This is a genomic window from Pseudomonas saliphila (assembly GCF_008638345.1).
Classification (GTDB): domain Bacteria; phylum Pseudomonadota; class Gammaproteobacteria; order Pseudomonadales; family Pseudomonadaceae; genus Halopseudomonas; species Halopseudomonas saliphila.
In genome coordinates this window covers 1-56,755 of the sequence record NZ_VTVA01000012.1, presented here as the reverse complement: position 1 = coordinate 56,755, position 56,755 = coordinate 1, and the positions used below count along the sequence as shown (strand labels likewise).

General features: G+C 59.5%; 50 protein-coding genes, 1 tRNA gene, 4 pseudogenes and 1 riboswitch (1 of these 56 cut by a window edge). Of the genes and pseudogenes, 28 read left to right on the top strand and 27 right to left on the bottom strand.

Features of this window, described 5'->3' with window-relative positions; all coding sequences use genetic code 11:
• The 6 genes and pseudogenes from FHK95_RS13605 to rpsU all read right to left on the bottom strand — a co-directional run.
• Nucleotides 1–135: pseudogene (locus tag FHK95_RS13605) on the bottom strand (IS3 family transposase) (its annotated part extends 722 nt beyond the left edge of the window); the annotation flags it as partial.
• Between the two features lie 144 nt (nt 136–279).
• Nucleotides 280–585 (bottom strand): annotated as a pseudogene (locus FHK95_RS13600) (integrase); the annotation flags it as partial.
• A 353-nt stretch (nt 586–938) separates the two neighbouring features.
• A tRNA-Ile gene (locus tag FHK95_RS13595) sits at nt 939–1,015 on the bottom strand.
• 133 nt (nt 1,016–1,148) lie between these two features.
• Nucleotides 1,149–3,002, bottom strand: coding sequence for an RNA polymerase sigma factor RpoD (rpoD, locus tag FHK95_RS13590; protein ID WP_150305180.1), 1,854 nt, complete (start codon nt 3,000–3,002; stop codon nt 1,149–1,151).
• Between the two features lie 86 nt (nt 3,003–3,088).
• The gene (gene dnaG, locus FHK95_RS13585; protein ID WP_150305179.1) at nt 3,089–4,945 is read right to left on the bottom strand and encodes a DNA primase; all 1,857 of its coding nucleotides are present in this window, start codon (nt 4,943–4,945) and stop codon (nt 3,089–3,091) included.
• 222 nt (nt 4,946–5,167) lie between these two features.
• A complete protein-coding gene (gene rpsU / locus FHK95_RS13580) occupies nt 5,168–5,383 on the bottom strand; it encodes a 30S ribosomal protein S21 (RefSeq protein WP_150305178.1) in 216 nt (71 codons plus the stop codon).
• 289 nt (nt 5,384–5,672) lie between these two features.
• Here rpsU and FHK95_RS13575 point away from each other — a divergent pair, with 289 nt between their 5' ends.
• Both FHK95_RS13575 and tsaD read left to right on the top strand, forming a co-directional pair.
• Nucleotides 5,673–6,629 carry a DegV family protein gene (locus tag FHK95_RS13575; RefSeq protein WP_150305177.1) on the top strand — a complete coding sequence of 319 codons (957 nt, stop codon included), beginning with the start codon at nt 5,673–5,675 and terminating at the stop codon, nt 6,627–6,629.
• 90 nt (nt 6,630–6,719) lie between these two features.
• Nucleotides 6,720–7,745 carry a tRNA (adenosine(37)-N6)-threonylcarbamoyltransferase complex transferase subunit TsaD gene (gene tsaD, locus FHK95_RS13570; RefSeq protein ID WP_150305176.1) on the top strand — a complete coding sequence of 342 codons (1,026 nt, stop codon included), beginning with the start codon at nt 6,720–6,722 and terminating at the stop codon, nt 7,743–7,745.
• Between the two features lie 47 nt (nt 7,746–7,792).
• Here tsaD and plsY read toward each other — a convergent pair whose 3' ends face one another.
• Nucleotides 7,793–8,377, bottom strand: a complete 585-nt coding sequence (gene plsY, locus FHK95_RS13565) for a glycerol-3-phosphate 1-O-acyltransferase PlsY (RefSeq protein ID WP_150305175.1) — start codon at nt 8,375–8,377, stop codon at nt 7,793–7,795.
• 50 nt (nt 8,378–8,427) lie between these two features.
• Between plsY and folB the strand changes: the two genes are divergently transcribed.
• Entirely contained in the window at nt 8,428–8,790 is a 363-nt protein-coding gene (gene folB, locus FHK95_RS13560; RefSeq protein ID WP_150305174.1) for a dihydroneopterin aldolase, read from the top strand.
• Nucleotides 8,787–9,329: a 2-amino-4-hydroxy-6-hydroxymethyldihydropteridine diphosphokinase gene (gene folK / locus FHK95_RS13555; protein WP_150305173.1), complete on the top strand. Its 543-nt coding sequence runs from the start codon at nt 8,787–8,789 to the stop codon at nt 9,327–9,329. Before folB ends, folK begins: the two co-directional genes overlap by 4 nt.
• Nucleotides 9,330–9,338: 9 nt before the next feature.
• Here folK and FHK95_RS13550 read toward each other — a convergent pair whose 3' ends face one another.
• The 11 genes from FHK95_RS13550 to FHK95_RS13500 form a co-directional block, all read right to left on the bottom strand.
• On the bottom strand, nt 9,339–10,544 hold the full coding sequence (locus FHK95_RS13550; protein ID WP_150305172.1) for a multifunctional CCA addition/repair protein: 1,206 nt from the start codon (nt 10,542–10,544) through the stop codon (nt 9,339–9,341).
• Between the two features lie 76 nt (nt 10,545–10,620).
• The gene (locus tag FHK95_RS13545) at nt 10,621–12,174 is read right to left on the bottom strand and encodes a SpoVR family protein (RefSeq protein WP_150305171.1); all 1,554 of its coding nucleotides are present in this window, start codon (nt 12,172–12,174) and stop codon (nt 10,621–10,623) included.
• Nucleotides 12,171–13,439, bottom strand: a complete 1,269-nt coding sequence (locus FHK95_RS13540) for a YeaH/YhbH family protein (RefSeq protein ID WP_150305170.1) — start codon at nt 13,437–13,439, stop codon at nt 12,171–12,173. Before FHK95_RS13540 ends, FHK95_RS13545 begins: the two co-directional genes overlap by 4 nt.
• 125 nt (nt 13,440–13,564) lie before the next feature.
• Complete coding sequence (locus FHK95_RS13535) at nt 13,565–15,487, bottom strand: PrkA family serine protein kinase (RefSeq protein WP_150305169.1); 1,923 nt, start codon at nt 15,485–15,487, stop codon at nt 13,565–13,567.
• A gap of 311 nt (nt 15,488–15,798) precedes the next feature.
• Nucleotides 15,799–16,119 (bottom strand): thiosulfate sulfurtransferase GlpE, encoded by a 321-nt coding sequence (gene glpE, locus FHK95_RS13530; protein ID WP_150305168.1) that lies wholly within the window; start codon nt 16,117–16,119, stop codon nt 15,799–15,801.
• Nucleotides 16,112–16,933: a symmetrical bis(5'-nucleosyl)-tetraphosphatase gene (locus FHK95_RS13525; RefSeq protein ID WP_150305167.1), complete on the bottom strand. Its 822-nt coding sequence runs from the start codon at nt 16,931–16,933 to the stop codon at nt 16,112–16,114. The genes glpE and FHK95_RS13525 overlap by 8 nt, the downstream gene beginning before the upstream one ends.
• Nucleotides 16,934–16,960: 27 nt before the next feature.
• Nucleotides 16,961–17,344, bottom strand: coding sequence for a Co2+/Mg2+ efflux protein ApaG (apaG, locus tag FHK95_RS13520; protein WP_150305166.1), 384 nt, complete (start codon nt 17,342–17,344; stop codon nt 16,961–16,963).
• Complete coding sequence (gene rsmA / locus FHK95_RS13515) at nt 17,341–18,150, bottom strand: 16S rRNA (adenine(1518)-N(6)/adenine(1519)-N(6))-dimethyltransferase RsmA (RefSeq protein ID WP_150305165.1); 810 nt, start codon at nt 18,148–18,150, stop codon at nt 17,341–17,343. Before rsmA ends, apaG begins: the two co-directional genes overlap by 4 nt.
• Before the next feature lie 2 nt (nt 18,151–18,152).
• Nucleotides 18,153–19,139 (bottom strand): 4-hydroxythreonine-4-phosphate dehydrogenase PdxA, encoded by a 987-nt coding sequence (pdxA, locus tag FHK95_RS13510; RefSeq protein WP_150305164.1) that lies wholly within the window; start codon nt 19,137–19,139, stop codon nt 18,153–18,155.
• Nucleotides 19,139–20,428 carry a peptidylprolyl isomerase gene (locus FHK95_RS13505; protein ID WP_150305163.1) on the bottom strand — a complete coding sequence of 430 codons (1,290 nt, stop codon included), beginning with the start codon at nt 20,426–20,428 and terminating at the stop codon, nt 19,139–19,141. The genes pdxA and FHK95_RS13505 overlap by 1 nt, the downstream gene beginning before the upstream one ends.
• On the bottom strand, nt 20,418–23,078 hold the full coding sequence (locus tag FHK95_RS13500; protein WP_150305162.1) for an LPS-assembly protein LptD: 2,661 nt from the start codon (nt 23,076–23,078) through the stop codon (nt 20,418–20,420). The genes FHK95_RS13505 and FHK95_RS13500 overlap by 11 nt, the downstream gene beginning before the upstream one ends.
• 141 nt (nt 23,079–23,219) lie before the next feature.
• On the opposite strand from FHK95_RS13500, the gene FHK95_RS13495 reads away from it, so the two are divergent.
• The 15 genes and pseudogenes from FHK95_RS13495 to FHK95_RS13425 all read left to right on the top strand — a co-directional run bounded on the left by FHK95_RS13495 (nt 23,220) and on the right by FHK95_RS13425 (nt 36,747).
• Complete coding sequence (locus FHK95_RS13495; protein ID WP_408003623.1) at nt 23,220–24,245, top strand: aminoglycoside phosphotransferase family protein; 1,026 nt, start codon at nt 23,220–23,222, stop codon at nt 24,243–24,245.
• The gene (murU, locus tag FHK95_RS13490; RefSeq protein ID WP_150305160.1) at nt 24,242–24,910 is read left to right on the top strand and encodes an N-acetylmuramate alpha-1-phosphate uridylyltransferase MurU; all 669 of its coding nucleotides are present in this window, start codon (nt 24,242–24,244) and stop codon (nt 24,908–24,910) included. The genes FHK95_RS13495 and murU overlap by 4 nt, the downstream gene beginning before the upstream one ends.
• Before the next feature lie 2 nt (nt 24,911–24,912).
• On the top strand, nt 24,913–25,701 hold the full coding sequence (locus FHK95_RS13485; RefSeq protein WP_150305159.1) for a DnaJ domain-containing protein: 789 nt from the start codon (nt 24,913–24,915) through the stop codon (nt 25,699–25,701).
• A gap of 91 nt (nt 25,702–25,792) precedes the next feature.
• Nucleotides 25,793–26,467, top strand: a complete 675-nt coding sequence (gene rpe, locus FHK95_RS13480) for a ribulose-phosphate 3-epimerase (protein WP_150305158.1) — start codon at nt 25,793–25,795, stop codon at nt 26,465–26,467.
• 2 nt (nt 26,468–26,469) lie between these two features.
• Nucleotides 26,470–27,303: pseudogene (locus FHK95_RS13475) on the top strand (phosphoglycolate phosphatase).
• 70 nt (nt 27,304–27,373) lie between these two features.
• On the top strand, nt 27,374–28,852 hold the full coding sequence (gene trpE / locus FHK95_RS13470; RefSeq protein WP_150305157.1) for an anthranilate synthase component I: 1,479 nt from the start codon (nt 27,374–27,376) through the stop codon (nt 28,850–28,852).
• A 10-nt stretch (nt 28,853–28,862) separates the two neighbouring features.
• Entirely contained in the window at nt 28,863–29,459 is a 597-nt protein-coding gene (locus FHK95_RS13465; protein WP_150305156.1) for an aminodeoxychorismate/anthranilate synthase component II, read from the top strand.
• Nucleotides 29,460–29,529: 70 nt separating this feature from the next.
• Nucleotides 29,530–30,576, top strand: a complete 1,047-nt coding sequence (gene trpD, locus FHK95_RS13460; protein WP_150305155.1) for an anthranilate phosphoribosyltransferase — start codon at nt 29,530–29,532, stop codon at nt 30,574–30,576.
• Nucleotides 30,573–31,367: an indole-3-glycerol phosphate synthase TrpC gene (gene trpC / locus FHK95_RS13455; protein ID WP_150305154.1), complete on the top strand. Its 795-nt coding sequence runs from the start codon at nt 30,573–30,575 to the stop codon at nt 31,365–31,367. Before trpD ends, trpC begins: the two co-directional genes overlap by 4 nt.
• Before the next feature lie 149 nt (nt 31,368–31,516).
• On the top strand, nt 31,517–32,089 hold the full coding sequence (locus FHK95_RS13450) for a cytochrome b (protein ID WP_150305153.1): 573 nt from the start codon (nt 31,517–31,519) through the stop codon (nt 32,087–32,089).
• Between the two features lie 17 nt (nt 32,090–32,106).
• Entirely contained in the window at nt 32,107–32,682 is a 576-nt protein-coding gene (locus tag FHK95_RS13445) for a YceI family protein (protein ID WP_150305152.1), read from the top strand.
• Nucleotides 32,683–32,900: 218 nt separating this feature from the next.
• Complete coding sequence (locus FHK95_RS13440; protein ID WP_150305151.1) at nt 32,901–33,845, top strand: siderophore ABC transporter substrate-binding protein; 945 nt, start codon at nt 32,901–32,903, stop codon at nt 33,843–33,845.
• 171 nt (nt 33,846–34,016) lie between these two features.
• Nucleotides 34,017–35,030, top strand: a complete 1,014-nt coding sequence (locus FHK95_RS13435) for an iron chelate uptake ABC transporter family permease subunit (RefSeq protein ID WP_150305150.1) — start codon at nt 34,017–34,019, stop codon at nt 35,028–35,030.
• On the top strand, nt 35,021–35,986 hold the full coding sequence (locus FHK95_RS13430) for an iron chelate uptake ABC transporter family permease subunit (RefSeq protein WP_150305149.1): 966 nt from the start codon (nt 35,021–35,023) through the stop codon (nt 35,984–35,986). The genes FHK95_RS13435 and FHK95_RS13430 overlap by 10 nt, the downstream gene beginning before the upstream one ends.
• Complete coding sequence (locus tag FHK95_RS13425) at nt 35,983–36,747, top strand: iron ABC transporter ATP-binding protein (RefSeq protein WP_150305148.1); 765 nt, start codon at nt 35,983–35,985, stop codon at nt 36,745–36,747. Before FHK95_RS13430 ends, FHK95_RS13425 begins: the two co-directional genes overlap by 4 nt.
• 196 nt (nt 36,748–36,943) lie before the next feature.
• Here FHK95_RS13425 and FHK95_RS13420 read toward each other — a convergent pair whose 3' ends face one another.
• Entirely contained in the window at nt 36,944–37,861 is a 918-nt protein-coding gene (locus FHK95_RS13420) for a LysR family transcriptional regulator (protein ID WP_150305147.1), read from the bottom strand.
• A gap of 246 nt (nt 37,862–38,107) precedes the next feature.
• On the opposite strand from FHK95_RS13420, the gene FHK95_RS13415 reads away from it, so the two are divergent.
• Complete coding sequence (locus FHK95_RS13415; RefSeq protein WP_150305146.1) at nt 38,108–39,292, top strand: acyl-CoA dehydrogenase; 1,185 nt, start codon at nt 38,108–38,110, stop codon at nt 39,290–39,292.
• A 93-nt stretch (nt 39,293–39,385) separates the two neighbouring features.
• Here FHK95_RS13415 and FHK95_RS13410 read toward each other — a convergent pair whose 3' ends face one another.
• The 5 genes and pseudogenes from FHK95_RS13410 to ahcY all read right to left on the bottom strand — a co-directional run bounded on the left by FHK95_RS13410 (nt 39,386) and on the right by ahcY (nt 45,056).
• A complete protein-coding gene (locus FHK95_RS13410) occupies nt 39,386–40,177 on the bottom strand; it encodes a universal stress protein (protein ID WP_150305145.1) in 792 nt (263 codons plus the stop codon).
• Between the two features lie 80 nt (nt 40,178–40,257).
• Entirely contained in the window at nt 40,258–40,839 is a 582-nt protein-coding gene (locus tag FHK95_RS13405; protein ID WP_150305144.1) for a DUF3617 family protein, read from the bottom strand.
• Between the two features lie 537 nt (nt 40,840–41,376).
• A pseudogene (locus tag FHK95_RS13400) lies at nt 41,377–42,516 on the bottom strand (DEAD/DEAH box helicase); the annotation flags it as partial.
• A gap of 185 nt (nt 42,517–42,701) precedes the next feature.
• On the bottom strand, nt 42,702–43,550 hold the full coding sequence (gene metF / locus FHK95_RS13395) for a methylenetetrahydrofolate reductase [NAD(P)H] (protein WP_150305142.1): 849 nt from the start codon (nt 43,548–43,550) through the stop codon (nt 42,702–42,704).
• A 99-nt stretch (nt 43,551–43,649) separates the two neighbouring features.
• Nucleotides 43,650–45,056: an adenosylhomocysteinase gene (gene ahcY / locus FHK95_RS13390; RefSeq protein ID WP_150305141.1), complete on the bottom strand. Its 1,407-nt coding sequence runs from the start codon at nt 45,054–45,056 to the stop codon at nt 43,650–43,652.
• A gap of 21 nt (nt 45,057–45,077) precedes the next feature.
• Nucleotides 45,078–45,155: riboswitch (S-adenosyl-L-homocysteine riboswitch) on the bottom strand.
• 102 nt (nt 45,156–45,257) lie between these two features.
• On the opposite strand from ahcY, the gene FHK95_RS13385 reads away from it, so the two are divergent.
• Nucleotides 45,258–45,719, top strand: a complete 462-nt coding sequence (locus FHK95_RS13385; RefSeq protein WP_150305140.1) for a c-type cytochrome — start codon at nt 45,258–45,260, stop codon at nt 45,717–45,719.
• 51 nt (nt 45,720–45,770) lie between these two features.
• Here FHK95_RS13385 and metK read toward each other — a convergent pair whose 3' ends face one another.
• Both metK and FHK95_RS13375 read right to left on the bottom strand, forming a co-directional pair.
• A complete protein-coding gene (metK, locus tag FHK95_RS13380) occupies nt 45,771–46,961 on the bottom strand; it encodes a methionine adenosyltransferase (protein WP_150305139.1) in 1,191 nt (396 codons plus the stop codon).
• Nucleotides 46,958–47,977, bottom strand: a complete 1,020-nt coding sequence (locus FHK95_RS13375) for an ArsR/SmtB family transcription factor (protein ID WP_150305138.1) — start codon at nt 47,975–47,977, stop codon at nt 46,958–46,960. Before FHK95_RS13375 ends, metK begins: the two co-directional genes overlap by 4 nt.
• A gap of 209 nt (nt 47,978–48,186) precedes the next feature.
• Between FHK95_RS13375 and tkt the strand changes: the two genes are divergently transcribed.
• The 7 genes from tkt (at nt 48,187) to FHK95_RS13340 (ending at nt 55,763) form a co-directional block, all read left to right on the top strand.
• On the top strand, nt 48,187–50,184 hold the full coding sequence (tkt, locus tag FHK95_RS13370; RefSeq protein ID WP_150305137.1) for a transketolase: 1,998 nt from the start codon (nt 48,187–48,189) through the stop codon (nt 50,182–50,184).
• Nucleotides 50,185–50,190: 6 nt separating this feature from the next.
• Nucleotides 50,191–51,234: an erythrose-4-phosphate dehydrogenase gene (gene epd, locus FHK95_RS13365; RefSeq protein WP_150305136.1), complete on the top strand. Its 1,044-nt coding sequence runs from the start codon at nt 50,191–50,193 to the stop codon at nt 51,232–51,234.
• Between the two features lie 120 nt (nt 51,235–51,354).
• Nucleotides 51,355–52,521: a phosphoglycerate kinase gene (locus FHK95_RS13360; RefSeq protein ID WP_150305135.1), complete on the top strand. Its 1,167-nt coding sequence runs from the start codon at nt 51,355–51,357 to the stop codon at nt 52,519–52,521.
• 159 nt (nt 52,522–52,680) lie between these two features.
• Nucleotides 52,681–53,745, top strand: a complete 1,065-nt coding sequence (gene fba / locus FHK95_RS13355) for a class II fructose-bisphosphate aldolase (protein ID WP_150305134.1) — start codon at nt 52,681–52,683, stop codon at nt 53,743–53,745.
• Nucleotides 53,746–53,793: 48 nt separating this feature from the next.
• Nucleotides 53,794–54,075 carry a hypothetical protein gene (locus tag FHK95_RS13350; protein WP_150305133.1) on the top strand — a complete coding sequence of 94 codons (282 nt, stop codon included), beginning with the start codon at nt 53,794–53,796 and terminating at the stop codon, nt 54,073–54,075.
• An 85-nt stretch (nt 54,076–54,160) separates the two neighbouring features.
• Nucleotides 54,161–54,634: a hypothetical protein gene (locus FHK95_RS13345; protein ID WP_150305132.1), complete on the top strand. Its 474-nt coding sequence runs from the start codon at nt 54,161–54,163 to the stop codon at nt 54,632–54,634.
• 28 nt (nt 54,635–54,662) lie between these two features.
• Entirely contained in the window at nt 54,663–55,763 is a 1,101-nt protein-coding gene (locus tag FHK95_RS13340; RefSeq protein WP_150305131.1) for a PQQ-dependent sugar dehydrogenase, read from the top strand.
• A gap of 39 nt (nt 55,764–55,802) precedes the next feature.
• Here FHK95_RS13340 and FHK95_RS13335 read toward each other — a convergent pair whose 3' ends face one another.
• Nucleotides 55,803–56,201: a hypothetical protein gene (locus tag FHK95_RS13335; RefSeq protein WP_150305130.1), complete on the bottom strand. Its 399-nt coding sequence runs from the start codon at nt 56,199–56,201 to the stop codon at nt 55,803–55,805.
• Nucleotides 56,202–56,755: the final 554 nt, after the last annotated feature.

Here is a 56,755-nt window from a genome sequence, read left to right as displayed (position 1 = left end):
GGGGCGGTGGCCAATATCAGTCTGGTGTTTGCGTATCCAGCCATGCAGCGTCTGGGGGACACAGCCAATCTTGGGCGCAATGGATTCGATGGCTGCCCATTCGGAGGGGTAGTCCTTCAGGTTCTCCAGAACCATGCGCACAGCACGTTCACGGACTTCAGGGGAATAGCTGAATCGCCCCTTGTTTTGTAGTCACAACCTAATCTCTCCACGGCCGCAACCAACGGCTTATTTTTAGCCGAATTGCGACGGCCTAGCTTCAGCGGTCGCTATTCAGGGTCAGACCTCGTTCTGCTCCGCCATTTCTAAACCGTCATCGACCTCAATTCCCAGGTATCTGACGGTGCTTTCAAGCTTGCTATGGCCGAGAAGAAGCTGGATCGCCCTTAGGTTCTTCGTCCTAGAAGCTTTGGTGCGACACACCGTGTGAGTGCCATACAGGCCCGGATCAAGCCCAATGGCAGCGACCCATACTTTGACGATCCGTGCGTACTGTCTGGTAAAAAGATGATCTGAGCTATGCAACCGGCTAGAAAATAAGAAGTTCTCGCTGTGTAGGTTTGCCTGCTGTATCCAGACCGCCAGCCGCCACCCTGGCTTGCTCAGTGGTTGCCGCCAGCACAGCGTGCGGAAGCTAAACGGATCAAGGCGCTGGCCATCTTCCAAGCGTATATGACTCTGCACTGGGATCTTTAGTTGACCACTACATGTCGAGGCGGAACAGCCGGGCGTAGGCGGCAACTGTCTGCAGGCTGGCTTTGCGTCTGGGTGGCCGTGAGAGCATAGGCTTCGGATGATCGGGCAGCTTGGCGGCATGGCTCTGCGGAAGCCTGAGCATGCAGCGGGTGCTGGCCAGAAGAAGTATTTATTCTTACCAAAGTTTGGCCAAAACGGACAGACTATGGTTCAAAGAACAGAACTTGAGGTACAGAAGAGAATGGTGGGCCCAGTAGGACTTGAACCTACGACCAATCGATTATGAGTCGACTGCTCTGACCAACTGAGCTATAGGCCCACTGATAGTGCAACGGCCGGGGAATTATACGGATTGATGTGGCGGGTGGCTATAGCTTGGCGTTACGACAGTTAAATAGCTGTTCCACAACGGAAAACGCCCGGCGAGCCGGGCGTTTCGTTAGTGCAGCTGCTTACTCGTCGAGGAAGCTGCGCAGGTGGTCGCTGCGCGTCGGATGACGCAGCTTGCGCAGGGCCTTGGCTTCGATCTGCCGGATCCGCTCGCGGGTGACGTCGAACTGCTTACCGACCTCTTCCAGCGTGTGGTCGGTATTCATGTCGATGCCGAAGCGCATGCGCAGAACCTTGGCTTCCCGTGCAGTCAGTCCGGAGAGGACGTCGCGGGTCGCTTCCTTCAGGCTTTCGACCGTCGCCGAGTCAATCGGTGATTCCATGGCGCCGTCTTCGATGAAGTCGCCCAGATGGGAGTCTTCATCGTCGCCGATCGGTGTTTCCATGGAGATCGGCTCTTTGGCGATCTTCAGTACCTTGCGGATCTTGTCCTCAGGCATTTCCATCCGTTCGCCCAGTTCTTCAGGGGTGGGTTCGCGACCCATTTCCTGAAGCATCTGCCGCGAGATGCGGTTCAGCTTGTTGATGGTTTCGATCATGTGCACCGGAATACGGATGGTGCGCGCCTGGTCTGCGATAGACCGGGTGATCGCCTGACGGATCCACCAAGTGGCATAGGTCGAGAACTTGTAACCGCGACGGTATTCAAACTTGTCCACCGCCTTCATCAGGCCGATGTTGCCTTCCTGAATAAGATCGAGGAACTGCAGGCCGCGGTTGGTATATTTCTTGGCGATCGAGATAACCAGACGCAGGTTGGCCTCGACCATTTCCTTCTTGGCGCGACGCGCACGGGCTTCACCGATCGACATGCGACGGTTGATGTCCTTGACCTCGGACAGCGTGAGCTCGACCTCTTGTTCCATGGCAGCAAGTTTCTTCTGCGCACGGATGACTTCCGGCTTGACCGCTTCAAGTGCCTCGGCATAGCGCGGTTTATCGGCCAGCAGGCTATCAACCCACTGCTCATTGGTCTCGTTGCCGGGAAAGCCTCGCAGGAAATCAGCGCGGGGCATGCGGGCATCACGCACGCAGAGCTGCATGATGGCGCGTTCCTGGGCGCGGATCTGATCCTGAGTGCTACGTACGCGTCTAACCAGTGCTTCGTACTGCTTAGGCACCAGTTTGATCGGCATGAACAGCGTGGCGAGCGTTTCCAGTTCGTCGGTGACTTCCTGGCTACCGCGGCCATGCTTCTTCAGCGCTTTCTTGACCTTGGCCAGTTGATCGCCGATGGCGGTGAAGCGTAGACGCGCTACTTCCGGATCCGGACCGCCATCGCCTTCCTCTTCAGCCGTATCGTCGTCTGCTTCTTCTTCTTCGTCGTCGGACTTCTCGTCTGCCTTAGGTTTGGCAGCCGGCGCAGGGGCTACTGCGGCGCCGGTCGCGGACATGCCGTCGTCGTCCGGATCGATGTAGCCATTGAAGATCTCGGTCAGACGCCCGCCTTCCTCAACTACGCGATGGTAGTCGGCAAGAATGCCGTCGACGGTGCCGGGGAACATCGAAATGGCAGACATGACTTCACGAATGCCTTCCTCGATGCGTTTGGCAATTTCGATCTCGCCTTCACGAGTCAGCAGTTCCACCGTACCCATTTCGCGCATGTACATGCGCACCGGGTCAGTGGTGCGGCCGATATCGCTTTCGACAGCGGCCAGCGCGGCGGCGGCCTCTTCGGCGGCGGATTCGTCGGCGTCGTTATCTGCCAGGAGCAGGGCATCGGCATCGGGTGCGGCCTCGTAAACCGTGATCCCCATGTCGTTGATCATGCGAATGATGTCTTCGACCTGCTCCGGATCGGCGATCTCTTCCGGGAGGTGGTCGTTGACTTCCGCATAGGTCAAATAGCCCTGCTCGCGACCGCGGGCGATGAGCTCTTTGAGACGGGATTGCTGTTGCGCTTTTCCGGACATAACAACCCTTGGATGCCTTGGTGTGCAAAAAAGTAAGCTGCGGATTATACCTTTATTTTAGTCTTGAACGCCACTTGGCCGCCGTGTTACTTGGCGGAAGTCGACGTTTTACGACTATTTAAAAGGTCTCGTAGCTGCTGTTTTTCCTCGGGAGTGAGCGGCGAAATCGCCGATTTGTCGAGGAGCTTCTGAATCTGGCGATCGGTCTGCCGTGCCAGCAAGTTATTAATGGTGTCAAAATACTGTTGTTCAAGGTTGGCGCTGGGAATATTTAATAACCATTCCTTTTCTGCGAGCTGGTTCAGCTGGTCTCCCAGTGCTGTTCCGTGCCAGCGCGCCAACAATTGAATTGTAGTCAGCGCTGGATTCTTTTGCAGAGCATCCACCAGCGCCACAAGCAAAAGCGCTTCATCTTCATCCTCATTTGCGAACTGACTGGCCCGATCGACCAGGCCGGCAAGGTGCGGATGATGCAGCAGCGTCCTTGCTGCGTTTAGTAGCGGATTCTCCACACCACTGGACTTGGGTGCAGGTGCCGAGCGCTTGCGATAGCTGCCGCGTGGTGATAAATCGGGTATCGGCTGATCGGCCCACGAGCTTGAGGGGGCTGAGTCGAATCGCTGATTCTCGGCGACCGGCGGTGCTGGCGGCAGTGCCTCCAGATCCATGCCGGTGCGTGCTTCCAGCGATTGTTTCAGCAGGCGTCGGAGCAGCGTTCCCGGCACCTGCTCGATCAGCGGCAAAGCCAGGCTGGCGAGGTGTGCCTTGCCTTCAAGGCTGTCCGGATTGGCCTGTTCGGCGAGATGACGAAACAGATAATCGGTCAGTGTCACAGACTGCTGCGCCATGCGCGCGCGGAAGCCGTCCTGGCCTTCGTTGCGCACCAGACTATCGGGATCCTGGCCCTCCGGAAGAAACATGAAGCGCACGTGACGCCCGTCTTCCAGTGCTGGCAGGCAGCAGGTCAGGGCGCGCCAGGCGGCCTGACGCCCGGCATTGTCACCATCAAAGCAGAACACCACGCTGTTCACGATGCGAAACAGACGCTTGAGATGTTCCTCGCTGGTGGCGGTTCCCAGGGTTGCGACGGCGTTGGAAATGCCGTGCTGCGCCAGGGCGATCACGTCCATGTAGCCTTCGACCACCAGGATGTCGTCGAGCTGGCGGTTCTGCCGACGGGCCTCGTACAGACCGTAGAGTTCGCGGCCTTTGTGAAACACCGGCGTTTCAGGTGAATTCAGATACTTCGGTTTGTCGTCGCCCAGTACGCGGCCGCCAAAGCCGATGACCCGTCCACGGCTGTCGCGGATGGGAAAGGTAATGCGGTCTCGGAAGCGGTCATAGCGTTTGCCGCTGTCGGCATTCTCTACGACCAGGCCGGCCTCGATCAGCGCTTTCTGCTCGGTGGTGTCGGTCGCCAGATGCCCCATCAGGTTGTCCCAGCCGGGCGGGGCGAAACCGATGTCATACAGCTTGGCAATCTGGCCCGACAGACCGCGCTGCTTCAGATAGGTCACTGCGCGCTGGCGCTGCGGATGCTTGCGCAGCTGCTGCCGGTAATAGGCTGCCGCCTGTTCCAGCAAAGCGTAAAGCGGGCTGTCCTGGCGCGGGGCGCGGGGCTCTTGCGAGCGACCGTTGCGCTCCTCGCGAGGTACTTCGACGCCGAGGTTGCCTGCTAGCTCTTCAACCGCCTGGGGAAACTCCAGGCGCTCGAAGTCCATGATAAAGCTGACTGCATTACCGCCGGCCCCGCAACCGAAACAGTAGTAAAACTGTTTGTCCGGACTGACGCTGAACGACGGCGACTTCTCATCGTGGAAGGGGCAGAGCGCAGAATAGTTCTTGCCGGTTTTCTTCAGTTTCAGGCGTGAGCCGACCACCTCGACGATATCGGATCGTCCAAGCAAATCATCGATGAATCCTTGTGGGATCAATCCGGCCATTCAAGCTTGCCCTGCGAGATACTGAGCGGCTGCGCTCCGGTCAACGTGATCGCGAACCGGGGAAGAAACACTATAACAGGGAACGCAAAAATCCAGCCAACTCCAGAATCCTGGATGGCCGGACATGCGTGCTCAGCTTCTAATGTTGCCTGTTGAATGCCTCACCAGAAGGCGTACATTCGCAGGGCCCAGGATCAGGCCCGACAGGTCAAACGGCTAAACTCAGTACAGTCGCTCGTGACGGCGGTGCTCACGTTGCAACTTCTTGGCGTGACGCTTAACGGCCGCTGCGGCTTTGCGCTTGCGTTCGGTAGTAGGCTTCTCATAAAACTCGCGGCGGCGGACTTCGGCCAGCACACCAGCTTTTTCGCAGGAGCGCTTGAAACGACGCAGGGCCACGTCGAAGGGTTCGTTCTCTTTTACTTTGACGGCAGGCATTTCGTACCTTTCTAAGAAACTGTGCTGTGAGTGTACATTACAACGCTGCTGGCAGATGCCTTTAGCGAATGCATTTCAAGGGGACCGGATGTTACCGCCTTCATAATGGAAAAGCAAAGGGTGATTGGCTTGTTTCCAACGGTGCGGCAATGAGGATCTGTGCTGATCGCTGTGTAGTGGCGAGAAGCCTTGAATTATATCGGTATACGGCATAAGAATGAGACGGCCGCTGCATAGGGAAGAAAGTCGGCGGATCAAGCGCGCTTATCGCAAACAATGGAGTGTTCCCATGCGTGTAGGTTTGATTGTCGATTCTGCCTGTGAGTTGCCCTATTCCTTTATCAAGGAAAACAACATCTTCATCCTGCCTGTGACGGTCAAGGTCGATGGTCATACCTTCGTCGATGATCACGATCCAGAGACAACACGCCGCTTCTACGACAGTGGTTCTATGCAGTTAGGCCATCAGGCCACGACCGAAGCCTATACGGTCGATCAGATCTATAACCTGTTCATGGACAAGATCGTCAACCAGTACGATTTTGCATTCCTTGAGACCATCGCCGAAGACCGCAGCGACATCTACCGGAACGCGATTGCGGCGATGCACCGGATCATCGCGAGCTACCGGCCCCATCGTCAGGCGGCTGGGCTGAGCGGCAAGTTCTCGATGCGCGTGGTGAACAGCAAGACCTTCTTTTCGGGGCAGGGCCTGCTTGCTGCGCACACTGTCCATCTGATCAATCAGGGGATCGGCAAGAACGAGTTGCGTGAGGAGGTCGGTAATTTCACCCAGCACATTTATGGCTGCGCAATCCCGCGTGATCTGGAATACATTCGGCGGCGCGGCAGGGAGCGCGGTGACAGGAGCGTTTCTGCGCTGCAGGCCTTCCTGGCCAAGCATCTTAAGATCACCCCCTTGCTCTGGGGCGCGGGTTCGGGTGAGGGCGGTGGACCGGTTTTTCGCGGTCGCAGCTTCGAAGCGGCGGTCGAGCGCATGATCGACTATGCCTGTGCACGCATACGGCGCGGACTGTTGTCGCCTTTCGTGGTGTTCAGCGCCGGCATGGAGGAGCACGAAATCTATCAGTTGCCGGGCTTCGATCGGCTGGTTCAGACCTGCAAAGAGCATGACGTCACGCTGTTGGCGTCGCCCGCCAATGTCACCAGTAATATCTATGTGGGTCCTGGTGGCGCCGGGCTGGCGTTGGCTGCAGAGCCGCATCGCTTCGCGGATATGCGCTGAGCCAGTCAGCGCGGTTGGGCTGGAAAGGCTGGCCGGAGACGGGCGTGAAGATTATCATGCGCGCCTGATTCTCCTCTGGCTGGGTTGTTTATGCGTGTCCTGGGTATCGAAACTTCCTGCGATGAAACCGGCGTTGCGCTGTATGACAGCGAGCGCGGGCTGCTGGCTGACGCTCTGTTCAGCCAGATCGACCTGCACCGCGTCTATGGCGGCGTAGTCCCGGAACTGGCATCGCGTGATCACGTGAAGCGCCTGGTCCCCCTCATGCGAGAGGTCTTCGAGCGCGCTGGCATTGCCCATGGCGATGTTGACGGGGTGGCCTACACTGCCGGGCCAGGGCTGGTCGGTGCCTTGCTGGTGGGCGGCGCCTGTGCCCGCGCGCTGGCCTTCGCCTGGCAGGTGCCTGCGCTGGGCGTGCACCACATGGAAGGACACTTGCTGGCTCCCATGCTCGAAGAACACCCCCCGGAGTTTCCCTTTGTTGCGCTCCTGGTATCGGGCGGGCATACGCAGTTGGTCCGGGTCGACGGTATTGGCCAGTATGAATTGCTCGGTGAGTCCCTGGACGATGCAGCGGGTGAGGCTTTCGACAAGACCGCCAAACTCATGGGTCTGCCGTATCCCGGCGGGCCTGAGATCGCCCGCCTGGCGCAGTCAGGTCAGGCCGGACGCTTTGTGTTTCCCCGCCCGATGACCGACCGGCCAGGCCTGGATTTCAGTTTCAGTGGTCTGAAAACGGCTACCCTGAATGCCTGGCAGAAAACCGTGCGCGGGGGTGACGACTCGCAACAGACCCGCTGCGATATTGCCCTGGCCTTCGAGCAGGCGGTGGTGGATACGCTGACCATCAAGTGTCGCCGTGCGCTGAAGAGTACCGGGCTGAAACGGCTGGTGATTGCCGGCGGAGTCAGTGCCAATGCTCACCTGCGCGACTCGCTGCAGCATATGGCTGCCGGACTGCGTGGCGAACTCTTCTACGCCCGCCCAGCGTTCTGTACGGATAACGGCGCAATGATCGCCTATGCTGGTTGGCAGCGCTTGAGAGCAGGTCAGTGTGATCAGGGCGGTATCGAAGCGCGGGCGCGCTGGCCGATGGATCAGTTGCCACCGCTTTAAGGTCTGTTCCCGTTTCATCGCGGCTCGTGATGAAACGGGAACAGACCCTAACGTTTGAAGCGGTTTTCCGTGCCGTCGAGCAGGCGGCCTATATTCAGTCGGTGACGCAGTAATATCACACCGACCATCAGGCCGACCGGGCCGAGTAATTCGGGCACGTGCCAGGCGAGCCAGGGAAGCAGGCCTATACTGGCCACCAGTGACGCCAGCGACGCGATGCGTTCCACACTGAAGGTTGCCAGCCACAGTGTGGCGGCGAGCAGCGCCGCAGGCCATGACAGCATGAGCATGACCCCCGCTGCGGTGGCGACCCCTTTACCGCCGCGAAAATGGTGATAGACAGGCAGGATATGGCCGGTGACGGCCGCCAGTCCGATCAGTCCCTGGGCGAACAGGCCGAGCTCACAGCGCGCTGCCAGCCAGACGGCCAATGCGCCCTTGCCGATATCGCAGATCAGGGTGGCAAAGGCCAGCGGACGATTACCCAGGCGCAGCATGTTGCTGGCCCCAGGATTGCCGGATCCGATATCTCGCGGATCGGGTAGCTGTCCCAGTCGGCTGAACAGCACGGCGAAGGACACCGAGCCGAGCAGGTAGGCAGCGATAAGTAGTATCGGGAATTCGACGGACATGGCGCTGAGTCATGACGAAAACCAGAGTGTAGTCGATAGTGGAGTCTTCAGTGGACCAGATATTCATCAACGGCCTGGCCGTGGACGCGGTGATTGGCGTCTACGACTGGGAGCGCGATATACGTCAGCGCCTGATTATCGATCTGGACATGGGCTGGGACATTTCTGCCGCCGCCCTCAATGATGATCTCGAGGCGACCCTGAACTACGCCGCCGTCAGCCAGCGGATCACCGACTACGTATCGGCGAGCAGCTTCGCACTGGTCGAGACCCTGGCGGAGCGGCTGGCGGCAGTAATCATGGCTGAATTCTCGGTGCCCTGGTTGCGCTTGCGGATCAACAAGCCGGGCGCAGTGGCTGAGGCGGCTGGCGGGGTGGGCGTGCTGATTGAGCGCGGCGCTCAGCGTCCATGAGCGCAGTGTTTCTGGGCGTTGGCAGCAATCTTGATCGTGACAGTCACCTGACGCGCGGTCTGGATGCGCTTGAGCAGTTGCTGGGTCCGCTTGACCTGTCGCCGGTTTTTGAAAGCGATGCGGTAGGCGTACTGGGACGGCGTTTCTTCAATATGGTGGTGGGCGCCGACACGCACCTGCCGCTGGCCGACCTGCAGGCGGCTTTGAAAGCAATCGAGGCGGCCTGCGGTCGCCGGGAAACCAGCGTGCCGGGACGGGTGACGCTGGATATTGATATTCTGGTTTACGGCAGCCTGACCGGGGTTCACGACGGCATCCTGTTGCCCCGCCGTGAAACCGCGCGCAACGCTTTCGTGCTCTGGCCCTTGGCGTTGCTCGCGCCCCACGCCGTCATGCCCGGCACGGATCAACGCTACGCCGAGCTATGGGCTGGCTGGCAGGGCGACCAGTCCCTTTGGCCTGTGCCCTTTGAGTGGCACGGCCGCGCATTGACGCCGGTCGAGTTGATCGAGACGCATCGGCCTTCCCGGGCGCTCTAGTCCTTCAGTTCAGCGGGTGACAAACGCTCGCTGGTACGCCCCCAGCGCGCGGCTGCGTTCGCGATCCAGCGCTGCGCCCAGTTCGGCCCCCTGAAAGCCCTGATCGAGCAAGGGCTGAATACCTACCTGGCGCGCCGTATCGGCTGCTGCGCGAAGATATTCAGCCTGCGGGTAAGCCGGGGTATCGGGGCTGACTAATGCCCTGGCATCCGCTTCACCCACCGATAGCAGCTCTTCGAAGCGCTCAGGTCTGCGGTAGATGTCCACGGACTTGAACAGCTGCATCAACTCGTCCGCCGGCAACGCTATGGCGCCATGAATGGATGACAGGTAATCACAGGCGAGCAGGGCCAGATCCTGACAATCACGGGGCGCCTTGCAGCGCTGATTCACTCGCTTCACCAGAGCGTGGGCGTTGTTTGGCGGCGACGAGTCCTTCCCGATATCCAGCAGCAGACATGCCCAGCGGCCAGGCAGCGGGATTTGCATACCGGCGGCAATGCGCAACCGATCCAGTAGTCGATTACCTACACTGCCGGCCGGCTTGGGGAGTGAGTTGTCGAACAGCCGATCGAGCTCGGGGAAAAGCTTTTCCAGCGCGCCACAGGCACGCAACACCTGAATGAATACCTCGGGATACGGCTCCATCACGGCCCGGCTGATTTCTTTCCAGCTGCGCTCGGCGGTCAATGCCTCGAGCTCGCCGGAGGTGGCCAACTGACGCATCAGCTCGCGGGTTTCGTCGGCCACGGTGAATCCCAGGCCTGCATAACGGGCAGCGAAGCGCGCAACACGGAGCACTCGCAAAGGATCTTCGGCGAAGGCCGGCGAGACGTGGCGCAGAAGGCGCGCCTCGAGATCTTTTTGTCCGCCGTAAGGATCGATCAGTGTGCCGTCTTCGGCCTGGGCCATGGCGTTAACCGTGAGGTCGCGACGTATCAGGTCTTCTTCGATGGTGACATCGGGGCTGGTATGGAAGGTAAAACCGCCGTAGCCGCGGCCGCTCTTGCGCTCGGTGCGGGCGAGGGCATATTCCTCACCCGAGCCAGGCTCAAGGAAGACCGGAAAGTCCTGGCCGACGGGCCGAAAGCCCGCCTGTTGCATCATCTCCGGCGTGGCGCCGACAACAACCCAGTCGCGTTCGGTCACGGCTCTGCCGAGCAACTTGTCACGCACGGCGCCGCCAACCAGATATTTGGTGAAGTGTTTTGTCATGCCGCGACTCTAAGGCATTTTGTGCGGCCAGACCACGGGAAGACCTTCGCCCGGGTTGAGGTTATCCCCGCTGCGCTCAGATCGGCGGAATGTTCATGTCGAAACGCGGTAGCCGTTCCTCATCCCTGGAGGGGCGGGGCGGTATGTGCGCCTCGCCGACCACGGTATCGCCATCAAGACTTTGCAGATGAATATCAAAGCCCCAGAGTCGGTGCAGGTGGCGCAGCATTTCATCCGTGGTTTCGCCCAGTGGTTTGCCTTCATGGCGCTGATGACGAAGGCTCAGTGATCGATCGCCGCGCCGGTCCACTTCCCACACCTGAATGTTCGGCTCACGGTTGCCCAGGTTGTACTGGGCCGCAAGGTATTCGCGCACCACCCGGTAGCCTTCATCGTCATGAATGGCGGCAATCTCCAGGTAGTCGCGCTTGTCGTCATCGACCACCGCGAACAGCTTGAGATCCCGAATTACCTTGGGCGACAGGAACTGCAGGATGAAACTCTCATCCTTGAAGGTGCGCATGGCGAACTTGATGGTTTCCAGCCAGTCGCTTCCGGCGATGTCCGGGAACCAGCGCCGGTCCTCTTCGGTCGGGTGTTCGCAGATGCGCCGAATGTCCTGCATCATGGCGAAGCCCAGCGTGTAGGGATTGATACCGCTGTACCAGTTGCTGTCGAAAGGCGGCTGATAGATAACGCTGGTATGTGATTGCAGGAACTCCATCATGAAGCCGTCAGTTACCTTGCCTTCGTCATACAGGTGATTGAGCAGCGTGTAATGCCAGAAGGTGGCCCAGCCCTCATTCATGACCTGAGTCTGGCGCTGCGGATAGAAATACTGGGCAATCTTGCGCACAATCCGGATAACTTCGCGCTGCCAGGGCTCGAGCAGCGGCGCGTTCTTCTCGATGAAATACAACAGGTTTTCCTGCGGCTCGCTGGGGTAGCGGGGCTCCTCGTGCTGCTCGTCAGCCTGGTTGGGATTGACCGGAATGGTGCGCCACAGGTCGTTGACCTGCCGCTGCATATGTTCTTCGCGCTCGATCAGCCGCCGGCGTTCTTCTTCGGCGGAGATCGGGTAGGGCCGCTTGTACCGGTCTACACCGTAATTCATCAGGGCGTGGCAGGAATCCAACAGGTCCTCCACCGCGTCGATGCCGTGCCGTTCTTCGCAGCGCGAAATGTACTGTTTGGCGAATACCAGGTAGTCGACGATGGCGCTGGCGTCGGTCCAGGTTTTGAACAGGTAATTGCCCTTGAAGAAGGAATTGTGACCGTAACAGGCGTGGGCAATGACCAGCGCCTGCATGGTCATGGTGTTCTCTTCCATCAGATAGGCAATGCAGGGATCGGAGTTGATTACGATCTCGTAGGCCAGGCCCATCTGGCCGCGGGTGTAGTTTTTTTCGGTGTGCAGGAAGTGTTTACCATAGGACCAGTGGTGGTAGCCCAGCGGCATGCCGACCGAGGCGTAGGCATCCATCATCTGCTCGGCGGTAATCACTTCGATCTGGTTCGGATAGGTCTCCAGACCGTAGACATCATGGGCGATACGGCCGATTTCTTTGTCGTAGTCGCGGATCAGGTCGAAGGTCCATTCCGAGCCGGTGGAAATAGGTTGCCGGTTCATGAGGCCATCCTCTTCTGGAACAGATTACGGAACACCGGATAGATATCACCGGCACCGACAATCTGTTGCTGCGCGAAGCTCTCCGGAAACTTCGCCGCGACCTGTTCATATTCATACCACAGCGCCTGATGTTCACGAGGCGTGATTTCTACGTAGCAGTAGTACTGCATGGCCGGCATGATCTCGTTGATCAGCAGGTCGCGGCAGATCGGCGAATCGTCGTTCCAGTTGTCACCATCAGAGGCCTGCGCGCAGTAGATATTCCATTCATTGGGTGAGTAGCGGTCCTGAACAATCTGCTGCATCAGGCGCAGCGCGCTGGAGACGATGGTGCCGCCGGTCTCCCGGGAATAGAAGAACTCTTCTTCGTCGACTTCCTTGGCGCTGGTGTGGTGCCGGATGAACACCACCTCGATGCGCTCGTAGTTCCGTTGCAGGAACAGATACAGCAGGATGTAGAAGCGCTTGGCCAGGTCCTTGGTGGCCTGGGTCATTGAGCCGGAGACGTCCATCAGGCAGAACATTACGGCTTTGGAACTGGGATGCGGGACCTTGGTGATCAGGTTATAGCGCAGGTCGAAGGTGTCGAGGAACGGAATACGCGCCACCCGACGCCGCAGTGCATGGATCTCTTCCTCCAATGCCTTGATGTCGTCGAGGTTGTCCGGTTGGGTGAGCTTCAGCTGTTCCAGTTCACGCATGGCCAGGCGCAGCCGAGAACGACTGCCGCCGCTGAGCGCAATGCGCCTGGCATGGGCGGCTCGCATGGAGCGAACAATGTTGATACGCGACGGGTTGCCCTGCTGCGAAATGCCGGCGCGAACGGGTTTGAAGGTGTCGGTGCCCGCCAGGTGACGCTTGATCAGATTTGGCAGTGCCAGATCCTCGAACATGAAATCGAGAAACTCGTCCTGAGTGATCTGGAATACGAAGTCATCTTCACCCTCGCCGCTGTTGCTGGCCTGGGTGCCCCCCTGGCCACCACCGCCCTGAGGCCGCGCGATCTGATCGCCAGAGGTGAATTCCCGGTTGCCCGGGTGCACACGGGTCTGACGTCCGCCCTGGCCGTGATGAAAAATGGGTTCGTCGATGTCACGGCCGGGGATACTGATTTGCTCGCCGTGATCCATATCGGTAATCGAGCGCCGGCCCACCGCCTGTTCAACAGCTTTCTTGATGTGCGACTTGTAGCGCCGCAGAAAGCGTTGGCGGTTTACCGTACTCTTGTTCTTGCCGTTCAAGCGTCGGTCAATCACATAGCTCATTCAAGCCCCTCCGGGGGAGGGTCAGCTTCAAGCTGCAAGCGATTTACTTGAAGCTGACCGTGCTGCTTAGGTATTGCTACGGTCACGCAGACTGCTTGTCGCTTGCAGCCGCAGCCCTTGACGGGCTACTGCGCCTTGCGCACTCGCAGATACCATTCCGACAGCAGGCGAACCTGCTTCTCCGTATAGCCACGCTCTACCATGCGCGTTACAAAGTCGCTGTGTTTCTTCTGATCTTCCGTGGATGCCTTGGCATTGAAACTGATAACGGGCAGCAGGTCCTCGGTGTTGGAGAACATCTTCTTCTCGATAACCACCCGCAGTTTCTCGTAGGACAGCCACGATGGGTTCTTGCCGTTATTGTGCGCCCGGGCCCGCAATACGAAATTGACGATCTCGTTACGGAAATCCTTCGGATTGCTGATGCCTGCGGGTTTCTCGATTTTCTCCAGCTCCTCGTTCAAGGCGGCGCGGTTGAGAATCTCACCGGTATCTGGGTCGCGGTATTCCTGATCCTGGATCCAGAAGTCGGCGTACATTACATAGCGATCGAAGATGTTCTGCCCGTATTCGCTGTAGGACTCCAGATACGCTGTCTGGATCTCCTTGCCAATGAATTCGACATAGCGCGGCGCCAGATACTCCTTGAGGAAGCGCAGGTATCGTTCGCTGACCTCATTCGGGAACTGTTCCTGTTCGATCTGCTGCTCGAGCACATATAACAAGTGCACCGGGTTTGCTGCAATCTCGCTATGGTCGTAGTTGAACACGCGGGACAGGATCTTGAAGGCAAAGCGGGTCGACAGGCCGGTCATGCCCTCGTCCACACCCGCTGCATCACGATACTCCTGGATGGATTTGGCCTTGGGGTCGGTGTCCTTGAGGTTTTCACCGTCGTAGATGCGCATCTTCGAGTAGACGTTCGAGTTCTCAGGTTCCTTCAGACGCGAGAGCACGGTGAATTGCGCAAGCATCTTCAGGGTGTCGGGCGCGCAATGGGCGGTATCCAGAGAGCTGTTGGACAGCAGCTTCTGGTAGATCTGAATCTCATCGCTGACACGCAGGCAATACGGGACCTTGACGATGAAGATCCGGTCAATGAAGGCCTCGTTGTTCTTGTTGTTGCGGAAGGTGTGCCATTCGGATTCGTTGGAGTGGGCCAGCAGCACCCCATTGAACGGAATCGCGCCCAGGCCTTCAGTGCTGTTGTAGTTGCCCTCCTGGGTTGCAGTGAGCAACGGATGCAGCACCTTGATCGGTGCCTTGAACATCTCCACGAATTCCATCAGCCCCTGGTTGGCCCGGCATAGCGCGCCGGAGTAGCTGTAGGCATCCGGATCGTTCTGCGGGAATTCCTCAAGCTTGCGGATATCGACCTTACCCACCAACGAGGAAATATCCTGGTTGTTCTCGTCGCCCGGTTCGGTTTTCGCCACGGCGATCTGTTGCAGGATCGAGGGATACAGCTTCACGACCTTGAATTGGCTGATGTCACCGTTGAATTCATGCAGACGCTTCACGGCCCAGGGCGACATGATGCTGTGGATATAGCGCCGGGGGATGCCGTAATCTTCTTCGAGAATCGCACCGTCTTCTTCAGCGTTGAACAGGCCGAGGGGCGACTCGAATACCGGCGAGTCCTTGATGGCGTAGAAGGGCACCTGCTGGATCAGCGACTTGAGCTTTTCAGCCAGTGAAGACTTGCCGCCGCCCACCGGACCCAGCAGGTACAGAATCTGCTTTCTTTCTTCCAGGCCTTGGGCTGCGTGTTTGAAGAACGACACAATGTGCTCGATGGCGTCTTCCATGCCATGGAAATCAGCAAAAGCAGGATAGCGCTTGATCTTCTTGTTGGAGAATATCCGCGACAACCGGGGGTCCAGTGAGGTGTCGACAAGCTCGGGTTCACCAATCGCCATCAGTAACCGCTCTGCCGCGGAGGCGTACGCCGTCGGGTCGGTCTTGCACAGGTTGAGGTATTCCTGAAGGGAATACTCCTCCTCCCGGGTAGTCTCGTAACGGTTCTGAAAGTGGCTGAATATGCTCATGGCGCGACCTCGCTGTTGCCTGGATAAGGTCTGAGGCTTCCGGGCAGCTGTCCGCCTGACGCTGTACAGGGCGACGGCATTACTTTACGCATGAATCCCCCCATACCACTTCCAAACGGACATTTGGGGTTACCGCGAGATCCGGTTGCCGCCGAGCTGGCTCCGGATCCGGCGGCCCCCTTTTTATCGGAAGCCGGCAGACCGGCCTTCACTTAATAAATTCGCCTTGAATTCAGGATAGTTGTTTTATCGGAGAGTGGCAGCGGGGAATGAAAAAAAGTTTATGGCAAGGTGTTTTCGCGGCTCAGTCGTTAGTCGCGCGTGACCTGCTCTGGATATTCGCGATGCCACAGGTCGAAGCCTCCGTCGAGACTGTAAACCTCTGCGAAACCAGCGCTTGCCAGGTAGGCCGCGGCTGACTGACTCGAGTTGCCGTGGTAGCAGCAGACCACCAGGGGCGTGCTGCGGTCCGTATCAGCCAGATACTGCGGCAGGTTCGTGTTGTCCAGCCGGATGGCTGAAGGAATGTGCCCACTGGCAAAGGATTGCGCATCGCGCACATCGACGACATTGGCGCCCTGGTCAAACAGCCTGGCTGCTTCATCCGGACCTATGCGTTTGAAATCAGTCATGTTCATCTCCACAGTCACATTCGTAGCGTTCGCCGGTGTTGAGGTTCATCAGGGTCATGCTGTTGCCCCATACGCAGCCACTGTCCAGGCCGTGAATGCCGGTTACGTTCACCTTGCCTTCCAGCGCTGCCCAGTGTCCAAAGATCAAGCGGATATGCGGGTCGGGACGCGGGAAACTGAACCAGGGGGCGAAGCCGGTGGGCGCGTTGCCAACCGCTTCCTTGGATTTGAGCTCCAGGGTGCCGTCGACTTTGCAGAAGCGCATGCGCGTCAGGTAGTTGGTAATCATGCGTAGCCGGTCAACACCTTGCAGATCGGTGGACCAGCGGGACGGGGTATTGCCATACATTTCGTCCAGAAACCAGGGCAGTAGCGCGTCGGAGCGCAATGCTGTCTGCACTTCGGCGGCGCGTTCGAGGGTCTCCGCCACCGTCCAGATGGGCGGTATCCCGGCGTGCGTCATCGCATAATTCAACGAGGTGTCGTGATGGGCGAGTGGGCGCTGGCGCAAGTTGTCGAGCAGCGCCACGCGATCTGGTGCCTTGAGGATCGGTAACAGCGTGTCCGATTTGCGCAGTCGACTGGCGTCCCGCGAGGCCGCCAGCAGATGCAGGTCGTGGTTGCCCAGTACGGCGACGCAGGCATTGCCCAGACTGTCCAGAAAACGCAGGGTGTCCAGGGATTGCGGGCCGCGGTTGACCAGATCGCCAACCGACCACAGCACGTCACAGGACGGATTGAAGTCCACTCGTTCGAGAAGACATTTCAGCTGCTTCAGGCAGCCCTGAATATCTCCGACTGCATAGGTAGTCATACCAAGGCCTTGTAAAGTCTGTTGCCGTTAATTCAACGCGTTGGGCTGTGCCAGGCGAAAAAGCGGAATCTCGGCGCGGAACTCAGTCTGATCTTCGCTACGCATACCATAGCTGCCCTGCATGGTGCCCACCGGCGTAGGCAGCAGACAGCCGCTGCTGTAGGTGTGGCTCGCGCCGGGTTCCAGCACCGGTTGTTCGCCGACGACACCGGGCCCTTCGACTTCCTGGACCTCGCCGTTACCGTCGGTAATGACCCATTTACGGTCAATCAGCTGTGCACTGACCGCGCCTTCGTTATGGATATTCACAGTGTAGGCGAAGGCATAGCGGCTGGCGCTGGGGTCAGACTGTTCGCGCAGGTAGCGGGTGTCCACCTTGACGGTGATTGCATGACTAGATGACGTGTTCATGTCAGATCCTTTTGCTGGCGTGCCAGACGGTTGGCCAGTCGAACAAATCCGGCGAGGTCGACCTGCTCGGGACGGATCGTTGGATCCAGTCCTTCTTCCGCGATGCTGTCAGCATCGAGCAGCGATTTCAACGTGTTACGCAGGGTCTTGCGCCGCTGGTTGAACGCCTCGCGCACCACCAGTTCGAGCAGCTTCGGATCATCGGCTGGATGGGGCAGCTGCGCATGCGGGGTCAGCCGGACGATGGCCGAATCCACCTTCGGCGCGGGACTGAACGCACCGGGGCCCACATCGAACAGATGCTCAACCTGGCAGTGGTACTGCACCATGATGCCAAGCCGGCCGTAATGGTTCATGCCGGCGCCCGCAGCGAGCCGCTGCACGACTTCCTTCTGCAACATGAAATGCATGTCGGCAATGCACTCGGACTGACGCAACAAATGGAACATCAGCGGCGTGGAGATGTTGTACGGCAGATTGCCCACCACCCGCAGTTTTTCGCCATCCGTGACCAGCTGGCTGAAATCGAACTTCAGTGCGTCGCCCTTGTGCAGCTGAAATAGCGGCTCATGACCGAAGCGGGCCTGCAGTATCGGATGTAGGTCAAAATCGAGTTCAACGACGTCCAGCCTGGCGCCGCTGCTCAGCAGGCCTTCGGTCAAGGCACCCTGGCCCGGACCGATTTCGACCAGGTGCTGGCCGGGACGCGGCGCGATCGCACGGTGAATCTTGTTGATAACGCCCGGATCGTGCAGGAAATTCTGACCGAAGCGTTTACGCGCCCGGTGTGGTGCTAACTGGCTCATGCTTAACCTCTGGCTTCGATCATGCTGATCGCGGTGTTCAGCGCAATGCGCAGGCTGCCGGGATCGGCGCGGCCTGTGCCGGCCAGATCAAGGGCCGTGCCATGGTCCACGGATGTGCGGATGATCGGCAGGCCCAGGGTGATATTCACCGCCTGGCCGAAGCCCTTGTGCTTGAGCACGGGTAGCCCCTGGTCGTGGAACATCGACAGTACTGCGTCAGCATGATCGAGATATTTGGGTGTGAATAGCGTATCGGCGGGTAACGGACCTTCGAGCTGAATGCCGTCACGGCGCAGGATTTCAAGCGCGGGGATAATCACGTCGAGCTCTTCCCGGCCGAGATGGCCCCCTTCGCCTGCATGGGGATTTAGACCGCAGACCAGGATGCGTGGACTGGCGATACCAAACTTGGTGCGCAGATCCGCGTCCAGTATGCGTATGACCCGGTCGAGCAGCGGGGCGGTGATCGCATCGGCTACCGCACGTAGCGGCAGGTGCGTGGTGGCGAGCGCGACGCGCAGACCAGGGCAAGCCAGCATCATGACCACTTGCTCGGTGCCTGTCAGCTCGGCGAAAAACTCGGTATGCCCGGAGAACGCCACACCCGCCTCATTGATCACGCCCTTGTGGACCGGCGCCGTAACCACTGCTGCAAAGCGTCCGTCGAGACAGCCTTCACCAGCCTGGCGCAGGGTTTCAAGGACATAACTGCCGTTGGCCTTGTCCAGCTCGCCGGCGCGACAGGGGGCCGCGAGCGGGACCGACAGCACGCTCAGCTCCCCGGCTGATTGGGCCCGGGGTGGCTGCGTCGGATCGAAGACACTGAGACTGACATCCAACCCGAGCTGGCGCGCGCGGGCTTGCAGCAATCCGACATCGCCCACCACCACACGCTGATGTGCGCAGGGCTGCGCCGCCAGCATCAGGCACAGATCGGGCCCGATACCGGCGGGTTCGCCGGAGGTGATGGCAATGGCGCTGACTGACACTAGATCTTGATCTCTACGTAGGCTTCGTCGCGAATCTCCAACAGCCAGGTCTGCAATTCTTCCTCGAACTTGCGATTGCGCAGCATATTGGAGGCCTGCTGTTTGCGCATGTCTTCGGTCATGTCGACGCTGCGCTTGTCGAGTACTTCCAGAATATGCCAGCCGAACTGACTCTCGAACGGCGGGGATACCTGATTCACTGGCGTACTGGCCATTACTTCGCCGAACTCGGGCACCATGGCGTCAGCGGTCACCCAGTTCAAGGAACCGCCGTTGAGCGCAGAGCCAGGGTCTTCGGAGAAGGAGCGGGCCAGGTTGGCAAAGGATTCGCCGGCCTGCACGCGTTCATACAGACGCTGAGCCAGCTGTGCTGCTTCGCCTTCAGTACGGATTTCGCTGGGTTTGATCAGGATATGACGGACATTGTATTCATCCACCACCTGACCTTCGCCACCGCGCTGCTCAAGCAGCTTCAGAATGTGAAAACCGGTAGGGGAGCGCAGTGGCTGGGTGATTTCGCCGATTTCCAGCTCGCCGACGGCCTGAGCAAAGGGGCGCGGCAGCTGTGCTGCCTTGCGCCAGCCCAGTTCGCCGCCTTCCAGTGCGGTGTCACCACCCGAGCGGCTGACCGCCAGCGTGGTGAAATCCGCGCCATCGCGCAATTCGTTATACAGCTCCATCGCCAGCTCGGCCTTTTCCCGAACTTCCGATTCAGCGGCGGACTCGGATACCGGCAGCACGATCATGGCCAGGCGATAATCGGCGGAGGTCTGATATTGACCAACTTCGGAGCTGAGGAAGTTGCGCACTTCCTGATCGGATACCTGGATGCGCTCGGCGACGCGGCGCTGGCGAACCCGGTTGATGATCATTTCCCGGCGGATCTGATCACGTGCCTGGTTGTAACTGATGCCGTCACGCTCAAGCGCCGCACGGAATTCCTCCAGGGACACCCCGTTGCGCTGAGCGAGCTGCTGCATGGTCTGGTTCAGAGCGGCGTCATCGATGCGGATGCCGGCGCGCTCACCCATCTGCAGCTGGATGCTTTCAAGGATCAGTCGGTCCAGTACCTGGCGCTTCAACGCGTCTTCAGGTGGCAACTGTGAATCGCGCTCGCTCAGTTGCTGGCGCACCGCACCCATGCGCTCTTCCACCTGGCTGAGCATGACGACATCGTTATCAACGATTGCCGCAACGCGGTCCAGTGGCACGACCTGCGCAGTCAGACCTGAGCTGAAAAACAAACCGGCACACAGGCCGACTACTGCTGTGTATAACTTAAAATGCATTATTTTCACGCTCTCTGTAACCTGGGATGCCTTCCGAAAGAAGGGTTTCTACACGGTTGCCGGTGACACTGCCAAGTCCATTGAGGACCACCTGCAGGAAGATGCCGCGGTTGGGTTCGTCGTCGGCGAGCGATTCGTACTCGTCGTAGTCGACCCAGTAGCGGTTGATGATGCGGAGTTTCCAGCAGCAGCTGTCGTATTCCAGACCGCCCATGGCTTCCAGGGTTCGGTCTTCCACGAAATCATGCTGCCAACGGCCGATAACACTCCATTGTTGACTGAGCGGCCACATAAAGGAAAGGTCCGACTGGTCGATCTTGTCGTTTGCAGTACTTTCATACGCACCAGTACGGGTGTTGAAGGTGTTCAGCTCGTTGCGGAAACGGTAACCGACGTTGATCGCCTTGCGTGGCTCGGGCTGGTAATTCACCCGTACGTCGCCGGCATTGCTGTCGCTGTCATCGGGATCCCACAGCAGATTGCTGCTGAGGCGCCAGTCATCGTGCATCTGGTACATGAACTCGGCGGCGTAGGCGGAATTCGAGTTGCTGTCGCGCGGGTCGGGTTCACCGCCTATGTCGGTGAGCTGTACCCGGCGGTCATTCAGATAGAAGATCTGGCCGAGGCTGCCGCGCATGCGCTCACGACCTGCGTCATCGAGGAACCGGCTGGTTGCTCCCAGCGTGATCTGATTGGAATCGCCGACACGGTCGCCCCCACTGAAACGGTCGTCGCGGTACAGCGAGTTGTAGCTGAAGGTGGTCTCGTTGGTATCGAACAGCGGTTGATCGCTCTGTTCCTTGTACGGCGCGTAGACATAAAAGGCGCGGGGTTCGAGTGTCTGCCGCATGTCATTGCCGAACCAGCTGGTGTCGCGGTCAAAGTACAGGCCGGTGTCCAGGCTGGTCACCGGAACGGTGGTCGAAGGTGTCCGATCAGCATTGGCGTAGTCGAAACCGTCTACGCGCTCGTCAAATTCAAGGTCGTAGTGGGTCGATTCCAGCCGTGTTTTCGGGATGATAAAGCCCCAGCTATTGCGCAGCGGATAACTGAGCGCCGGGCTGACATTTACCCGATGACCAGTCGCGCGCTGCAGACCGCTGAGACCGACGTCGGGCTGGCCGATAGCGACACCGTCCTCACCCGCCACGGTACCGACACGCAGGTCACGGTCAAAATTGCTGTACTGGGCGCTGTAATCCAGTCGCAGCCCGCTTTCCCCAAGCCAGTTGCCGCCATCGAGTTGCAGTTGCGGCAACCGCTCATAGGGCGTAAGGGCGGTTACGGTGGCCAGCTCATAGCCATGCACCAGCGCCTGCAGGCGCCAGGTGTCGCCGGCATAGTTCATCGAAGCGCGCTGATTCACATAATCATCCGGCCGTGACTCCAGCGCCGAGGACAGATCATGGAAATAGTAGGGATCGCTCATGTCCGCAGTGTCTACCTGGGCAGACAATCTGTCGGTCAGTGATTGCCCATGCCGTAGGTGATACATCCAGCGCTGCTCGCCAAACTCGCTGTCATCCAGGAACGCCGCATTGAGCTGGCTCTGGCTGACTCGGCTCATGTGACGCACTTCACCCTCAATCAGCGCGCCGCGCTTTGACATCAACCGAGGATACAGGGTCGCGTCATAGTTCGGGGCCAGGTTGAAGTAATAGGGGATGGTGATTTCGTTGCCGTTATCCGTGCTGTTCTCGTAGCTGGGTGCGAGCAGGCCGCTCTTGCGCCGATCATCCAGCGGGAAGTTGAAATAGGGCGTATAGAACACCGGCACATCCTTCACGTGCAGACGCACGTGCTTGGCCTCGCCCCAGCCCTCTTCACGGTTGAGTTCAATATCCTTGGCGTGCAGCGACCAGGTGTTCTCGCCCGGTTCACAGGTGGTGTAGGTGCCGTTAGTCATGACGATGACCGCGTCATCGCGGCGCATTACCTTGTCGCCGGTGCCTCTGGCGCGGGCATCGTGCACCACGTACTGGACGCGATCGACGCGGGTTTCGCCGGTGTCGACGCGCATCTGCGCTTCATCCCCGATCATCAGCACGCCCTGGTCGCGGAGGCGTACGTTGCCTTCCAGACGCACCAGATCCTCTGTTCGATCATAGGTGGCAGTATTGGATTGGGCTTGTAGTCGGCCCTGGCGCAGCACGACATCGCCCTGCAGAACGCCTATCTGACTGCTCTGTTCGAAACGGCTCGAGTCTGCCGTTGCGTAAATCGGCAGGTCCGCAAAAGGTGTTTCGTCATCGCGCCCGGCACGTTCCGGTTCGATATAGGTGCCACCGCAGTAAGGTGCAATCGCGGCAAGCTGGGCTGCGTCAAGCTGCTCGCGGGGCACCCAGTCCAGCTCACTGAAAGGTGTGGGCTGCGCTGGCGGAGGGGGCGCTTGAGATGCTTCCTGGGGTGCAAATGTCTCGTCGACGGGGCGGGTTTCTGCTTTGGCAGGTCTTGGAGGCTCGCTCCGTACAGGGCGTGGGGGGAGCGTCGCTGGTGTGCTCAGCGGACTGCAATTCCATCCCGAACCATCACTGCTGGCGCGGCATTCCACCTGATCATTGGCCAGGCTGGTCATGGGCTGGGCCAATAGCAAGCCGCTTGCCAGCATCATGGGAAACGAAGAACGAAACGGAGGTATGCGGTAGGCCATTGTAATTATTCCGGGGCTTCCAGTCGGTGCGAGCTCGCTCTGCTTGTGCGAGAAGAATGCAACATGCATGCTGCGTTTGCATAAAGAGATCGTGGATAATAAAGCATTGTGCGGCGCCAGAGCCAGCGCCGTCCGCTCGGGATGGAAATGATGGATTCAAGACAGACATTACTGCATGAATGGTTGCCTTCGGCGTTACAGACAGCCTATAGGGAACAGGGCTGGGGCGCAGTACCCGTAGGTGAAGTTACCACTGCCAGTGCCGATGCCAGTTTTCGCCGTTACTTCAGGTGGAACGATGGCGTACGCACCCTGGTGATCATGGACGCGCCTCCAGAGCGGGAGGACTCAGCCCCCTTTGTCCGGATTGCCGGTTTACTGGCCGAAGCGCATGTGCGCGTGCCCCATATATATGTGGCAGATCTGCAGCACGGTTTTCTGTTGATGGAAGATCTCGGCAGTCACACCTATCTGGAGAGTATCCAGGCCGGCGTCAGTGATGCCGAATGTCAGCGCATGTTTAATGTTGCGATAGCCGTACTGGTGCGCTGGCAAGCAACCAGCCGGCCCGGCGTATTACCAGACTATGACGAAGCGGTGCTGAGCCGCGAGCTGGCGTTGTTTCCTGACTGGTACGTGGCGCGGCATATCGGCCGAGCCATGACGCCGGAGGAGGCCGCCGACTGGAATGAAGTCTGCGCCGTGCTGCTGGGCAGTATTCTCAATGAGGCCAGGGTGTTCGTGCACCGCGACTACATGCCGCGCAACCTGATGACCGCCCCGGGCGAACCTGGCGTGCTGGATTTTCAGGATGCACTGTACGGCCCGGTAAGCTACGACGCCGCCAGTCTGTTTGCCGATGCCTTTTTTAGCTGGTCATCTACCGAACGCGAAAGCTGGTTGCGCGCGTATTGGCAGCAGGCCAGCGCTGCGAAAGTACCGGTTCCCGAGCGCGTAGAAGAGTTTCTCGATCAGGCGCGGCTGATGGCTGTGCAGCGGCATCTCAAGGTGCTGGGCATTTTTGCGCGCATACGCTATCGCGATGGCAAGGCGCGTTATCTTGCAGACGCACCGCGCTTTATTCGCTATCTGCGCGAAGCCTGCGAGCAGGATCCTCGCCTGACGGCCCTGAGCCGATTGCTGGACAGCCTGGGACTGCATGCATGAAGGTTATGATCCTTGCGGCAGGGAAGGGCGAACGGATGCGTCCGCTCACCCTGACAACCCCCAAACCCCTGCTACCGGTCGCCGGCAAGCCTCTGATCCAGTGGCATATCGAAGCGCTGGCCAGTGCCGGGCTGAGGCGGCTGGTCATCAATCATGCCTGGCTGGGCGAACAGCTTGAGCGCACATTCGGGCGTGGCGAGCAGCTTGGCGTGGAGATTGAGTGGTCCGCTGAAGGGCAGCCGCTGGAGACCGCGGGCGGCATTCTCCAGGCATTGCCTCTGCTGGGCGATGCCCCGTTCCTGCTGGTGAATGGCGACATTTTCACCGACTTCGACTTTTCCGGTATTCGCAGCAATCAGACCAGCTTGGCGCATCTGGTGCTGGTGGATAATCCCGCCCACAAGGCTCAGGGTGATTTCGTTCTGGCCGCTGGGCAGATCAGCAATCCCCAAGCCGGCGAAGCCGCACTGACCTACAGCGGTATCGCCATCTTGCATCCGGCCTTGTTCGATGGCCTGCAACCGGGCGCAGCGGCGCTGGCGCCGCTATTGCGCCGGGCGGCAGATCAGGGCCGGGTGACCGGCCAGCATTACTCCGGCGTCTGGATTGATGTTGGCACCCCTGAACGGCTGGCCGAAGCCAACCGACAGGCGCAGGCGCGCTGACCATGCTGTGGCCGGTGACGGTAGCGGGTACCTTTCTCGGCGGACTGGCCGGCGGTGCCCCCGGCTGCATTCTTGGCGCGGTGCTGGGCCATGCGCTGGATCGCCATCTTGAACTGCACAGCTGGAGCGACTTGCCGCAGCGCCTGAGTCGGGCGACCGGTCGCCAGCACTCCTTCGAGCAGGTCCTGTTTACCAGTCTGGGCAGGCTAGCCAAGGCCGAGGGTCAGGTGCAGCCGGCACATCTGCAGCTTGCGCGCGAGATCATGGCCCAGTTTCGGTTATCTGAAGCGGATCGCTTGCAGGCAATGAAGGCCTTCAATCGGGGCAAGGATCCGCACATCAAGGTTTCCCGGATGATCGACCGCTTGTGTGAAGCCGAGCCGGCACGGGCCGCCGATTTGATGGACTGTTGCTGGCGCATGGCGTTGGTCACCGGTGCGCTGGGAGCCGCTTCTGCCCGATTGCTGGATGACTGGGGCCAGCGGGCCGGCTTGAGCCGGCCGGAACAGCAAAGAATGCATCAGCGTCATCGAGCGCGCAGCGACGCCGGGACAGGGCGGCGCGTCCCGGTGACCAGTCAGCAACTATTGGACGAGGCGGCGAATGTACTGGGTGTTGATCTGGGGGCCAAGCCTGAGGCGATCAAACGCGCCTATCGCCGCCTGCTCAGCAAACACCATCCGGACAAACTCACCGGCGCCAGTCAGCAGGAATTGGCCAGGGCGGGCGAACGCATGCATGCCATCCAGCAAGCCTATGAACGGCTCAAACAGCATCGCGGTTTTCGTTGATTTGAGCCACTACTGGCCACACGAAGTAAAAACAGACCGCAAACCTTGCGGTAGACTATGCCAGTCCCGAATTTACCCCTGAGGTCCTGTCATGTTTGATTACGCGATCGCCCCATCCATTCTGTCAGCCGATTTTGCCCGTCTGGGCGAGGAAGTCGATCGCGTATTGGCCGACGGGGCGGATATCGTTCACTTCGATGTAATGGACAACCATTACGTACCCAATCTGACCATAGGGCCAATGGTGTGCAGCGCGTTGCGCAAGTACGGCATCACCGCGCCCATCGATGTGCACCTGATGGTCAGGCCGGTCGACCGGATGATTGGGGACTTTCTCGAAGCCGGCGCCAGCTATATCACTTTCCATCCGGAGGCCAGTGACCATATCGACCGCTCACTGCAGCTGATCAAGGAAGGCGGTGCCAAGGCAGGACTGGTGTTCAATCCGGCCACGTCGCTGGACTGTCTCAAGTACGTCATGGACAGGGTCGACATGGTGCTGCTGATGAGCGTGAACCCCGGCTTCGGCGGACAGAAATTCATTCCCGGTACCCTCGACAAACTGCGAGAAGCACGTGCGCTGATTGATGCCAGCGGTCGTGACATCCGTCTGGAAATAGATGGCGGGGTCAACGAGGGCAACATCCGCGAGATCGCCGAAGCGGGCGCCGATACCTTTGTGGCCGGTTCGGCCATTTTCAACAAGCCGGACTACAAGGCTGTGATTGACCAGATGCGCGCTGAGCTGGCGCAGGTGCGGCGCTGAGCATGTCGGCACTGCGTGGGCTCTTCGATGGTGGCTTGCCGCGGCTGGTGATGTTCGACCTGGATGGCACCCTGGTTGATTCGGTGCCCGACCTGGCTGCTGCAGTGAACCATATGCTGGGACAGCACGGCCGTGCGCCCGCGAGCCTCGAACAGGTTGGCTATTGGGTGGGCAATGGCGCGCCGGTACTGGTGCGACGAGCCCTGGCGCGGTCGGTGGATCATGCCGGAGTTGATGATGATGAGGCTGACGCTGCGTTGCAGGTGTTCCTGCAGGCCTACGGTGGCGCGCACGAACTCACTACCCTGTATCCCGGCGTCGCGGAATGTCTCCGTTGGCTGCAGCAACAGGGGGTGAAAATGGCGGTGGTTACCAACAAGCCACAGCGCTTCGTTGCGCCGTTGCTGGGGGAGATGGGGATCGCCGGCTTCTTCGAGTGGTTGATAGGTGGCGACACCTTGCCAGTGAAAAAGCCCGACCCCGCTGCGCTGCTCCATGTCATGCGACTGGCGCAGGTGGAGCCAGAGCACAGCCTGTTCATTGGCGACTCGCGCAACGATGTGCTGGCGGCCCGGGCTGCCGACGTGCGGGTGGTTGCAGTCCCCTACGGTTATAACCACGGGCGCCCCATAGCCGAGGAAAACCCCGATCTGCTGGTTGATTCACTTGACGCGCTCATATAGCCTTAGGGTCTGTTGACGTTTCGTCGCGGTTGTGACGAAACGTCAACAGACCCTAGCTTCCAACCCGTATTCCATGGATCAGCCGTGTTTGTCAGCAACCGCATACTGATGAGAATGATGAAGGCGCTCGCCCGCTGGCGTTGGCGTACCTGAAATTGTTCGGCCTGCGTATAACGCGGGCACCGGTTTGTGTCTGACAATTACCCGCCCTGTGAGGCTGATCATGACCCGCGAAGAATTCCTCCACCTGGCCAGCCAGGATTACAACCGCATACCTGTTGTGCGTGATGTGCTCGCTGACCTGGATACCCCGCTTTCAACCTATCTCAAGCTTGCCGATGGCGCCTATTCCTACCTGCTGGAATCGGTGCAGGGCGGTGAAAAATGGGGCCGTTATTCGATCATTGGCCTGCCCGCCCGGACCGTTCTGCGGGTAACCGGCCATCTCTGTCAGGTGCTGGTAGACAACGTCGAGACCGAACGCCATGAGTGCGCCGACCCGCTGGCCTTCGTCGAGACCTTCAAGGCACGTTATCGGGTCGCCGACGTTCCGGGGCTGCCGCGTTTCAATGGCGGCCTGGTCGGCTATTTCGGTTATGACTGTGTGCGTTATGTCGAGCAGCGCCTGGCTCAGTGTCCGAATCCTGATCCTCTGGAAACACCCGACATCCTGTTGATGGTGTCCGAAGAAATCGTGGTGTTCGACAATCTCGCGGGCAAGCTGCATGCCATCGTGGTGGCTGATCCGGCTCGTCCCGAGGCCTATGACGAAGCCTGCGCCCGGCTCGACGTACTGCTCGGCAAGCTGCGCCAGCCGCTGGCGCAGCGCTCGAACCTGAATCTGGATGTACCGCTGGACCGCGAGCTGGATTATCGCGCCACCTTCACCAGGGAGGACTATCAGCAAGCGGTCGATCGGGTGAAGGAATATATCCTTGCCGGCGATTGCATGCAGGTCGTGCCCTCCCAGCGCATGAGTATCGACTTCAAGGCTGAGCCCATCGATCTGTACCGCGCGCTGCGCAGTCAGAACCCGACGCCCTATATGTATTTCTTCAATTTCGGCGACTTCCATGTGGTCGGCAGTTCACCTGAAGTACTGGTGCGCGTCGAAGACGGCGAAGTGACGGTGCGCCCCATTGCCGGTACCCGACCACGCGGCGCCACCGAGGAAGCTGATCTGGCGCTGGAGCAGGACCTGCTTTCGGATGACAAGGAGCTGGCCGAGCACCTGATGCTTATCGATCTGGGTCGTAACGATGTAGGCCGCGTGTCCCAGATCGGCAAGGTGCAGCTCACCGAGAAGATGGTGATCGAGCGCTATTCCAACGTCATGCATATTGTCTCGAACGTGCGTGGGCAGCTGCTCCCGGAGCTCACCGCAATGGATGCATTGCGCGCCATACTTCCCGCCGGCACGCTGTCCGGCGCGCCGAAGATTCGCGCCATGGAAATCATCGATGAGCTGGAGCCGGTCAAGCGCGGCGTGTATGGCGGCGCAGTCGGTTACTGGGCGTGGAACGGTAATATGGATACCGCCATCGCCATCCGCACCGCGGTGATCAAGAACGGCGAACTGCACGTGCAGGCCGGTGGCGGCATCGTCGCCGACTCGGTACCTGAGCTGGAATGGGAAGAAACCATCAACAAACGCCGCGCCATGTTCAGGGCTGTGGCCCTGGCTGAACAGTCCGTCGAGTGAGGATCAAGACATGCTGCTGATGATCGATAACTATGATTCCTTCACCTACAACGTGGTGCAGTACCTCGGCGAGCTTGGCGCCGAAGTAAAGGTCATCCGTAACGATGAGCTGACCCTGCAGGCAATCGAAGCCCTCAAGCCCGAGCGCATCGTCGTGTCCCCCGGCCCCTGCACGCCGAACGAGGCCGGCGTATCGGTCCCGGCGCTCAAGCATTTCGCCGGCAAGTTGCCAATCCTGGGTATCTGTCTGGGACACCAGAGCATTGGCCAGGCGTTCGGCGGCAAAGTTGTTCGCGCGCGGCAGGTCATGCACGGTAAAACCAGTCCGGTCTATCACGAAAACACAGGGGTGTTCGCCGGGCTGGAGAATCCCGTGACGGTGACCCGCTATCATTCGCTGGTGGTCAGCCGCGAGCAACTGCCGGACTGTCTGGAAATCACCGCCTGGACCCAGCACGAAGACGGTTCGATGGACGAGATAATGGGACTGCGTCACCGTGAGTACATGATCGAAGGCGTGCAGTTCCACCCCGAATCGATCCTCACCAACCAGGGCCACGAGCTGCTGGAGAATTTCCTCAAACAACAGGGCGGTCTGAGAAACTGATGATGTCGCGTCGCGGCGCGCGACGAGACCTCAACCGATTCTTGGGCTGATTGCACAACAAGGAGCACCCATGGACATCAAGGCAGCACTGGCCCGCGTGGTCGACCACATTGATCTGAGCACCGAGGAAATGCAGGCGGTGATGCGCCAGATCATGACCGGGCAGTGCACCGACGCGCAAGTGGGCGGGTTTCTGGTCGCCCTGCGTATGAAGAGCGAAAGCATCGACGAAATTACCGGCGCCGCCATGGTCATGCGCGAGCTGGCCTCCGGCGTGGATATCCCGGGCGATCGTCTGGTCGACACCTGCGGTACCGGCGGCGATGGCGCCAATATTTTCAACGTCTCCACCGCCGCGGCCTTCGTTGTGGCGGCAGCTGGCGCCAAGGTGGCCAAACATGGCAACCGCGCCGTGTCGGGCAAGAGCGGTAGCGCCGATCTGCTGGAAGCCGCGGGGGTCAATCTGGATCTGACGCCGCAGCAGGTGGCCCATTGTGTCGACAGCGTTGGCGTCGGTTTCATGTTTGCGCCGTCGCACCATGGCGCAATGAAATACGCCGTCGGCCCGCGCCGAGAGCTCGGCCTGCGTACCCTGTTCAATATTCTTGGCCCCATGACCAACCCGGCGAAGGTCGAACATCAGGTGCTGGGTGTCTTCAGCGAAAAACTCTGTCGCCCCATGGCTGAAGTGCTCAAGCGTCTTGGCAGCAAGCATGTGCTGGTGGTGTGCGCCAAAGACGGGCTGGACGAGCTGAGTCTCGCATCGCCCACTCATATCGCCGAGCTGCGTAACGGCGAGATCACCGAATACGACGTGACGCCTGAAGACCTGGGCATCGAGAGCCGCAGTCTGATCGGGCTGAGTGTTGACGGCCCCGAGGCCTCGCTCACCTTGATTCGTGATGCACTGGGCAAGCGCCAGACCGAAGCCGGCGAGCGGGCCGCGGACATGATCATTCTGAATGCCGGCGCGGCGCTTTACGCTGCCGATCACGCCTCTTCACTGCAGGAAGGCGTCGAGCTGGCCTCCGATGCCCTCTACAGTGGCATGGCGCGGGAAAAGCTGGCGGAACTGGTGGTCTTCACTGAAGTTTTCAGAGAGGAGGCTGCCCAATGAGCCTGCCGACCATTTTGCAGAACATCGTTGCGCGCAAGCATGAGGAAGTGAAGGAGCGTCGCGCGCAGACGTCATTGGGCGAACTGGAACGTCTGAGCGCCGCCGCCGATGCGCCGCGGGGGTTTGCCGATGCACTGCGCAGGCGTGCCGCCGCGCGCCAACCGGCGGTGATCGCCGAGATCAAGAAGGCCTCGCCGAGCAAGGGCGTCATCCGCGAGAACTTTGTCCCGGCAGATATTGCTGCAAGCTACGAGCAGGGCGGCGCGGCCTGTCTGTCCGTGCTGACCGATGTGGACTTTTTCCAGGGCCATGATGACTATCTGCGCCAGGCGCGCGCAGCCTGCAGTTTGCCGGTGATTCGCAAGGATTTCATGGTCGACCCCTATCAGGTCGTCGAAGCGCGGGCGATGGGCGCTGATTGCATCCTGTTGATCGTTGCCTCGCTTGAGGACACGCAGATGGCCGAGCTTGCCAGTGTAGCGGCGGAGCACGGGCTGGATGTACTGGTCGAGGTGCATGACGGTGCCGAGCTGGATCGGGCGCTGAAGCTCGCCACCCCGCTGATCGGCATCAACAACCGTAACCTGCATACCTTCGACGTGAGCCTTGAGACCACTCTGGATCTGTACCCACAGGTGCCGACCGACCGCATGTTGATCACCGAAAGTGGCATTCTCAACCGGGCCGACGTAGAAGTGATGCTTGCCCACGACATATACGGATTCCTGATCGGTGAAGCCTTCATGCGCGCTGACGATCCGGGCGCCGAGCTCAAGCGGCTGTTTTTCTGATTATCTGCATGCGCACGCCGACTCGAGCTCAGTCTGGGTCGGCGAGCGCTTCATATCGAATTTATAGATAACTCCTACTTACATATTGCGCTTTATCTTCCATCGGTTCGATGTGAGAATCCTTTTCATTGCAATGAATGGATGCCGTGATGCACCTCAAGAACACTCCCAGCCGGTATGGCGCCGTCGCAGTCGCGTTGCACTGGAGCGTCGCGCTGACAGTGATCGGACTGGCCATTCTTGGCCTGTGGATGGTTGACCTCACTTATTACAGCCCTTACTACCGCAGCGCGCCTTTCTGGCACAAGAGCATCGGCATCACTCTGGCCGCTGTGATGGTATTACGGCTGTTCTGGCGGTTAATGAATCCCCGCCCTGCGTCGCTGCCGAACCATCAGCCATGGGAGAAGCGGCTGGCCGCTCTGGTGCATACACTGCTCTACGCTCTGCTGGCGGTGATTGTTATCAGTGGATACCTTATTTCGACCGCGAAGGGCCAGGGCGTCAGTGTCTTTGGCTGGTTCGAAATCCCCGCTGTGCTGACTGACCTGCCTGAGCAGGCTGACCGTGCTGGCGCAGTGCACTACTGGGTCGTGATCAGTGTGTTGGTACTGGCTGGACTGCACGCCCTGGGCGCGCTGAAACACCATTTTATCGATCGAGACGACACGCTGCGGCGTATGCTGGGCATGCGGCCCCGTGGCGCTCGGCAGAATCCATGAGAAAACAGGAAGCCAATATGAAAAAAACCTTTGCAGGCATTGCGTTGGGCGGATTGCTCGCCTTGTCCGGTTCGCTTCACGCAGCCGATTACGCTATCGACAAGGAAGGCCAGCACGCTTTCATCAACTTCAAGACAGGCCACCTCGGTTTCAGCATGCTGCATGGTCGTTTCAATGACTTTGACGGGACTTTTAGCTGGGACGAGAAAAATCCTGAATCCAGCAAGGTGAATGTCACTATCAACACCGCCAGCGTGGACTCCAACCATGCTGAGCGTGACAAGCATTTGCGCAGCGATGATTTTCTGGATAGCAAAAAGCATCCGCAGGCGACCTTTGTATCGACCAATGTGGAGATGACGGGCGAGAAGACCGCCAATGTCACCGGTGACCTGACGTTGAACGGTGTGACCAAGCCGGTGGTGCTGGATACCCGCTTCATCGGTGAAGGTGAAGATCCCTGGGGTGGCTACCGTGCGGGGTTCGAAGGAACTACCAGCATCAAGCTGAAGGATTTCGATATCTCCATGGACCTGGGGCCCGCTGCAGCGGAAGTAGAGCTGGCGTTGAGCATCGAAGGTATTCGTCAGTAAGCCTTGCTGGATAAAGGCGCATTAACTGAAGCGGCGAGCCATGGGCTTGCCGTTTTTGTTTTTGGAACCAACCGTTGTCCTTAAGGGTGAGCCAAGCGAAACGAATACTGGTAGGATGCAAACAAGAATTGATCGCGTTTAGGGCTTGCTGCCAGATTCAGACCAGCGCAGGCCGGAACCGGCCGGATCAGAACGTTAACTCCTACAGGACGCTATTCATGTCGCTTCGTCAAAGTCGTATTCCCGCTCGTATTTCCAGCTGTCTTCTGGTTACTGCCATGATGTGGGGCTTGTCCAGCCCGGCGTTGGCTGCAGCAGACATCAAGGTCACGCACAACGGCGGCGAGACCCAGGTATCGGCGAATCCGCAGAACGTGGTTGTGCTGGACTGGTCGACTCTCGATACATTGGCGCAGCTTGGCGTGCAGGTTAACGGGATTCCTTCGTCCAATCCGCCGGAGATGCTCAAACAGTATCGTGATGGGGATTTTGTCAGGGCAGGGTCGCTGTTCGAGCCGGATTTCGAGGCGCTGAAAAATACCAAGCCTGATCTGATCATTCTCGGTCGTCGTGCCCAGGGCAAGTTCGAAGAAGTATCGAAGTTCGGTACCACCCTGGACCTGACCCCCGATCCAAAGGACCTGCTGGGCAGCGTGGAGCGCAACACTCTGCTGCTGGGTGAGATATTCGGCAAGCAAGACAAGGCCGCAGAGCTGACGGCTGAGCTGAAAGCCTCAGTCGCAGAGCTCAAGAAGCTCACCGCTGGTCGCGGCGACGGGCTCCTGGTGCTGACCACAGGGGGCCGCATGGCAGCCTTTGGGCCGGGTACCCGCTTTGGTCTGATCCATGATGTATTTGGCGTCGAGGAAGCGGTGAAGGACCTGAAAATCGGTCGTCACGGTCAGTCTGTGTCCTTTGAGTTTCTGCTTGAGGCCGATCCGGACTGGCTGTTCGTCATGGACCGTGATGCTGCGATCGGCCGCGAAGGCACCGCTGCTGCCGAGCTGATGGACAATGAGCTGGTCGAGGCGACCACGGCGGGTAGCAAGGATCAGATTGTCTATCTCGATCCAGCCAGCTGGTATCTGCTGGATAACAGCGGTATCGGCGTGATGCAAAAGAGTGTCGATGAGCTGATCAAGGTATTCTCCGCCGCTCGCTGAAGCGTGCCTGCCAGTTTGGGGCGCTCGGTCGCGCTGGGTTGAAACCCGACGGAAAATGTTCAATTACCCTGGGTAAATTGCTTTTTTTTCTGGCGGATTTCACCTCGCCTGACCATCGCGCTACGCTTGTCGGTCCTAGGGAGCTGTTCTTTTGTTGTTCAGGCAGGAAGCATGACTCATCACATTTCTTCACCCGCCACAGGGTCGCCGTCACGGGCGACCCTGTGGCTTTTTCTGCTGCTGGTGCTAGTCGTTGTGCTCGGGCTGTGCAGTCTGAATGTCGGCGCCAGCCGCATGAACCTGCTCAACGTATTCGGCGCCGATCCGGATGACCGCATCTCCAAGCTGCTGTTCGTAAGCCGTCTGCCGCGCACTGTCGCGTTGATTCTTGCGGGCGCCGCCTTGGCGGTGGCGGGGGCCATTCTGCAGATGATGGCGCGCAACCGGCTGGTGGATACCTCCACCACCGGACCTATGGAGGCCGCGGCTCTGGGCATGTTGGTACTGGCCATTGTGGTGCCTCAAGGGCTGCCACTCTGGGCGCGTTTTCTGGTGGTCAGCAGCTTTGCCGCGGGCGGTATTCTGTTGTTCCTCGGCGTGCTGAAACGTATGCCGCTGCGCTCGGCGCTGATTGTTCCCCTGGTCGGGCTGGTAATGGCTGCGGTGGTACATGCCGGCAGTGGCTTGCTGGCGCATCATTTTGATCTGTCGCAGTCATTGCGCGCCTGGGGCAGCGGGGATTTCTCTGCGGTGTTGCGCGGTCGCTACGAGCTGCTCTGGATTGCCGCCGTTCTGACTGTGGCAGCAATGCTGTTGGCGGACCGGTTTACTGTCATCGGCATGGGCCGCGACTTTGCCACCAACGTGGGGGTGAACTACACACGCCTGCTTGCAGCGGGCGTGGTGCTGGTATCGCTGATTGTCGGCAGCGTGGTGGTCACAGCAGGCGTTATCCCCTTCATTGGTCTGGTGGCGCCGAACCTGGTGCGGCTGATCACCGGAGACAATCTGCGCCGTGCCATTCCGCTGATCGCCTTGATGGGCGCGGCATTATTGTTATGTGCGGACCTGCTTGGGCGCCTGTTGATTCATCCCTATGAGGTGCCCTCGTCGAACATCCTGTCGATCGGCGGTTGCCTGATATTTCTGGGCATACTGCTGCACGGGAGGTCCAGATGGGCGTGAAGCAATCACGCGATCCTGCTGCCCTGCGGCTGGCGATACTGGTGAGTTTGGCGCTGCTGTGTGTGGTGGGTTTCATGACCTTCAACGTGCAGAGCGACTGGGCTTTCATTCTTGAATACCGCGGCAGCCGCCTGGCAGCCATGCTGCTCGCCGCCTGCGCTATCGGTATTTCCACCGTGCTGTTCCAGACCATCACCCATAGCCGGCTGCTGACGCCTGCGCTCATGGGATTCGATGTGCTCTATGTGCTGGTGCAGACCCTGGGCATGCTGCTGCTCGGCAGCGAACTGGTCGAATGGTCCCCCTCGCTGCGTTTTGCGCTGCAAGTGCTGGTCATGGTGGCGCTGGCCCTGTTGCTGTTCCGGCTGCTGTTTTCCGGGTCGGTGCGCAGTCTGCATCTGATGATCCTGCTCGGCATGCTCGCCGGCATGCTGTTTCGCGAACTCTCGGAACTGGGCGGTCGGGTGTTGGATCCCAGTGAGTTTGGTATCAGTCAGGGCGTCGCCCAGGCCAGCTTCAGCCGCATGAACACCGAGTTGCTGGCTGTCGCGGCGCTAGCGCTGGTGGTGGGGTGTCTGTTGCTGTTGCGTTGGCGTCGCAGCCTGGATGTGCTCGCACTGGGGCGTGATATCGCCATCAATCTGGGTGTGGCATACGAGCGAATGATATTGGGCGTCATGGCTGTGGTGGCCATTCTGGTATCCGTGGCCACGGTCCTGGTCGGTCCTACGCTGTTCTTCGGTCTGCTGATTGCCAACCTGGCCTACTGGTTCACCGGGTCCCAGCGGCACCGCTGGACGCTGCCGGCCAGCGTCATGGCCGGTGTGATCTGCCTGGTCGGCGGCCAGCTTGTGCTGGACCATATTCTTGCCTCAACCCTGCCGCTGGCACTGGTCATCGAGCTGGCGGGCGGTTTGCTGTTCATAGCGCTGCTGATGCGCGGAGTCAGACAATGATCGAAACCCATGCAGTATCCAAACGTTATGGCGACACGCTGGTCGTTGATAACGTCTCGCTGAGTATTCCGCGCGGCGGCTTCACCTCCATCATCGGCCCGAACGGCGCGGGCAAGTCCACGCTGTTGTCGATGATCAGCCGGCTGACACCCATGTCCTCGGGCAGCGTCATGGTTGACGGGCTGGATGTCACTCGCACGCCCGGTAATGTGCTGGCTCGTCGTCTGTCGATCTTGCGCCAGGACAACCAGACATCCCTCCGGCTGACCGTGCGCGATCTGGTCGCCTTCGGTCGCTTCCCGCATTCGGGCGGGCGTCTGACCGCCGAGGATCACCGTCATGTCGACGAAGCCATGGAGTACCTGCGGCTGGACGCTTACCGCGACCGGCCAATCGATGAGTTGTCAGGCGGTCAGCGCCAGCGCGCCTATGTGGCCATGGTCATGTGTCAGGACACCGAATACGTGCTGCTCGACGAACCGTTGAATAACATCGATATGCGCTTTGCCGTGGACATGATGCAACTGCTGCGCCGCGCCGCGGACGAGAAGGGCAAAACCGTGGTCGTGGTGCTACACGACATCAACTTCGCCTCCTGCTATTCCGACCACATCATCGCCATGCGCCAGGGCAAACCGGCGTATCAGGGCACGCCCCAGGAGATCATCCGCGACGAGGTGCTGCGTGATCTGTATGAGATGGATATCGGCGTGCATGAGGTGGATGGACAGCGGATCTGTGTTTATTTTCGGAAGGGGTGATTTGTCGGAGGAGCGGCTTGCTGATGCGCGCCTTTGCCTTGATGCAGAACCAAACCACCTACCAACCAAAAACGGCCTCAAAGGGGTTGTGGTGACCCATAGAATCTCCCGTAAGGTGAGCGCGGGGCGCATTGGGCTGTCGTGGGAGGCGCGACCCGCGGCGATGACAGCCTTTCAGACGAACGGAAGATACAGGCTAGATGACAGGCCCGCCCACCGCCTCCCGCCCATACGCTTGCGCCTCGGCAATCACCCAATCCCTGAACGCCAGCAAGGTCGCCGATTCAGCCTTGCGCTCGGGAATAACCAGATAGTAACCCTTGTCGCTTTCAAAGCTGTGCGGGTTGGCGATCACCAGACGGCGGGTTTCCAGTTCGTTGCGTATCAGAAACGGCGGTATCAGAGCCACGCCCATGCCCAGCATGGCGGCCTGGGCGAGCATGGAGAACAGTTCCAGGCGGGTGCCGTTGAGGTCATGTTCCACGCGCATGTCCTGTGAGCCAAACCATTGTCGCCAGGCGTAGGGGCGCGTGCTCTGTTGCAGCAGCGGCATGCCCGATATGTCCGCCGGCGTCAGCTCGGTCCGATCACCCAGTAGCGCTGGGCTGCAGACCGGGACCGAGTGCTCCTTCATCAAAAAGTGCGCCTCGGTACCCGACCAGTCCCCATCGCCGAAATAGATGGATGCATCGAACTCGGTATCGGCGAACAGGAAGGGGCGGGTGCGGTTGGTAAAGTTGACGGTAACCTGCGGATTGGCCTGGATGAACTGCCCCAGGCGCGGCAATAGCCATTGGGTGCCGAAGGTCGGTACCAATGCCAGCTCGAGTGTGGCGGTACCCTGATTACCCATGACCGACAGCGTGTCGCGTTCCACCGCATCCAGCCGGCTGGCGATACGACGGCTATAGGTCTGACCTGCCTCGGTCAGCTTGACGCCCCGGCGGGTCCGTCGAAACAGCTGCACATCGAGGAATTCCTCCAGGTTGGCAATCTGCCGGCACACAGCACTCTGCGTGAGCGACAGCTCCTCGGCGGCCTTGGTGAAGCTTTCATGGCGAGCGGACGATTCGAAACAAATCAGCGCCTGGGTGGGGGGAATCTTGCGGCGCATGGAGCCTCCAATGTTGACAGTAGTGCGCTTCCCCCAAAGCGGGACTATGCTTCGGAATGCGCTTTATCAACCATCAGCGGGTCTGTCATAACCACAGCGTGAGGGTTGCGTTGAGTTCGGAGTTCCAAAATAGCACAGGCGGCTGAAAAAAAGGCGCTTGCCGGCGGCTCCCGACGCCCCTACTATCCAGTCCATACCGAGGCACTGCCTTCAGTGCCCATCACAACAAACACATACGGAGTGCCCATGGCCGATTCCAAAGCAAGTTTCAACTGGAGTGATCCGCTGTTGCTTGACCAGCAGCTGACCGAAGAAGAGCGCATGGTGCGCGACTCAGCTGCTCAGTACTGCCAGCAGAAGCTGATGCCACGGGTGCTTGAATCCTTCCGTCATGAGCAGACTGATGCGGCGATTTTCCGCGAAATGGGCGAGCTTGGCCTGCTGGGCGCGACTATTCCCGAACAGTACGGCGGAAGCGGCTTGAATTATGTCAGCTACGGTCTGATTGCCCGCGAAGTGGAGCGTGTCGATTCCGGTTACCGTTCGATGATGAGTGTGCAGTCCTCTCTGGTTATGGTGCCAATTAACGAATTCGGTACCGAAGAGCAGAAGCAGAAGTATCTGCCCAAGCTGGCCAGCGGTGAGTTCATCGGCTGTTTCGGTCTGACCGAACCCAACCACGGCTCCGATCCGGGTTCCATGGTTACCCGCGCGCGCAAGGTTGAGGGTGGTTATCGTCTGAGCGGTGCGAAGATGTGGATCACCAACAGCCCGATCGCTGATGTGTTCGTTGTCTGGGCCAAGACTGAAGACGATGTGATTCGCGGCTTTATTCTTGAGAAAGGCTGGGAAGGTCTGAGCGCTCCGACGATCAAGGGCAAGGTTGGCCTGCGTACATCGATCACCGGCGAGATCGTGATGGAAGACGTGTTCGTTCCCGAAGAAAACCTGATGCCGGGTGTGACGGGTCTGAAAGGGCCGTTTACCTGTCTTAACTCCGCACGCTACGGGATTGCCTGGGGTGCGTTGGGTGCAGCGGAATTCTGCTGGCACACAGCTCGTCAGTACACCCTGGATCGTAAGCAGTTTGGTCGTCCGTTGGCGCAAACCCAGCTGGTACAGAAGAAGCTGGCTGACATGCAGACCGAAATCACCATGGCGCTGCAGGGCTGTCTGCGCCTGGGTCGCATGAAGGACGAGGGCACTGCAGCCGTCGAAATCACCTCCATCATGAAGCGCAACTCCTGCGGCAAGTCGCTGGATATCGCTCGCGTCGCTCGTGACATGCTGGGTGGTAACGGGATTTCCGACGAGTTCGGTGTGATTCGCCACGTGGTCAACCTCGAGGTAGTCAACACCTACGAAGGTACGCATGACGTGCACGCACTGATTCTGGGTCGTGCACAGACTGGGCTGCAGGCTTTTTTCTAAGCCTGATTGCGATTGAAGGCGGGGCTGAAGGGGAAACCCTTCAGCCCCGTTTTGGTATCTGTCTCATGGGCTGATGTGCCGAAGCGGAATCCGTCAGGGAACCAACAGCACCGGACAGTGACTGGCCCTGGCAACCGCTTCGGCGGTACTGCCCACCATCAATTCGGTAATAGGCGTGTTGCCCCGCTTGCCAATGATAAGCAGCGCGACCTGCTCCTGGCTGGCGAAGGAGACCAGTTTCTCCGCGGGATCACCTGAGAGCCGCCGTGACTCGACCTTCGGGTAGGTGTCGGTGAAATGCTGCAGCACCGGCTGCACACGCTCTTCAGCATGACCCTCATCGTGGGCATCCTTGACCCAGACAACGAATCCATGATCGATCCGGGCCAGCATTTTCTCGAAGGCGCGCTGAGCATTGCGTGAGGAGTCCGAGCCATCGGTCGCCAGCATCAACGGGGAGTCGTCCGGAACCCGCTCGGCATCGGCAGGTATCACCACTACCGGTACGCTGCTGACCCGGGTCAGATTCAACACTACGTTGCCAAACAGCGCAGCGCGGCCTGCCGAATGATTACGGTTTAGCGCGATGATGCCATCGGCGTGGATTTTGCGCGCTGCGGCGGCCAGTTCGGATGCAGGAAACCCGTGGCGGATCACCTGATCGACCTGGACATTGAGCTCGGTTTGCAGGCGCTTGGCGATCTTTTCCAGATGGTGGGCGATAGCCGAGTCGTTGTCCTCCAGCCGCGGACGGTTGTGCGTCTCGACCACGTGGGTCAGGCTCAATCGCTCTACGCCCAGCAGCTTGATGACGCCCGGCAGATGCTCGAATATCTTTTCCCATTTCTCGGAATAATCGACGCTCAAAATGCAGTGCTTCAGCATGGTGTCTCCTTACCAATCGTGACGGCCTGTTACGCATTCTGACTTGATGATAGCTGCTTAATTCCACTAAAGCGCGGCGTTCAGGGCGCGGCGAGCTCAGTGCAATCTGCCGAAATCCACGTGGACACCTCGGTGTGCTCTATCTTCACTGGGTCCTCGTCTCCGGCTGTCGCCGCGTGATTACTCATGCCGGAGAATGATGAGCGCATCTCCCGACTGCTGATCATTTCCAGATCGCCGTGCATCTCACCGACAAAACCATGATCGCCGGAACAGGTGCCCTGAAATGCGAGGCGCGATGGGCCGTCCTGTTCGATCTGCAGATCGCAGCCACTCATATTTTGCTGGGCTTCGGCCAGCAGTGCCTGCGGGTCGACCATCAAGGCTGCGTCTTCGGCGGTTATGCAGTCAGTTGTCGTCCTCAGGTCCTCTTCTGATTCCAGCGTCGCTGCCATCTGCGCGCGTTGCTCAGCGGGGAGTTGCGCCAGGACGGCTTCCTGCTGTTTGCGAATCTCGGCCTGGGCATCCCTGCCGTCGACCAGTGTGGTGGCGTGGCTGCGCCACAAGCCGGGCTCTGGCTGCGGGCTGATGGTCTGCGCCAGGCACGCGTTAGCCGCCACTAGCAAACCAGCACCAAGTAGAAGGCGCGGGGGGTGGGTCATCAAGCATTCCTCTGAGAAGACTGTAATCCCATCAACTATAGGTAGAGGACGCGGGGTGAGCAAAAACGGCGGGTAAATCTGCGAACGGAGCGACGGATCATGGTTCTGCAGACAGCAAAAGGCCCGGAAGAACCGGGCCTTGTGTGCAGCGCTGGTGGCGTCTTAACGACTGAACAGGGCTGGCTTTTCGCGCTGCGGACGGTTTGAACGCGGTGCGCTGTCATGCGATGCGCCGCTTGGCGGAACAGCCCGATTACCGTGAGCCTGCAGCCGTCTTTCTTCGGCTACTGCATCACGGGGTTCGTTGATGCCAGGACGGGCTGCACGCGGTTCGTTGTTCGGACGACCGCTGGTACGCGGACGATCCGAGCGCGGCTTGTCAGCGCGGGGCTTATCGGCACGCGGCTTGTCGCTGCGGCCGGGACTGCGAGCAGGTTTCTGAGCACCGTTTGCTGCGGGGCGACCACGGCCCGCACCTGGCGCAGCGCGTGGGCGCTCTGGGCGGTCGCTGTTGAGCTCGCCCTGGGCTGGAGGCTCGAAGCCCTGCAGGTCGCCTTCGTCGATGCGCTGACGGGTCATGCGTTCGATGGCCTTGAGCAGTTTTTCTTCGTCGGGGCTGACAAGTGAAACAGCGCCGCCGCTGCGTCCGGCACGACCGGTACGACCGATACGGTGAACGTAGTCTTCCGAAACGTTAGGCAGCTCGAAGTTGATGACGTGCGGCAATTGGTCGATATCCAGACCCCGCGCAGCAATATCCGTGGCAACCAGAATGCGCAGCTTGTTGGCTTTGAAATCGGCCAGGGCTTTGGTGCGAGCGCTCTGACTCTTGTTGCCATGGATGGCGGCGGATGCCAGGCCATTCTTGTCCAGGTACTCGGCCAGACGGTTAGCGCCGTGCTTGGTACGAGTAAAGATCAGCACCTGCTCCCACGCACCCTGCGTGATGAGGTGGGCTGCCAGCGCACGCTTGTGGCCGGGCGCAATGCGATACACGGTCTGCGAAATGCGCTCGACAGTGGTGTTAGGCGGCGTCACTTCGATGCGGGCCGGGCTGTTCAACAGCTTGTTGGCCAGATCAGTGATGTCCTTGGAGAACGTCGCCGAGAACAGCAGCGTCTGACGGGCAGACGGCAGCTTGGCGATGACTTTCTTCACGTCGTGGACGAAACCCATGTCGAGCATACGGTCCGCTTCGTCAAGTACCAGGATTTCGACCTTGGACAGATCAACGGCGCGCTGTCCCACCAGATCCAGCAGACGACCAGGGCAAGCGACCAGAATGTCGAGGCCCGGAGCGATAGCTTTCATTTGCGGGTTAGCGCCGACGCCGCCAAAGACACAAGCGGATTTCATTGGCAGTTCGCCGCCATAGGTCACGAAGCTCTGGTGAACCTGAGCCGCGAGTTCGCGGGTCGGCGTCAGAACCAGTACGCGCACCTGTTTAGGCACGCGGCGGACATTATTGTCGGCCTGGCCAAGCGGGAACAGCTTTTCCAGAATCGGCAGGGCGAAGCCTGCAGTCTTGCCGGTACCGGTCTGAGCAGCAACCATCAGGTCGCGGCCTTGGAGCACTGCCGGGACGGCTTGTAACTGGACGGGGGTAGGCGTGGTGTAACCGGTGGCCGCTACGGCGCGCACGAGCACGTCGGAGAGACCGAGAGAAGCAAAGGACATTCAGATAACCCTGTGATGGCCGTTTGCGGAGCGATTTGTCCGTGCGGCCGATGATGAAGGAGCGCGAGTATAACAGAATCGCGCAGGATGCGTTGAGGGGAGTGTCTGGCGGCCGTATCGGCCGCCAGAATTCGCTCCAGAATGAGAACAATTGGCTGTTTTTTAAGCCAGCTGCTGAGCGTGCTTCAGTGCCCGCGCAGGTTGCGCCACACGGCCAGACTCGGCTCGGCCTGATTCAGCGTATAGAAGTGCAGCCCGGGTGCACCGCCATCCAGCAGGCGTTCGCACATGTGGCTGATCACCTCGGTACCGAACCCGGCAATGCTGGCGCTATCGTCGCCGTAGGCTTCCAGCTGCTTGCGAATCCAGCGCGGGATTTCAGCGCCGCAGGAGTCGGAAAAACGCGCCAGCTTGGTGTAATTGGTGATCGGCATGATCCCCGGAATTACCGGGATATCCACCCCGGCCTGGCGAACCCGCTCGACGAAGTGAAAGTAGCAGTCGGCATTGAAGAAATACTGGGTAATCGCGCTATCCGCACCGGCCTTGGCCTTGCGAATGAAATTCTCCAGATCCGCTTCGAAGTGCCGTGCCTGCGGATGTGCTTCAGGGTAGGCGGCGACTTCGATAATGAAGTGATCGCCTGTTTCCTTGCGGATGAACTCGACCAGTTCGTTGGCATAACGCAGCTCGCCCGAGGCCTGCCCCATACCGGACGGCAGGTCGCCGCGCAGGGCAACGATGCGCTTGATGCCCGCATCACGGTACTGATTAAGCAGGCTGCGCAAGTCCTCTTTGGAGTCCCCCACGCACGATAGATGCGGCGCGGTCGGGATCTTTACGTCCTGATCAAGCTGCAGCACGGTATTGACCGTGCGATCGCGAGTCGAGCCACCGGCGCCGTAGGTCACCGAGAAGAACTCGGGCTTTTCTGCGGCAATTACGTGGGCTGCGGCGATCAGTTTTTCATGCCCGGCATCAGTCTTGGTCGGGAAGAACTCGAAGCTGATGGGATTATTCTGCTGTGTGGTCATGCTTTTTGTCTCACGCGCGGCAGGCGCTCAGCGAACACTGCGAGCTGTACGTGCCGGGCACGTGCAGCTCGCGGTGAAGTGCGTCACCTGTAGCTGGTTTTAGTAGCGATAGGAGTCCGGCTTGAACGGACCTTCCTGGCTCACGCCAATGTAGTCGGCCTGTGCGGGTGTCAGCTGGGTAATAACACCGCCGAAACCCTTGACCATCTCCAGTGCCACCTCTTCGTCGAGCTTCTTCGGCAGGACCATAACGGTGACGTTTTTGGTCTTTTCAACGACCGGCAGATCGGCGAATTTCTCGTTGAACAGGTGGATCTGCGCCAGTACCTGGTTGGCGAAGGAGCCATCCATGATCCGGCTAGGGTGGCCTGTGGCATTGCCCAGGTTCACCAAACGACCTTCGGCGAGCAGAATCAGGTAGTCATCGTTGGCAGTGTCGACCTGGGTGCCGGTGCGGTGGATCTTGTGCACCTGCGGCTTGACCTCTTCCCAGCCCCAGTTCTTGCGCATGAAGGCCGTGTCGATTTCGTTGTCGAAGTGACCGATGTTGCACACTACCGCGCGCTTCTTCAGTGCCTTGAGCATGGGCGCATCACACACGTTGGCATTGCCGGTGGTGGTGACGATCAGATCGATCTTGCCCAACAAGGCAGCATCAACGCAGCCGTCGGTACCGTCATTGACACCGTCCTTGTACGGGGAGACCAGCTCGAAACCGTCCATGCACGCCTGCATGGCGCAGATGGGGTCGACTTCACTGATCTTGACGATCATGCCTTCCTGACGCAGCGAGGCAGCCGAGCCCTTGCCCACATCACCGTAGCCGATGACCAGCGCCTGCTTGCCCGACAGCAGGTGGTCGGTAGCGCGCTTGATGGCATCGTTCAGGCTGTGACGGCAGCCGTACTTGTTGTCGTTCTTGCTCTTGGTTACCGAATCATTGACGTTGATCGCCGGGATCTTCAGGGTGCCCTTTTTCAACATGTCCTGCAGACGGTGTACGCCGGTAGTGGTTTCCTCGGTCACGCCGTGAACACCTTCCAGCACCTGCGGATACTTGTCATGCAGCAGCTGGGTCAGGTCACCGCCATCGTCGAGCACCATGTTGGCGTCCCAGGGCTTGCCGTCCTTGAGGATGGTCTGCTCCAGACACCACTCATATTCGTCGTCCGTTTCGCCCTTCCAGGCGAAAACCGGAACGCCGGCGGCGGCAATGGCTGCGGCAGCCTGGTCCTGGGTGGAGAAGATGTTGCACGAGGACCAGCGCACTTCGGCACCCAGGTTGGTCAGCGTCTCGATCAACACCGCGGTCTGGATGGTCATGTGAATGCAGCCCAGGATCTTGGCACCCTTGAGCGGCTGTTCGCCAGCGTACTTGGTGCGCAAGGCCAGCAGAGCCGGCATTTCCGACTCGGCGATGATGATCTCGCGGCGGCCCCAATCGGCCAGGCTGATATCGGCTACCTTATAGTCATTGAATTCTGTGTCGTTCATTACTGCACTCATGCGGGTACTCCATTCGTGTTCGGCGAATGGGCGCGGTTGTCGTTCGCGACACTCTCCGAGCCTGACGGTCATCTGACCGCTGCAGCGCCCCTCGGAGGGTCAATTCGGTTGGCCGGGGACATCTAGTGCAACAGCGTCCCCTTGGCCTGATTGGCGGGAGCGGTGATACTTGCGCCCGTCATGTAAAGTCGGAATGAAACGATGCCAGCTGTTCCAATCTTCAAATTATTCGTACCTGTTGCGCTGTCCCTTGCCCTTGTCGGCTGTGCCGACGAAGTCGATCCCGATTCCCCGGAGGGCAAGCGCCAGGCCCTATTCAAACAAATGCTCCATCACAGCGAGCCCATGGGCGGCATGTTCAGCGACCGCCTGGCCTACGATGGCGAAGCCTTTGCCGAACATGCGCGGCAACTCGATGCCTTGTCTGACGCGCCCTGGGAGCACTTCCCCGAGCCCGGCGAGTCAACCCAGCCAACCGACGCGCTGCCGGAAATCTGGTCCGAGCCGCTGGCGTTCTCGCTGCGTATCGATGATTTCCAGAACGCCTCCGCGATGCTCGCGGCGGCGGTCAAGGACGGTGCCGAGGATCCGGAAGCCGTGCGCGACCCGCTGCGCGCCGTTCAACAATCATGTAAATCCTGTCACGACGATTTCCGGCGTTAAGTAAGGGCGGCCGTTGCTCGCTACGTTTTGCAGCGGCTCCCTGATCCTGTCTTAAAGCCCTGCTTCAGCCTTGAGTGTTTCTGCCAGATCTGTCTTCTCCCAGGGGAAGGCAGTGAAGGTGTCGCCCTTGACGGTCATTTCTACCGGCGTACGGCCGAAGTGACCGTAGGCGGCGGTGGCGCGGTACATCGGATGCAGCAGATCCAGCACGCGGGTAATCGCATAGGGCCGCAGGTCGAAATGCGCGCGGACCAGCTGGACGATCTTGTCATCGCTGATCTTGCCGGTGCCGAAGGTGTTGATCGAGACCGAGGTCGGCTGCGCTACGCCGATGGCGTAGGACACCTGGATTTCGCAGCGATCAGCCAGACCGGCGGCAACGATGTTCTTGGCAACATAACGGCCTGCGTACGCAGCGCTGCGGTCGACCTTGGACGGGTCCTTGCCGGAAAACGCACCGCCACCGTGGCGCGCCATGCCGCCGTAGGTGTCGACAATAATCTTGCGGCCAGTCAGGCCGCAGTCGCCAACCGGACCACCAATGACAAACTTGCCGGTCGGATTGATGTGGTACTGGGTGTCGGCATGTAGCAGCTCGGCCGGAATCACATGTTTGACGATGGTTTCCATGACCGCTTCGCGCAGATCAGGCTGGCTGATCTCGGGATTGTGCTGGGTCGATAATACGATGGCGTCGATGCCGACCACCTTGCCGTTGTCATAGCGGCAGGTCACCTGGGATTTGGCATCGGGGCGCAACCAGTTCAGCGTGCCGTTCTTGCGCACTTCCGCCTGACGCTCAACCAGACGGTGAGCAAAGGTCACTGGTGCGGGCATCAGCACGTCGGTTTCGTTACTGGCGTAGCCGAACATCAAACCTTGATCGCCGGCGCCCTGGTCTTCAGGCTTCTGGCGGTCAACACCCTGGGCAATATCGGGTGACTGCTTGCCGATGATATTGATCACGCCGCAGGTATCCGCGTCGTAACCGACCTCGGAGGACGTGTAACCAACGTCCTTGATCACGCCGCGGACCAGGTCTTCCAGGTCAACCCAGGCGCTGGTGGTGATTTCACCACCGACGATCGCCACACCGGTCTTGACCATGGTTTCGCAGGCCACCCGGGCGTATTTGTCTTCGCTGATGATGGCATCGAGCACGGCGTCGGAGATCTGATCGGCCAGCTTGTCCGGATGGCCTTCTGAGACGGATTCAGAGGTGAAAATCGAGTAGTCGCTCATGGCGCAGTCCTTGGGTTGACGTTGTTGTTCAAAAAATCGGGTTTGGTAAATTGCTGTACCTGAAGCTGGAAGCCATTACGCAGACCAATGTACAGATTGGCGCCTGGCTCCAGCCCGGCATCGGCGGCCCAGCGATTCAGGTCTTCCTGATCGAAGCCGAACCACAGGTCGCCGCAGGTTTCACGGACCCAGCTCTGGTCATGCCTGCATAGCTCGGTCAGTACCAGACTGCCGCCGGGCTTGAGCAGCGCTGCAAAAGAGCGCAACGCATCGGCCGGCGCAGGCAGATGGTGCAAAACCATATTGCTGACCAGGCAATCAGCAGGTGGCAGCGTTTGGGGTTCCAGTACATCAGCCAGCAGACATTCGACGTTATCCAGTCCCGCATCGGCGCATTGCTGTCGGGCGCGTTCAAGCATGGCCGGGGCGTTATCCAGGCCAAGCACGCGCTCGAAACGACTCGACAGGTCAGGCAGGAAGCCGCCTTCTCCGGGGCCGACTTCTATGGCCAGTGCGCGAGCCGGCAGCTGCAGGCTATCGATCAGGCTCAACAGCGGCTCACGGTACATGCCGAAATGGGCAATCAGATCCTGCTGCGCTGGTGTGCCATCGGCGAAGCGGGCAAAGAACTGACGCGATACTTCTGCGCGCTGTCTATGCACTGCTGCGATGGCGGCGTCCAGCTGACCGTCCAGAGTCAGCGCATCAAGCCCGCACAGCAGCTGCTCATGCACCGCGCACCATGGGCTGTCCGCTGCGGGCAGGCTACGCCGATAAAAAATCGAGTTGCCTTCGCGTCGCGTACTGACCAGTCGGGCACTGGCGAGCACCTTCAAATGGTGACTCATGCCGGATTGGCGCATGTCGAAAATCTGCGCCAGCTCGAGTACACCGAAGGAATCGTTGCGCAGCACGCGGAGAATATCCAGGCGCAGCACATCGCCGGTTGCCTTGCACAAGGCGGCCAGGGATTCAGTCGGACTGTCGGGTACAGCGAGTCGGGCAATCTGGTTCATAGGGGCGCAGTGTAGTAGCGGTTCGGGGATAGTGCAATTGCTATATCAAAAGTTTTTGATATAGGTCCATAAGCCGCCGTAGATCAGTCGACGCCGTCCTTTTCGGTGTTTTCGTTGCCGGCACGCCCGGTTTGCGCGAAAATGCGCGGCTCAATTACTGGTCGTGCCATTCGGCCATCTCTTCGTTATGCAAGCCACAGGAGTTTTCCATGCCCAGCCGTCGTGAACGAGCCAATGCCATTCGTGCCCTCAGCATGGATGCTGTGCAGAAAGCCAACAGCGGCCATCCTGGTGCCCCGATGGGCATGGCGGACATAGCCGAGGTGCTATGGCGCGACTACATGAAACACAATCCGGCCAATCCAGGCTGGGCAGACCGTGACCGCTTTGTACTGTCCAACGGCCACGGCTCGATGCTGATTTACTCGCTGCTGCACCTGACGGGCTATGACCTGTCGATCGACGACCTGAAAAACTTCCGCCAACTGCACAGCAAAACGCCGGGTCACCCCGAATACGGTTACACCCCGGGCATTGAAACCACCACCGGTCCGCTAGGGCAGGGCTTGGCCAATGCGGTGGGTTTTGCGCTGGCAGAAAAGATCATGGCTGCGCAGTTCAATCAGCCCGGCCACGCCATTGTCGACCACAACACCTATGTGTTCATGGGTGATGGCTGTTTGATGGAAGGGATCTCCCACGAAGTCTGCTCGCTGGCCGGCACGCTCGGGCTGAACAAGCTGATCGGCTTCTATGACGACAACGGCATCTCGATTGACGGCGAAGTGCACGGCTGGTTCACTGACGATACGCCCAAGCGTTTCGAGTCCTATGGCTGGCAGGTTATCCGCAACGTCGATGGGCATGATGCCGATGAAATTCGTACTGCGATCGAAACCGCGCGCAAGGGTGACAAGCCCACCTTGATCTGCTGCAAGACCATCATCGGCTTCGGTTCACCCAACAAGCAGGGTAAGGAGTCCTCCCACGGCGCTGCACTGGGCGACGATGAAATCGCGCTGACCCGCGAAAAGCTGGGCTGGAAACATGGACCCTTCGAAGTCCCTGCAGATATCTATGCCGAGTGGGATGCGCGGCAAGCCGGGGCCAAAGCTGAAGCCGAGTGGGACCAGCGCTTTGCTGCCTATCAGGCAGAGTTCCCCTCGCTGGCGACCGAATTTACCCGGCGTATGGCGGGCGAATTGCCGGCTGACTTCGAGCAGCAGGCGTCGGCGTTTATCCGCGACGTGGCAACCAAGGGCGAGACCATCGCCAGCCGCAAAGCCAGCCAGAACTGCCTGAACGCCTTCGGTCCGCTATTGCCCGAACTGCTTGGCGGCTCGGCGGATCTCGCCGGCTCCAACCTGACTCTCTGGAAAGGCGCCAAGCCCGTCGTGAAGGAAGACGCCTCTGGCAACTACATGTACTACGGTGTGCGCGAGTTCGGCATGAGCGCCATCATGAACGGTGTGGCACTGCATGGCGGTCTGGTGCCCTACGGCGCGACCTTCCTGATGTTCATGGAATATGCGCGCAATGCGGTCCGCATGTCAGCCTTGATGGGCGCGCGGGTGCTTTACGTGTTCACCCACGACTCGATTGGTCTGGGTGAAGATGGCCCGACGCACCAGCCGGTGGAACAGCTGACCAGCCTGCGCTCTACGCCCAATCTGGATACCTGGCGCCCGGCGGATACCGTTGAATCGGCGGTCGCCTGGAAATTCGCGGTGCAGCGCAAGAATGGCCCCAGTGCATTGATATTCTCGCGCCAGAATTTGCCGTACCACATCCGCGACAACGAGACTGAGTCCTCTATCGCCCGCGGTGGCTATATCCTCAAGGGCTGCGAAGGCGAGCCGGAACTGATCCTGATCGCCACCGGCTCCGAAGTAGGTCTGGCGGTGCAGGCGTACGAGGAATTGACCAAGCGCGGCCACAAGATCCGCGTGGTTTCCATGCCTTGTACCAGCGTGTTCGACCAGCAGGACGCCGAGTACCGGCAGAAGGTACTGCCGCTGGAAGTCGGCGCGCGGATCGCCATCGAAGCCGGTCATGGCGACTTCTGGTACAAGTACGTGGGTCTCGACGGTCGGGTCATCGGCATCAATACCTTCGGCGAGTCGGCACCGGCGGCTGCGTTGTTCGAGGAATTCGGCTTTACGGTGGAGAACATCCTGCTGGCGGCTGACGAACTGCTGGAAGACTAAGGGCGCATGTCCGCCTCAACGCCTTACCGTATAGCCATCAACGGCTACGGCCGGATCGGTCGCTGCGTTCTACGTGCTCTGCACGAGCGCGGCGACAGCGGCATGCAGATCGTCGCGCTGAATGATCTGGCGGATCAGGCCAGCATCGAATATCTGACGCGCTTCGATTCCACCCACGGCCGGTTTCCCGGTGAAGTGCGGGTCGAGGACGATTGCCTGCACATCAATGGCCAGTGCGTGAAGGTGCTGTGCGCCGAGCGGCCGGAAGATATCGACTGGGCAGCGCTGGAAATCGATCTGTTGGTGGAGTGTTCGGGGCAGTACACCGAACGCGCCGATGCCGAGCGTTTCCTGCGTGCAGGTGCGCCGCGGGCGCTGTTCTCGCAGCCGATGGCAAACGCCGAAGCAGTCGATGCGACGCTGGTATATGGCGTCAATCACCAGCAGTTGAATGGCGACATGCAGCTGGTGTCCAACGCCTCCTGCACGACCAATTGCAGCGTACCGGTGCTCAAGTTGCTCAACGAGCAGATCGGCCTCGAATTCGGCTCCATCACCACTATCCATTCAGCGATGAATGATCAGCCGGTGATCGATGCCTATCATCACAACGATTTACGTCGCACCCGCTCGGCCTTCCAGTCGATGATTCCGGTATCGACCGGTCTGGCGCGGGGCATAGAACGCCTGTTACCAGAGCTGACCGGGCGGGTGCAGGCCAAGGCGATTCGCGTGCCGACCCTCAACGTGTCAGCGTTGGATATCACGCTGCACATGTCCCGCGATACCACCGCTGAAGAGGTTAATGGTCTGTTGCGCAGCGCAGCGGCCGGCTCGCTCAAGGGGCTGCTCGACTATACCGAGTTGCCGCATGCCAGCTGTGATTTCAACCATGATCCGCACTCTGCGGTGGTGGATGGCAGCCAGACCCGGGTGTCGGGTCCACGAATGGTCAACCTGCTGGTCTGGTTCGATAACGAGTGGGGCTTTGCCAACCGCATGCTGGATGTGGCCGGTTATTGGTTGAGGACGCTCCCCAGGGGAACTTGAGAGCGCATTCAGGGTCCGGATACAGCGGCCCGCAGAAAGCGGGTTGGTATCCATTTCAGAGTATGCCGGTCAGCCCATCCAGGGATTGCGGTTGTTCACTTATTCAACAAGGAGCCACACATGAGCGTTTTGACCATGAGCGAGCTGGACCTGAAGGACCAGCGAGTATTGATCCGTGAAGATCTCAACGTGCCGGTCAAGGAAGGTCGTATCAAGAGTGATGCGCGCATTCAGGCAGCCCTGCCGACGATCCGGCTGGCGCTGGAAAAAGGCGCCGCGGTCATGGTCTGCTCACACCTGGGTCGCCCGGAAGAGGGCGTGTTCAGTGAAGAAAACAGTCTTGCACCAGTGGCTGAAAACCTGAGCAAGGCGCTGGGCCGTGACGTGCCGCTGGTGCGTGATTATCTGGCTGGCGTTCAGGTCGAGCCGGGCAGTGTGGTGCTGCTGGAGAATGTACGCTTCAACAAGGGCGAGAAGAAGAACGACGACGAACTGGCGCAGGCCTATGCCGCGCTGTGTGATGTCTTCGTGATGGACGCCTTTGGCACGGCTCACCGCGCTCAGGGTTCAACCCATGGCGTAGCCAAGTTCGCGCCTGTGGTCTGCGCGGGCCCGCTGCTGTCCGCCGAACTGAAGGCGCTGGCCAAGGCGCTGCTCGAGCCCGCCCGCCCGATGGTGGCTATCGTCGCCGGGTCCAAGGTATCCACCAAGCTGGACGTCCTCACCGCCCTGTCCGATAAGTGTGATCAACTGATCGTCGGCGGCGGTATTGCCAATACCTTCCTCGCGGCGGCCGGTTACCCGGTGGGCAAGTCGCTGTACGAAGCTGATCTGCTGGACACTGCCAAGGCGATTGCCGCCAAGGTCAGCGTTCCGCTGCCGGTGGACGTGGTGGTTGCCAAGACCTTCGCCGAAGATGCCGAAGCCACGATCAAGGCCGTTGAGGATGTTGCCGAAGACGACATGATTCTGGATATCGGTCCGAAGACGGCGGCGCAGTTTGCTGAGCTGCTCAAGTCCTCTGGCACCATCCTGTGGAACGGCCCTGTCGGCGTGTTCGAGTTCGATCAGTTTGGCGAGGGCACCCGCGTGCTGGCCAAGGCCATTGCCGAAAGCCCGGCGTTCTCCATCGCCGGCGGTGGTGACACCCTGGCGGCAATCGACAAGTACGACGTCGCGAAACAGATTTCCTACATCTCTACCGGTGGCGGCGCCTTCCTCGAGTTTGTCGAAGGCAAGACTCTGCCTGCCGTGGAAATCCTCGAACAGCGCAAGGTCAAGGTCTGATCGCCGACCGCCGGGGCAGCAGACTGACGACAGTCTTCTTCCGCCGAACGCAGGTTCGGTGTCGCGCCCTGCACCCTGTGCGCCAGTAACTTGCAGCCTGCTGCCCTCTGCGGCAGGCTAGCCAACAGAATTTTGATAATTACTTACCGGAGATAACAGATGGCTCTTATCAGCATGCGTCAGATGCTCGACCACGCCGCCGAATACGGCTATGGCGTGCCAGCATTCAACGTCAACAACCTGGAACAGATGCGCGCGATCCTGGAAGCGGCAAGCAAGACCGATTCGCCGGTTATCGTTCAGGCGTCAGCCGGTGCGCGCAAGTACGCCGGTGCACCCTTCCTGCGTCACCTGATTCTCGCTGCAATTGAAGAGTTTCCGCATATCCCGGTGTGTATGCACCAGGATCACGGCACCAGCCCGGCTGTATGCCAGCGCTCGATCCAGCTTGGGTTCTCGTCAGTCATGATGGACGGCTCGCTGGGCGAAGACGGCAAGACACCGATGGATTACGACTACAACGTCAACGTCACCCGCCGGACCGTGGACATGGCCCATTCCTGCGGCGTGTCTGTTGAGGGCGAGCTGGGTTGTCTGGGTAGCCTGGAAACCGGGCAGGCCGGCGAGGAAGACGGCATCGGTGCCGAAGGCACCCTGGATCTGGAACAGATGCTTACCGATCCGGAAGAGGCCGCTGATTTTGTAAAGCAAACCCACGTTGATGCGCTGGCCATCGCCATCGGCACCAGCCACGGCGCGTACAAGTTTACCCGTCCGCCGACAGGCGACATCCTCGCCATCGACCGCATCAAGGCGATCCACGCCCGTATTCCCAATACGCACCTGGTGATGCACGGTTCGTCTTCGGTGCCTCAGGAATGGCTGCAGATCATCAATGAGTTCGGCGGCAACATCCCCGAAACCTATGGTGTGCCGGTCGAGGAAATCGTCGAAGGTATTCGTTACGGCGTGCGCAAGGTGAACATCGATACCGACCTGCGCCTGGCGTCCACTGGCGCGGTTCGCCGCTTCCTGGCCGAGAATCCGAGCGAATTCGATCCGCGTAAATTCCTCGCCAAGACAGTCGACGCGATGCGTGACATCTGCATCGATCGTTATGAGGCATTCGGCACCGCGGGCAATGCGTCGAAGATCAAGCCGATCTCCCTCGACGACATGCATCAGCGCTACCTCAGCGGTGAGCTGGATCCGAAGATCAACTGACAGCACGGCGGGGGCACAATGTTGCCCCCGCCGTGTTTGGAGGCACCCATGGACAATATCGATGATGACCGCCTGGACGACGATAGTGATGAAGCTATCGCCCGTGCGGGGCTGCGCGAAGCAATCGAGAACCAACTGGCCGATAACAAACCTGAAGCTGCTCAGGCAACCCTGAACAAGCTGATGCTTGTCGGTTACAGCCGTGAGGACAGTATCGATCTCATGGCCCATGTGTTGGCCTTCCAGATTGGTGAGATGTTCATCGACGACAAACCTTTTGACAATGAGGCCTATGAACAGGCCTTGCGGAATCTGCCGGATCTACCCTAGGGGCCAAGCAGGCCCTGACCTTCGACGGACCGGTATGTGCCGTCCACTGCCACGAGGCGTGACGGTTTTAGACAGGAAGGAAGACATGTCACTGATTTCGGTAATGCGGGTACTTCTGTTTTTTGTTCTGGCGGTGGTGGTAGCAGTGATATTGGCTACGCTGGTACAAACCCAGTTCAACCTCTATGAGCTGCAAAAACTCGGTATGGAGATCCTGCCCGCGGATCGCATCGACTCCAGTCTCAAGGATCTGGTCAATTTTTCCCCGCTGATGGCTATCCTGGTCGTGGCGACTTTCATTTTTGCGCTGCCAGCGGCGGAAGGCATCGCCCGGATTCTCAAGCCCTGGCGCCTGGTTGTATATTTCCTCGCCGGTGCGGTCGGTATCTGGGTCGCCTTTCAAGCGGTCGATTGGTACGCGCCGCCTCCGGTATTCCTTGCGGTGACACGTGAATTACCGGGCACGCTTTCCATGATGGCAGCCGTCGGTATCGGCAGTGGTCTGTTTGGCCGGCTGGTGCGGCCACGATCGCGTCGGGGCCTGCGGGTGCTGGGCTAATGAGTGCGAATCCACGGAGAACGATGCCATGATCAATAAGAGCAAGTTTCTGGTAGCAGCGGTTGCGCTGGCTGCTTCGCTGGGTACGCAGGCTGCGGATTACGAGATCGAGATTGTTGCGCGGAACCTCGAACACCCCTGGTCGCTGGCGTTTCTGCCTGACGGGCGCATGCTGGTTACCGAGCGCGCAGGCCGACTGCGCGTGATCGAAGCTGACGGCACGCTGCGTGAAGAGCCGGTCGCGGGCGTTCCCGAGGTCTTCGTGCAGAGCCAGGCAGGCCTGTTTGAAGTGGCACTGGACCCGGAATACGCGTCCACTGGTCGATTGTTTCTCAGTTATGCCTGCGGCACCGAAGCGGCCAACAACACCTGTCTTATCAGTGCCCGTCTGGAAGACAACAGTCTGGTAGAGGTGAAGGAAATCTTCCGCGCACAGCCCGCCAAACGCGGCGGTGCGCACTACGGTGGCCGGATTGCTTTCCTGCCGGATAACACTCTGGTGCTAGGGCTAGGCGATGCGTTCATTCACCGTGAAGAGGCGCAGAATCCGGCCAACCATCTGGGCTCGACCGTGCGTATCAATCGCGACGGTACAGTGCCGGATGACAATCCCTTCGTCGATACTCCAAATGCCGCGCCCGAGTTGTATACCCTGGGTAATCGGAACGTGCAGGGTCTGGTGTATGACACGGCCAACCAAAGGTTGATCGGCCACGAGCACGGCGCCAAGGGCGGCGATGAAATCAATCTGCTGGAAGCTGGCAAAAACTATGGCTGGCCGAAAATTACCTACGGCGTCGACTATAGCGGCGCAGTGATCAGCCCCTATACCGAGGCCGAAGGCCTGGAGCAGCCTGTTCTGCACTGGACGCCCTCCATAGCCCCTGCCGGCTTGTCGCTGTACAACGGCGATATGTTTCCGGAATGGAACGGTAGTTTGCTGGTCTCGGCACTCGCTGCCAGGCAGGTGCGTAGAGTGGTGCTGAATGGAGCAGAAGAGGTGGCTCAGGAGCCCTTGTTCATGGAGCTCAACGAGCGCCTGCGCGATGTTCGCACTGCCGCGGACGGCTCGATCTATCTGCTGACAGATGATCCGGAAGGCAAGGTTCTGCGAATCTACCGCGACTAGTGCTGGTCTGGCGCAGCATGCTCGCTGCGCCAGGGTGGCCTATTGGACTGAGCTTTTCGCCAGCGCGACGACGGAAGGTTGCAGGGTCAGTTGGCCAGGGTGTGCTTTGATCTGGGCCAGCTCGGCCGTTTGGTCTATCAGTTGATCGCGCAAGGCCGCCTCGTTTTGTTGCAATCCTCCGACCAGCTCCCGCATGGTACTCAATGCAGATATCGCAGAACTCTGGTTCCGCATGTTCTGATGCTTGAGTCGCAGGCAAAGCCAAGCAAGAAGTATCACCAATAGCGACAGTCCCGCGCTGATCAACACAAATGGGTTGCCCAGCTGTAAGAATTCAGCCGACGCAGGATTAACCATGGAGTCAGCGTTGCCCGCTGAAGGTAGGCAGGAAAGCACCAGTGCAAAACATATCCAGCTACGCGGTTTGTTGCTTTCCATAGCGATTCCTTATTATTCCTTGGCTTCAATTTCCAGCGCTCTGCGTCCAACTATATGGGCATAGTGCTATCACTTCAACCGCTGAAATGTTCCAGATACGCAGCCCGGCTACGTGGTCCTGGGAGGTAGCGCGCCTGAGCTACGCCAAACCTTAACCACGTCAGAGCCCGCCGGCGGACACCGCCATCAACTCTCTGGCGTTTTAAATCGGCGTCACTCTGATGCGAGATCAAGTCCGCCGGCTGACAGGGTGGAGCAGGTGTTGAAAACAGGGATGATTTCGTCAAGCCCCCATGGATGGGTTCACGGCGTCCTGCGCCATCCTGACGGGCGGCGGGCGACTAGCCGGAGGTAACAGGGCAGCAATGTCGAGTGGCAAGTTCGAAGTCAGCTTGCGCGAGGCGACAGGGCTGCGATGGCACGCTGCAAGTACGTCCCTGTAAGCTCGGCGATGACATCCATGTCATCGGACGGTCATCGCAACCCTGTCGCCTCGCTCCGCCATGGAGATTCGAGTTGCCGGGCAGGAACCCTACAAAACGGTTTTGAACGCT

What these genes read in the sequence shown, in the direction of transcription:
- FHK95_RS13435 (WP_150305150.1), top strand. Translation starts at nt 34,017, where the DNA reads ATGACTCATCACATTTCTTCACCCGCCACAGGGTCGCCGTCACGGGCG.
- FHK95_RS13535 (WP_150305169.1), bottom strand. Translation starts at nt 15,487, where the DNA reads ATGAGCATATTCAGCCACTTTCAGAACCGTTACGAGACTACCCGGGAG.
- FHK95_RS13420 (WP_150305147.1), bottom strand. Translation starts at nt 37,861, where the DNA reads ATGCGCCGCAAGATTCCCCCCACCCAGGCGCTGATTTGTTTCGAATCG.
- apaG (WP_150305166.1), bottom strand. Translation starts at nt 17,344, where the DNA reads ATGAACACGTCATCTAGTCATGCAATCACCGTCAAGGTGGACACCCGC.
- rsmA (WP_150305165.1), bottom strand. Translation starts at nt 18,150, where the DNA reads ATGAGCCAGTTAGCACCACACCGGGCGCGTAAACGCTTCGGTCAGAAT.
- epd (WP_150305136.1), top strand. Translation starts at nt 50,191, where the DNA reads ATGTCCGCCTCAACGCCTTACCGTATAGCCATCAACGGCTACGGCCGG.
- FHK95_RS13350 (WP_150305133.1), top strand. Translation starts at nt 53,794, where the DNA reads ATGGACAATATCGATGATGACCGCCTGGACGACGATAGTGATGAAGCT.
- dnaG (WP_150305179.1), bottom strand. Translation starts at nt 4,945, where the DNA reads ATGGCCGGATTGATCCCACAAGGATTCATCGATGATTTGCTTGGACGA.
- FHK95_RS13505 (WP_150305163.1), bottom strand. Translation starts at nt 20,428, where the DNA reads ATGCATTTTAAGTTATACACAGCAGTAGTCGGCCTGTGTGCCGGTTTG.
- murU (WP_150305160.1), top strand. Translation starts at nt 24,242, where the DNA reads ATGAAGGTTATGATCCTTGCGGCAGGGAAGGGCGAACGGATGCGTCCG.
- trpE (WP_150305157.1), top strand. Translation starts at nt 27,374, where the DNA reads ATGACCCGCGAAGAATTCCTCCACCTGGCCAGCCAGGATTACAACCGC.
- fba (WP_150305134.1), top strand. Translation starts at nt 52,681, where the DNA reads ATGGCTCTTATCAGCATGCGTCAGATGCTCGACCACGCCGCCGAATAC.
- FHK95_RS13345 (WP_150305132.1), top strand. Translation starts at nt 54,161, where the DNA reads ATGTCACTGATTTCGGTAATGCGGGTACTTCTGTTTTTTGTTCTGGCG.
- FHK95_RS13525 (WP_150305167.1), bottom strand. Translation starts at nt 16,933, where the DNA reads ATGACTACCTATGCAGTCGGAGATATTCAGGGCTGCCTGAAGCAGCTG.
- FHK95_RS13415 (WP_150305146.1), top strand. Translation starts at nt 38,108, where the DNA reads ATGGCCGATTCCAAAGCAAGTTTCAACTGGAGTGATCCGCTGTTGCTT.
- metK (WP_150305139.1), bottom strand. Translation starts at nt 46,961, where the DNA reads ATGAGCGACTACTCGATTTTCACCTCTGAATCCGTCTCAGAAGGCCAT.
- folK (WP_150305173.1), top strand. Translation starts at nt 8,787, where the DNA reads ATGAGCGCAGTGTTTCTGGGCGTTGGCAGCAATCTTGATCGTGACAGT.
- FHK95_RS13375 (WP_150305138.1), bottom strand. Translation starts at nt 47,977, where the DNA reads ATGAACCAGATTGCCCGACTCGCTGTACCCGACAGTCCGACTGAATCC.
- metF (WP_150305142.1), bottom strand. Translation starts at nt 43,550, where the DNA reads ATGACCACACAGCAGAATAATCCCATCAGCTTCGAGTTCTTCCCGACC.
- FHK95_RS13360 (WP_150305135.1), top strand. Translation starts at nt 51,355, where the DNA reads ATGAGCGTTTTGACCATGAGCGAGCTGGACCTGAAGGACCAGCGAGTA.
- FHK95_RS13500 (WP_150305162.1), bottom strand. Translation starts at nt 23,078, where the DNA reads ATGGCCTACCGCATACCTCCGTTTCGTTCTTCGTTTCCCATGATGCTG.
- FHK95_RS13410 (WP_150305145.1), bottom strand. Translation starts at nt 40,177, where the DNA reads ATGCTGAAGCACTGCATTTTGAGCGTCGATTATTCCGAGAAATGGGAA.
- FHK95_RS13405 (WP_150305144.1), bottom strand. Translation starts at nt 40,839, where the DNA reads ATGACCCACCCCCCGCGCCTTCTACTTGGTGCTGGTTTGCTAGTGGCG.
- FHK95_RS13445 (WP_150305152.1), top strand. Translation starts at nt 32,107, where the DNA reads ATGAAAAAAACCTTTGCAGGCATTGCGTTGGGCGGATTGCTCGCCTTG.
- tkt (WP_150305137.1), top strand. Translation starts at nt 48,187, where the DNA reads ATGCCCAGCCGTCGTGAACGAGCCAATGCCATTCGTGCCCTCAGCATG.
- rpe (WP_150305158.1), top strand. Translation starts at nt 25,793, where the DNA reads ATGTTTGATTACGCGATCGCCCCATCCATTCTGTCAGCCGATTTTGCC.
- trpC (WP_150305154.1), top strand. Translation starts at nt 30,573, where the DNA reads ATGAGCCTGCCGACCATTTTGCAGAACATCGTTGCGCGCAAGCATGAG.
- tsaD (WP_150305176.1), top strand. Translation starts at nt 6,720, where the DNA reads ATGCGTGTCCTGGGTATCGAAACTTCCTGCGATGAAACCGGCGTTGCG.
- FHK95_RS13540 (WP_150305170.1), bottom strand. Translation starts at nt 13,439, where the DNA reads ATGAGCTATGTGATTGACCGACGCTTGAACGGCAAGAACAAGAGTACG.
- FHK95_RS13485 (WP_150305159.1), top strand. Translation starts at nt 24,913, where the DNA reads ATGCTGTGGCCGGTGACGGTAGCGGGTACCTTTCTCGGCGGACTGGCC.
- rpoD (WP_150305180.1), bottom strand. Translation starts at nt 3,002, where the DNA reads ATGTCCGGAAAAGCGCAACAGCAATCCCGTCTCAAAGAGCTCATCGCC.
- FHK95_RS13385 (WP_150305140.1), top strand. Translation starts at nt 45,258, where the DNA reads ATGCCAGCTGTTCCAATCTTCAAATTATTCGTACCTGTTGCGCTGTCC.
- FHK95_RS13440 (WP_150305151.1), top strand. Translation starts at nt 32,901, where the DNA reads ATGTCGCTTCGTCAAAGTCGTATTCCCGCTCGTATTTCCAGCTGTCTT.
- FHK95_RS13450 (WP_150305153.1), top strand. Translation starts at nt 31,517, where the DNA reads ATGCACCTCAAGAACACTCCCAGCCGGTATGGCGCCGTCGCAGTCGCG.
- plsY (WP_150305175.1), bottom strand. Translation starts at nt 8,377, where the DNA reads ATGTCCGTCGAATTCCCGATACTACTTATCGCTGCCTACCTGCTCGGC.
- glpE (WP_150305168.1), bottom strand. Translation starts at nt 16,119, where the DNA reads ATGACTGATTTCAAACGCATAGGTCCGGATGAAGCAGCCAGGCTGTTT.
- FHK95_RS13425 (WP_150305148.1), top strand. Translation starts at nt 35,983, where the DNA reads ATGATCGAAACCCATGCAGTATCCAAACGTTATGGCGACACGCTGGTC.
- FHK95_RS13335 (WP_150305130.1), bottom strand. Translation starts at nt 56,201, where the DNA reads ATGGAAAGCAACAAACCGCGTAGCTGGATATGTTTTGCACTGGTGCTT.
- ahcY (WP_150305141.1), bottom strand. Translation starts at nt 45,056, where the DNA reads ATGAGTGCAGTAATGAACGACACAGAATTCAATGACTATAAGGTAGCC.
- FHK95_RS13430 (WP_150305149.1), top strand. Translation starts at nt 35,021, where the DNA reads ATGGGCGTGAAGCAATCACGCGATCCTGCTGCCCTGCGGCTGGCGATA.
- FHK95_RS13545 (WP_150305171.1), bottom strand. Translation starts at nt 12,174, where the DNA reads ATGAACCGGCAACCTATTTCCACCGGCTCGGAATGGACCTTCGACCTG.
- FHK95_RS13550 (WP_150305172.1), bottom strand. Translation starts at nt 10,544, where the DNA reads ATGACAAAACACTTCACCAAATATCTGGTTGGCGGCGCCGTGCGTGAC.
- trpD (WP_150305155.1), top strand. Translation starts at nt 29,530, where the DNA reads ATGGACATCAAGGCAGCACTGGCCCGCGTGGTCGACCACATTGATCTG.
- FHK95_RS13575 (WP_150305177.1), top strand. Translation starts at nt 5,673, where the DNA reads ATGCGTGTAGGTTTGATTGTCGATTCTGCCTGTGAGTTGCCCTATTCC.
- FHK95_RS13465 (WP_150305156.1), top strand. Translation starts at nt 28,863, where the DNA reads ATGCTGCTGATGATCGATAACTATGATTCCTTCACCTACAACGTGGTG.
- FHK95_RS13495 (WP_408003623.1), top strand. Translation starts at nt 23,220, where the DNA reads ATGGAAATGATGGATTCAAGACAGACATTACTGCATGAATGGTTGCCT.
- FHK95_RS13340 (WP_150305131.1), top strand. Translation starts at nt 54,663, where the DNA reads ATGATCAATAAGAGCAAGTTTCTGGTAGCAGCGGTTGCGCTGGCTGCT.
- rpsU (WP_150305178.1), bottom strand. Translation starts at nt 5,383, where the DNA reads ATGCCTGCCGTCAAAGTAAAAGAGAACGAACCCTTCGACGTGGCCCTG.